Origin of the sequence: Sphingomonas yunnanensis (assembly GCF_019898765.1) — a bacterium.
In the GTDB taxonomy this organism is placed as follows: domain Bacteria; phylum Pseudomonadota; class Alphaproteobacteria; order Sphingomonadales; family Sphingomonadaceae; genus Sphingomonas; species Sphingomonas yunnanensis.
Genome location: NZ_JAIOKB010000005.1, coordinates 1 through 55079 on the forward strand (window position 1 = coordinate 1; position 55079 = coordinate 55079).

The 55079-nt window shown below is 71.3% G+C and carries 54 protein-coding genes, 1 tRNA gene and 1 rRNA gene (1 of these 56 running past the window's edge); 24 read left to right on the top strand and 32 right to left on the bottom strand.

All coding sequences use genetic code 11. The features are described 5' to 3' along the window. From rrf to K7957_RS13955, 3 genes are all read left to right on the top strand, one after another. Positions 1–80, top strand: a 5S ribosomal RNA gene (gene rrf / locus K7957_RS20800); the annotation flags it as partial. Positions 81–156: 76 nt separating this feature from the next. Beyond that, a tRNA-Met gene (locus K7957_RS13950) sits at positions 157–233 on the top strand. A gap of 163 nt (positions 234–396) precedes the next feature. Next, on the top strand, positions 397–1680 hold the full coding sequence (locus K7957_RS13955; RefSeq protein WP_223012615.1) for an Hsp70 family protein: 1284 nt from the start codon (positions 397–399) through the stop codon (positions 1678–1680). Between the two features lie 52 nt (positions 1681–1732). On the opposite strand, the gene K7957_RS13960 is transcribed toward K7957_RS13955, so the two are convergent. The 5 genes from K7957_RS13960 to K7957_RS13980 form a co-directional block, all read right to left on the bottom strand. Continuing rightward, complete coding sequence (locus K7957_RS13960; RefSeq protein ID WP_223012616.1) at positions 1733–1927, bottom strand: hypothetical protein; 195 nt, start codon at positions 1925–1927, stop codon at positions 1733–1735. Beyond that, entirely contained in the window at positions 1924–2091 is a 168-nt protein-coding gene (locus K7957_RS13965) for a Flp family type IVb pilin (protein WP_223012617.1), read from the bottom strand. Before K7957_RS13965 ends, K7957_RS13960 begins: the two co-directional genes overlap by 4 nt. 80 nt (positions 2092–2171) lie before the next feature. Continuing rightward, positions 2172–2669: a hypothetical protein gene (locus tag K7957_RS13970; protein ID WP_223012618.1), complete on the bottom strand. Its 498-nt coding sequence runs from the start codon at positions 2667–2669 to the stop codon at positions 2172–2174. A 16-nt stretch (positions 2670–2685) separates the two neighbouring features. After that, entirely contained in the window at positions 2686–3681 is a 996-nt protein-coding gene (locus tag K7957_RS13975; RefSeq protein WP_223012619.1) for an aldo/keto reductase, read from the bottom strand. Between the two features lie 62 nt (positions 3682–3743). Next, a complete protein-coding gene (locus K7957_RS13980; RefSeq protein WP_223012620.1) occupies positions 3744–4985 on the bottom strand; it encodes a sulfotransferase family protein in 1242 nt (413 codons plus the stop codon). 482 nt (positions 4986–5467) lie between these two features. On the opposite strand from K7957_RS13980, the gene K7957_RS13985 reads away from it, so the two are divergent. Both K7957_RS13985 and K7957_RS13990 read left to right on the top strand, forming a co-directional pair. Continuing rightward, entirely contained in the window at positions 5468–5974 is a 507-nt protein-coding gene (locus K7957_RS13985; protein ID WP_223012621.1) for a CehA/McbA family metallohydrolase domain-containing protein, read from the top strand. 72 nt (positions 5975–6046) lie between these two features. Further along, a complete protein-coding gene (locus K7957_RS13990) occupies positions 6047–6877 on the top strand; it encodes a Rossmann-fold NAD(P)-binding domain-containing protein (RefSeq protein WP_223012622.1) in 831 nt (276 codons plus the stop codon). On the opposite strand, the gene K7957_RS13995 is transcribed toward K7957_RS13990, so the two are convergent. Next, the gene (locus K7957_RS13995; RefSeq protein ID WP_223012623.1) at positions 6787–7713 is read right to left on the bottom strand and encodes a DMT family transporter; all 927 of its coding nucleotides are present in this window, start codon (positions 7711–7713) and stop codon (positions 6787–6789) included. The two genes, K7957_RS13990 and K7957_RS13995, sit on opposite strands and share 91 nt — an antisense overlap. A gap of 204 nt (positions 7714–7917) precedes the next feature. Continuing rightward, positions 7918–8922: a threonine aldolase family protein gene (locus K7957_RS14000; RefSeq protein WP_223012624.1), complete on the bottom strand. Its 1005-nt coding sequence runs from the start codon at positions 8920–8922 to the stop codon at positions 7918–7920. Between the two features lie 327 nt (positions 8923–9249). On the opposite strand from K7957_RS14000, the gene K7957_RS14005 reads away from it, so the two are divergent. Beyond that, positions 9250–9825: an opacity protein gene (locus K7957_RS14005; protein ID WP_223012625.1), complete on the top strand. Its 576-nt coding sequence runs from the start codon at positions 9250–9252 to the stop codon at positions 9823–9825. Between the two features lie 340 nt (positions 9826–10165). Here K7957_RS14005 and K7957_RS14010 read toward each other — a convergent pair whose 3' ends face one another. Next, positions 10166–12421, bottom strand: a complete 2256-nt coding sequence (locus tag K7957_RS14010; RefSeq protein ID WP_223012626.1) for a transglycosylase domain-containing protein — start codon at positions 12419–12421, stop codon at positions 10166–10168. Positions 12422–12490: 69 nt separating this feature from the next. Between K7957_RS14010 and K7957_RS14015 the strand changes: the two genes are divergently transcribed. Both K7957_RS14015 and K7957_RS14020 read left to right on the top strand, forming a co-directional pair. Continuing rightward, complete coding sequence (locus tag K7957_RS14015) at positions 12491–13090, top strand: NADPH-dependent FMN reductase (RefSeq protein ID WP_223012627.1); 600 nt, start codon at positions 12491–12493, stop codon at positions 13088–13090. A 129-nt stretch (positions 13091–13219) separates the two neighbouring features. Further along, positions 13220–14647 carry a methyl-accepting chemotaxis protein gene (locus K7957_RS14020; RefSeq protein ID WP_223012628.1) on the top strand — a complete coding sequence of 476 codons (1428 nt, stop codon included), beginning with the start codon at positions 13220–13222 and terminating at the stop codon, positions 14645–14647. Between the two features lie 95 nt (positions 14648–14742). On the opposite strand, the gene K7957_RS14025 is transcribed toward K7957_RS14020, so the two are convergent. The 3 genes from K7957_RS14025 to fdhD form a co-directional block, all read right to left on the bottom strand. Beyond that, positions 14743–17631 carry a TonB-dependent receptor gene (locus tag K7957_RS14025; RefSeq protein WP_223012629.1) on the bottom strand — a complete coding sequence of 963 codons (2889 nt, stop codon included), beginning with the start codon at positions 17629–17631 and terminating at the stop codon, positions 14743–14745. A 318-nt stretch (positions 17632–17949) separates the two neighbouring features. Further along, entirely contained in the window at positions 17950–20214 is a 2265-nt protein-coding gene (locus tag K7957_RS14030) for an FdhF/YdeP family oxidoreductase (protein WP_223012630.1), read from the bottom strand. A 6-nt stretch (positions 20215–20220) separates the two neighbouring features. Next, on the bottom strand, positions 20221–20991 hold the full coding sequence (fdhD, locus tag K7957_RS14035; protein WP_223012631.1) for a formate dehydrogenase accessory sulfurtransferase FdhD: 771 nt from the start codon (positions 20989–20991) through the stop codon (positions 20221–20223). Positions 20992–21199: 208 nt separating this feature from the next. Here fdhD and K7957_RS14040 point away from each other — a divergent pair, with 208 nt between their 5' ends. Then, positions 21200–21379, top strand: coding sequence for a hypothetical protein (locus tag K7957_RS14040; RefSeq protein WP_223012632.1), 180 nt, complete (start codon positions 21200–21202; stop codon positions 21377–21379). 66 nt (positions 21380–21445) lie between these two features. Here the strand turns inward: K7957_RS14040 and K7957_RS14045 are convergent, their stop codons facing one another. The 3 genes from K7957_RS14045 to K7957_RS14055 form a co-directional block, all read right to left on the bottom strand. Next, positions 21446–22033 carry a DUF1989 domain-containing protein gene (locus K7957_RS14045; protein WP_223012633.1) on the bottom strand — a complete coding sequence of 196 codons (588 nt, stop codon included), beginning with the start codon at positions 22031–22033 and terminating at the stop codon, positions 21446–21448. Then, positions 22030–22743 carry a guanitoxin biosynthesis heme-dependent pre-guanitoxin N-hydroxylase GntA gene (gene gntA / locus K7957_RS14050; RefSeq protein ID WP_223012634.1) on the bottom strand — a complete coding sequence of 238 codons (714 nt, stop codon included), beginning with the start codon at positions 22741–22743 and terminating at the stop codon, positions 22030–22032. Before gntA ends, K7957_RS14045 begins: the two co-directional genes overlap by 4 nt. A 207-nt stretch (positions 22744–22950) precedes the next feature. Next, a complete protein-coding gene (locus K7957_RS14055) occupies positions 22951–24006 on the bottom strand; it encodes a DUF481 domain-containing protein (RefSeq protein WP_246617110.1) in 1056 nt (351 codons plus the stop codon). A 373-nt stretch (positions 24007–24379) separates the two neighbouring features. On the opposite strand from K7957_RS14055, the gene K7957_RS14060 reads away from it, so the two are divergent. The 5 genes from K7957_RS14060 (at position 24380) to kdpC (ending at position 29932) form a co-directional block, all read left to right on the top strand. Then, positions 24380–25252 (top strand): TorF family putative porin, encoded by an 873-nt coding sequence (locus K7957_RS14060; protein WP_223012635.1) that lies wholly within the window; start codon positions 24380–24382, stop codon positions 25250–25252. A 105-nt stretch (positions 25253–25357) separates the two neighbouring features. Beyond that, a complete protein-coding gene (gene kdpF / locus K7957_RS14065; protein ID WP_168135669.1) occupies positions 25358–25447 on the top strand; it encodes a K(+)-transporting ATPase subunit F in 90 nt (29 codons plus the stop codon). A gap of 13 nt (positions 25448–25460) precedes the next feature. Then, positions 25461–27179, top strand: coding sequence for a potassium-transporting ATPase subunit KdpA (kdpA, locus tag K7957_RS14070; protein WP_223012636.1), 1719 nt, complete (start codon positions 25461–25463; stop codon positions 27177–27179). An 11-nt stretch (positions 27180–27190) separates the two neighbouring features. Continuing rightward, positions 27191–29224 (top strand): potassium-transporting ATPase subunit KdpB, encoded by a 2034-nt coding sequence (kdpB, locus tag K7957_RS14075; protein ID WP_223012637.1) that lies wholly within the window; start codon positions 27191–27193, stop codon positions 29222–29224. Between the two features lie 123 nt (positions 29225–29347). Next, positions 29348–29932: a potassium-transporting ATPase subunit KdpC gene (kdpC, locus tag K7957_RS14080; RefSeq protein ID WP_223012638.1), complete on the top strand. Its 585-nt coding sequence runs from the start codon at positions 29348–29350 to the stop codon at positions 29930–29932. A 193-nt stretch (positions 29933–30125) separates the two neighbouring features. Here kdpC and dnaN read toward each other — a convergent pair whose 3' ends face one another. Both dnaN and K7957_RS14090 read right to left on the bottom strand, forming a co-directional pair. Further along, positions 30126–31229 (bottom strand): DNA polymerase III subunit beta, encoded by a 1104-nt coding sequence (gene dnaN, locus K7957_RS14085; RefSeq protein ID WP_223012639.1) that lies wholly within the window; start codon positions 31227–31229, stop codon positions 30126–30128. A gap of 239 nt (positions 31230–31468) precedes the next feature. Continuing rightward, the gene (locus K7957_RS14090; protein WP_223012640.1) at positions 31469–32083 is read right to left on the bottom strand and encodes an outer membrane protein; all 615 of its coding nucleotides are present in this window, start codon (positions 32081–32083) and stop codon (positions 31469–31471) included. Between the two features lie 160 nt (positions 32084–32243). Here K7957_RS14090 and K7957_RS14095 point away from each other — a divergent pair, with 160 nt between their 5' ends. The 3 genes from K7957_RS14095 to K7957_RS14105 all read left to right on the top strand — a co-directional run bounded on the left by K7957_RS14095 (position 32244) and on the right by K7957_RS14105 (position 34846). Continuing rightward, positions 32244–32711 carry a hypothetical protein gene (locus K7957_RS14095; protein WP_246617111.1) on the top strand — a complete coding sequence of 156 codons (468 nt, stop codon included), beginning with the start codon at positions 32244–32246 and terminating at the stop codon, positions 32709–32711. Positions 32712–32910: 199 nt separating this feature from the next. Next, complete coding sequence (gene rlmN / locus K7957_RS14100) at positions 32911–34095, top strand: dual-specificity RNA methyltransferase RlmN (protein WP_223012641.1); 1185 nt, start codon at positions 32911–32913, stop codon at positions 34093–34095. After that, on the top strand, positions 34088–34846 hold the full coding sequence (locus K7957_RS14105; protein WP_223012642.1) for a sulfite exporter TauE/SafE family protein: 759 nt from the start codon (positions 34088–34090) through the stop codon (positions 34844–34846). Before rlmN ends, K7957_RS14105 begins: the two co-directional genes overlap by 8 nt. Here K7957_RS14105 and K7957_RS14110 read toward each other — a convergent pair. Next, positions 34837–35016, bottom strand: coding sequence for a hypothetical protein (locus K7957_RS14110; protein WP_223012643.1), 180 nt, complete (start codon positions 35014–35016; stop codon positions 34837–34839). The genes K7957_RS14105 and K7957_RS14110 overlap by 10 nt on opposite strands. A 169-nt stretch (positions 35017–35185) precedes the next feature. Between K7957_RS14110 and K7957_RS14115 the strand changes: the two genes are divergently transcribed. Further along, complete coding sequence (locus K7957_RS14115; protein WP_223012644.1) at positions 35186–35425, top strand: DUF6894 family protein; 240 nt, start codon at positions 35186–35188, stop codon at positions 35423–35425. A gap of 260 nt (positions 35426–35685) precedes the next feature. Here the strand turns inward: K7957_RS14115 and K7957_RS14120 are convergent, their stop codons facing one another. Continuing rightward, the gene (locus tag K7957_RS14120) at positions 35686–36306 is read right to left on the bottom strand and encodes a flavin reductase family protein (RefSeq protein WP_223012645.1); all 621 of its coding nucleotides are present in this window, start codon (positions 36304–36306) and stop codon (positions 35686–35688) included. 26 nt (positions 36307–36332) lie between these two features. Here K7957_RS14120 and K7957_RS14125 point away from each other — a divergent pair, with 26 nt between their 5' ends. Then, complete coding sequence (locus K7957_RS14125; RefSeq protein WP_223012646.1) at positions 36333–37025, top strand: cytochrome b/b6 domain-containing protein; 693 nt, start codon at positions 36333–36335, stop codon at positions 37023–37025. Continuing rightward, entirely contained in the window at positions 37022–37780 is a 759-nt protein-coding gene (locus K7957_RS14130) for a molybdopterin-dependent oxidoreductase (RefSeq protein WP_425517208.1), read from the top strand. Before K7957_RS14125 ends, K7957_RS14130 begins: the two co-directional genes overlap by 4 nt. A gap of 21 nt (positions 37781–37801) precedes the next feature. Here the strand turns inward: K7957_RS14130 and K7957_RS14135 are convergent, their stop codons facing one another. Genes K7957_RS14135 through K7957_RS14165 form a run of 7 tightly spaced genes read right to left on the bottom strand, consistent with a single transcriptional unit; the run spans position 37802 to position 42287 of the window. Next, positions 37802–38431 carry an SURF1 family cytochrome oxidase biogenesis protein gene (locus K7957_RS14135; RefSeq protein WP_223012647.1) on the bottom strand — a complete coding sequence of 210 codons (630 nt, stop codon included), beginning with the start codon at positions 38429–38431 and terminating at the stop codon, positions 37802–37804. Further along, the gene (locus tag K7957_RS14140) at positions 38428–38802 is read right to left on the bottom strand and encodes a DUF983 domain-containing protein (RefSeq protein WP_343228417.1); all 375 of its coding nucleotides are present in this window, start codon (positions 38800–38802) and stop codon (positions 38428–38430) included. Before K7957_RS14140 ends, K7957_RS14135 begins: the two co-directional genes overlap by 4 nt. A 5-nt stretch (positions 38803–38807) precedes the next feature. Continuing rightward, positions 38808–39719 (bottom strand): cytochrome c oxidase subunit 3, encoded by a 912-nt coding sequence (locus K7957_RS14145; protein WP_223012648.1) that lies wholly within the window; start codon positions 39717–39719, stop codon positions 38808–38810. Positions 39720–39754: 35 nt separating this feature from the next. Continuing rightward, positions 39755–40309, bottom strand: a complete 555-nt coding sequence (locus tag K7957_RS14150) for a cytochrome c oxidase assembly protein (protein WP_343228418.1) — start codon at positions 40307–40309, stop codon at positions 39755–39757. 2 nt (positions 40310–40311) lie between these two features. Continuing rightward, positions 40312–40449, bottom strand: a complete 138-nt coding sequence (locus K7957_RS14155; RefSeq protein ID WP_223012649.1) for a hypothetical protein — start codon at positions 40447–40449, stop codon at positions 40312–40314. Continuing rightward, a complete protein-coding gene (locus K7957_RS14160) occupies positions 40446–41345 on the bottom strand; it encodes a heme o synthase (RefSeq protein WP_223012650.1) in 900 nt (299 codons plus the stop codon). The genes K7957_RS14155 and K7957_RS14160 overlap by 4 nt, the downstream gene beginning before the upstream one ends. Positions 41346–41357: 12 nt before the next feature. Continuing rightward, positions 41358–42287 carry a LysR family transcriptional regulator gene (locus K7957_RS14165; RefSeq protein WP_223012651.1) on the bottom strand — a complete coding sequence of 310 codons (930 nt, stop codon included), beginning with the start codon at positions 42285–42287 and terminating at the stop codon, positions 41358–41360. Positions 42288–42379: 92 nt separating this feature from the next. On the opposite strand from K7957_RS14165, the gene K7957_RS14170 reads away from it, so the two are divergent. Beyond that, a complete protein-coding gene (locus K7957_RS14170) occupies positions 42380–43327 on the top strand; it encodes an NAD-dependent epimerase/dehydratase family protein (protein ID WP_223012652.1) in 948 nt (315 codons plus the stop codon). A 7-nt stretch (positions 43328–43334) separates the two neighbouring features. Here the strand turns inward: K7957_RS14170 and K7957_RS14175 are convergent, their stop codons facing one another. Next, positions 43335–43994 (bottom strand): GntR family transcriptional regulator, encoded by a 660-nt coding sequence (locus K7957_RS14175; protein ID WP_223012653.1) that lies wholly within the window; start codon positions 43992–43994, stop codon positions 43335–43337. A 151-nt stretch (positions 43995–44145) separates the two neighbouring features. On the opposite strand from K7957_RS14175, the gene K7957_RS14180 reads away from it, so the two are divergent. Then, complete coding sequence (locus K7957_RS14180) at positions 44146–45384, top strand: NAD(P)/FAD-dependent oxidoreductase (protein WP_343228419.1); 1239 nt, start codon at positions 44146–44148, stop codon at positions 45382–45384. After that, on the top strand, positions 45381–46559 hold the full coding sequence (locus K7957_RS14185) for a M24 family metallopeptidase (protein ID WP_223012654.1): 1179 nt from the start codon (positions 45381–45383) through the stop codon (positions 46557–46559). Before K7957_RS14180 ends, K7957_RS14185 begins: the two co-directional genes overlap by 4 nt. Positions 46560–46887: 328 nt before the next feature. On the opposite strand, the gene K7957_RS14190 is transcribed toward K7957_RS14185, so the two are convergent. The 4 genes from K7957_RS14190 to K7957_RS14205 form a co-directional block, all read right to left on the bottom strand. Continuing rightward, positions 46888–47310, bottom strand: a complete 423-nt coding sequence (locus K7957_RS14190; RefSeq protein ID WP_223012655.1) for a DUF6278 family protein — start codon at positions 47308–47310, stop codon at positions 46888–46890. A 64-nt stretch (positions 47311–47374) separates the two neighbouring features. After that, the gene (locus tag K7957_RS14195; RefSeq protein ID WP_343228420.1) at positions 47375–48298 is read right to left on the bottom strand and encodes a DNA/RNA non-specific endonuclease; all 924 of its coding nucleotides are present in this window, start codon (positions 48296–48298) and stop codon (positions 47375–47377) included. Positions 48299–48527: 229 nt separating this feature from the next. After that, positions 48528–51467, bottom strand: a complete 2940-nt coding sequence (locus K7957_RS14200; protein ID WP_223012656.1) for a TonB-dependent receptor domain-containing protein — start codon at positions 51465–51467, stop codon at positions 48528–48530. A 172-nt stretch (positions 51468–51639) separates the two neighbouring features. Then, on the bottom strand, positions 51640–52476 hold the full coding sequence (locus tag K7957_RS14205; RefSeq protein ID WP_223012657.1) for an alpha/beta fold hydrolase: 837 nt from the start codon (positions 52474–52476) through the stop codon (positions 51640–51642). A gap of 223 nt (positions 52477–52699) precedes the next feature. On the opposite strand from K7957_RS14205, the gene K7957_RS14210 reads away from it, so the two are divergent. Next, positions 52700–53770: an aldo/keto reductase gene (locus K7957_RS14210; RefSeq protein ID WP_223012658.1), complete on the top strand. Its 1071-nt coding sequence runs from the start codon at positions 52700–52702 to the stop codon at positions 53768–53770. A gap of 15 nt (positions 53771–53785) precedes the next feature. Here the strand turns inward: K7957_RS14210 and K7957_RS14215 are convergent, their stop codons facing one another. Beyond that, entirely contained in the window at positions 53786–54679 is an 894-nt protein-coding gene (locus K7957_RS14215) for an AraC family transcriptional regulator (RefSeq protein WP_223012659.1), read from the bottom strand. Positions 54680–54766: 87 nt separating this feature from the next. Continuing rightward, on the bottom strand, positions 54767–55079 hold the end of the coding sequence (locus K7957_RS14220) for a LysR family transcriptional regulator (RefSeq protein WP_223012660.1). 590 nt of this gene lie beyond the right edge of the window; only the last 313 of its 903 coding nucleotides appear in the window; its start codon lies off the right edge, out of view; it ends in the stop codon at positions 54767–54769.

Below are 55079 nucleotides of genomic sequence, written 5' to 3' on the forward strand. Positions count from 1 at the left end.
CATCCCGAACTCGGACGTGAAACCCGACCGCGCCAATGGTACTATCGCTCAAGCGATGGAAGAGTAGGTCGCCGCCAGGCATTGTAGCCAGCGCGTTGCACACACATCATCATCGGAACCCATTCACAAACACCGCTCTCCACCAGGAGAGCGTGACGCGGGGTGGAGCAGCCCGGTAGCTCGTCAGGCTCATAACCTGAAGGTCACAGGTTCAAATCCTGTCCCCGCAACCAACTATCCCAAGAACATTCTCCAACCCAGCAGCACGGCGCTGACCGGGGCTCAACACGCGTCGCGCATAGGGCGCCGCCGTCGCGCGCCGCTATGATCCTCGCGTCGCGCTGGTCCTGTCGGTGTGACGAGGCTAGGGCACGCTCCTTTGTAACGGAGCGCCGCATGACCACACTCGGCCTCGACTTCGGCACCACCAACACCGTGCTCGCGCGCGTTGGCGGCGGTGACTCCTCGCCCACGCTCGTGTCGCTAGACGCCGGTTCAGCAGTCTATCGTACCGCCTTATGCTTCTGGCACGAGGCAGGTGCGCGCGATGGCCTCGCGGTCGCCGCGGGCCCCGCCGCGATCCGCGAATATCTTGAGTTTCCCGCCGGCAGCCGTTTCCTCCAATCCTTCAAGTCAGTCGCGGCCAGCACCTCGTTCGACACCGCGCCGGTGTTCGAGAAGCGCTACAGTTTCGAGCAGCTCGGCCGGCTATTTCTCGCCGAACTCGGCGATGCTGCCGGCGGCGCGTTCGATCAAGTCGACCGGCTCGTCATCGGCCGGCCCGTGACCTACGCGGGCACCCGGCCCGACACGACGCTCGCACGACGCCGCTACGATGCCATGTTCGCCGGCATCGCGCGCGAGATCCACTATGTCTATGAGCCGCTCGCCGCCGCCTTCGCCGACACCGATACACTCGGGCGTCCGGCGACGCTGCTGGTCGCCGACTTCGGCGGCGGTACGAGTGACTTCTCGGTGGTCCGAGTCGCCGCGCCGGGGGCGGTTCGGCGCTGCATCCCGCTCGCGCATGCCGGCATCGGCATCGCCGGGGACCGATTCGATGCCCGTATCGTCGATCGGCTGGTCCTGCCTCAGCTGGGCAAGGGCGGGCGCTATCGCTCGTTCGACAAGGTCCTCGACATCCCCGCGGGTTGGTTCGCCGACCTCGCCGACTGGTCGCGGCTGGCCCTGATGCGCAACCGACGGACGCTCGCTGAACTGGAGAAGCTGCGCCGCAGCGCGCTCGACCCCGAGGCAATCGCGCGGATGATCGCGCTGATCGAGCACGAGCAAGGATATGCGCTGTACGACGCGGTCAGCCAGCTCAAACGTGCGCTGAGCGGGGCCGAACAGGCGCAGTTTCGCTTCGAAGGCGGCGGCATAGCGATCGACGCCGAGGTGCACCGCGCCGACTTCGAGCGCTGGATCGCCGACGATGTCACCCGTATCGCCGCTACGCTCGATGCCGCCCTGGCCGGCGCGGGGATGACGGAGGCGGCGATCGACCGCGTCTTTCTCACCGGCGGTACCTCGCTCGTTCCCGCCGTGCGCGCCTTGTTCGAGGCGCGCTTCGGCCCGGAGCGAATCGCCTCGGGCGCCGAACTCACGTCGATCGCGCACGGCCTGGCGCTGGTGGCGCGGGAGGAGGATCCGACGGTCTGGGTGCCCGCGGAGGAATAGCCGCTCGCGACCTCGTCGGCGCCGAGGCGTTCGACTGGACGTCTCCGCTGGATCAGTCCGAGCCACGCTCCATCAGCGCGAGCGTCTGTGCCGAGAGCCGGCCGCGCGGCGCCGAACGCGGCAGCATGATCAGCCGCCGCCGCTCGCCATGCACCGTCATCGCGACGCCGGCGCCGAGCGCGACGGCGACGATCGCGCCTGCGGCGAGCAGCTGCGCCATCCCCAAGCCGAGCGCCAGCACGCTCACGCGCCCGCCGCGCTGATCTTGGCGGCCGTGCCACGATAGGTATTGCCGAGCTGGTTGCCGAGCCCCTTCATCGCCGTGATCGCGGCGACCGCCACCAGCGCGGCGATGAGGCCGTACTCGATCGCGGTGGCGCCGCGACGGTTACCCCCTAAGCGTCGGAACATGGCAGTGCCTCCTCGTCGCCCGCGCGGCGGGCCTGTCGCTGCCGTCCTACTTTCGCTTCGTTAACGAATGGCCAACAGGCTCAAGGCACCGACAGCGGGCCGGGGAGCGGGTGGGGGAACCAGCGCAGCAGCGCGTCGCACAGCGCGGTCGCGACCGCCTCGGGTGAGCCGCTCGCGGTGCCGGCCGAGCGCGCGGTGCTCGCCTCGGCGGTCCACACCACCTGCGAGTCGCTGCGCAGCGAGAGGGTGACTCGCAGCTTCGTCACCACCAGAGCATGGAGCTGCTCCTTGCGCGACGGCAGGCCGATCGAGAAGCCGCCGCCGCTGTAGACCGGCGGCGCGACCTCGGCACCGCGGGACGCGACCACGCCATTCTCGGCCGCGCTCACCGACAGCTCGGCGACATAGCGGCTGTGGCCGCCGTCGGGCAGCGGGGTGAAGTCGGCGCGTGCCAGCGCCGCGGTGGCGGCCTCGACGTAGCGCGCCGCGGCGGGCACCGACTCGCCGTCGCGCATGACCACCGCCACGGTGCCGGGCACGGGCGCTGCCGCCGCGGCGAGGAGCAGTAGCGGCGTCACTCGGGCCGCCGCGCGGTCACAGGAACCCCTGGGTCGAGTGACCGACCACGGCGTGCGGCACATAGGCCTCCTCGAGCCGGGCGATCTCGGCCTCGCTGAGACCTAGCTCCAAGGCGGCGAGCGCGTCGTCGAGGTGCGCCGGCTTGGAGGCCCCGACGATCGGCGCCGAGACCTCGGGCTTGGCGAGCACCCATGCCAGCGCGACCTGCGCGCGCGGCACGCCGCGCTCGGCCGCGACCGCCGCGACCGCCTCGACGACGCGCCGGTCTGCCGCCGCGGTATGCTCGTACAGCGTCCTGCCGAACTCGTCGGTCCGCGAGCGCTCGGTCGCCTCGTCCCAGTCGCGCGTCAGGCGCCCGCGCGCGAGCGGGCTCCACGGGATCACGCCGACGCCCTCGGCGGCGCAGAGCGGCAGCATCTCGCGCTCCTCCTCGCGGTACAAGAGATTGAGGTAGTTCTGCATCGTCGCGAAGCGCGTCCAGCCCTCGGCGTCGGCGACGTGCAGCATCGTGGCGAACTGCCACGCCGCCATCGACGACGCCCCGATGTAGCGCGCTTTGCCCGCCTTGACCACGTCGTGGAGCGCCTCGAGCGTCTCCTCGATCGGCACCTCGAAGTCGAAGCGGTGGATCTGGTAGAGGTCGACATAGTCCGTACCGAGCCGGCGCAGGCTGGCGTCGATCTCGGTCATGATCGCCTTCCGACTGAGCCCGCCGCCGTTCGGGCCCGGGCGCATGCGGCCGTGCACCTTTGTGGCGATCACCAGCTCGTCACGCCGCGCGAACTCCTTGAGCGCGCGGCCGACGATCTCCTCCGAAGTGCCGTCGGAATAGACGTTGGCGGTGTCGAAGAAGTTGATCCCGGCCTCAACGGCCTGTCGCAGGATCGGCTGGCTGGCTTCCTCGTCGAGCGTCCAGGCGTGGTTGCCGCGATCGGGCACGCCGAAGGTCATGCAGCCGAGGCACAAGGGAGACACGTCGAGGCCGGTGCTGCCGAGTTTGCGATAGTCCATCTAGGTGCCTTGTCTCGAGTTTGCCCCACCCGAACGTGCGGGATCGCGCCGCGGTCCGTCGCTCACACGGCCACCGCGGTCGGCGGTGATAGCGCGGGTGTCGGAGCCAGCCCATAAGCGAGCGGGTCATAGCGGTGAGCCGCACGACGCCCCGGTGCGCTCGCCGCGATATAGGCGCGCATCGCCGCGCTCACTCCCGGGGTGAGCGGCAGGTCGAGCAGACGGTAGACGCGACGCATCTCGCCGAGCCAGTCGGCCCCCATGTCGTCATAGCCCAGGTCGAGCTGCGGCACGTCGGCGCGCACCCGTGCCGCCGCGGTGCGCGTGGCGCGCAGCGCGACCTTGCGGCGCCACTCCGCGCCGATCCAGCTCGGGTCGACGTGGTGCGACTGGAGCCGCATCTGGTTGCACACCAGCGACGCCGACGAGGCCACGACCGCGTCGGTGTCGCGGCGGAGATGGATCAGCCGCGCGTCGGGAAAGGCGCCGAGGAGGCTGGGCAGGTCCTGCGCGAACTGCGGCACCTTGAGGAGCCACGGCCGCGCGCAGGGCTCGCGCCGCTGCCACCGGATCATCTGGAGCAGCTGGCGGAACTCGGCGTAGACCGGCGCGGCATCGCCCTGCTCGACCGCGGCGGTGAAGCCCGGCACGCGCCACTGCGCCTCGAAGGCGGCGCCGAAGACCGAGACGTTGTGGAGCCCGATCTCCTCGTCGGCGGCGTCGAGGCTGGTGGGGTGGATCGCGGCGAAACCGGGGTTGAGCACGTGCGCGCAGGCGAGGCCGAGGCGGCCCTTCATCCGGCGCGAGTCGAGCCGCGCCGCGGCGGCGCCGACCGGGTGCCAGCCCTCGTAGAAGCGGGTGTAGGTCAGCCGCGGGTCGCAGGCGAGCAACCGCTGCACGCGCGTGCTGCCCGAGCGCATCTGGCCGACCACGATCACCGGCGCGGCGATCGGCTGTGCCGCTATCTCGGGATGACGCTGCCACAGAGCGTGGGCACGGAAGCGTGTGGCGAGCGCGCCGACGAGCTGACCGTGCGCGATCGTCCGCCCGAGGCTACTGAGCCGCGCCGGTCCCTCGAGATCGTCGCAAAGCAGCGCGAGCCGGTGGCGCCAGCCGACACGATCCTCGTCCGGCCCAACTCCGGCGCGCCGCGCCGCCTTGGCTACCAAGACCGCCGGGTCGAGGCTCGGCATCTCGGCCCAGCCCGCCGCCCATAGCCGGCGGAGTGCCGCGTCGGCGACGCGGATCCGGGTCGAGGGCGCCCCCCGGTGCAGCGACGGGGGCGGGACGGCGGAAGGCAGCATCACGCGAGAACGCGCGTGCTACGGCGACGTGCCGGTTGGTAAGTATGGCAATACAATAATTTACATAGGTCGAGCGGAGAAGGTCGGGAGGCCGGCTAAAGCGCAGCGCTCACCCTCCCGAGTGAGCACCCGGCCTGCGACGACGCGTCTGGGAAGAGAGATTGGGGTAATCGCACTGCCACATATCTGACCCGTGCAAGTCATGGTTACTGCCTAAGCCCCGCCGCGCTGCCCGATTGTCGCGGGGGAACAGACCATGTCACGACTCACGCTCGGTGCCGCCCCCGTCGCGCTGCTCGCGCTGCTCGCGCTGCTGCCGCCGCCGTCCGCCGCGCCGACTGCCGCTCAAGTGCAGACGCCTCATCGGACGAGCGCTGCATGGGCTGCGGGTGGAGCTGGCCCGACACCGACGGGCGCCACGTCGACTCGATCGAGGTGATCAACGGCGCCACCGCGACCGGGCCGCTCACCGGACTGGCGCTGTGGCGCGCGCGGCTAAGCGCGGGCGACCGGATCACGGCGGTCGCGGGCAGCGACAACCGCGATCCCGACGCGCCCGCGGGCCAGTCGCCGCCCGGACTCCCCACCACGGTCGTCGAGGCGACGCGCTCTCGACCGCGGGGATCCTCGAGGGGGTCCGCGCCGGGCGGGTCTATATCGATGTCGCGGGCGCCGGGCGGCAGCTCGAGCTGGACGCAGTCGCTGGTGGTGTCGCCGCGGCGATGGGCGGAACGCTGCCGGCGGGCGCGCCGGTCCGGCTCAGCGCGCGCGGGGCGGGGGCGGTCGGGGCGACGGTGCGGCCGCGGGGTGACGGCGGGGAGCTGGCGCATCGCGTGCTCGCGGGCGAGATGGCGACGTTCGACCTGCCCGCGGCGGCGGCGCGGCGCTGGATCGCCGCCACGGTGGAGCGCGACGGCGCGCCGCTGCTGATCGGCAACGCGATCTACTTATCGGGCAAGCTGACACGGCGCGTTCCCGCGAGGCGCTGACGCCCGGCTTCGCGGAACCGCGCGCGCGCCCGCTCGTCTCCCCGTCGGGGCAGTGCGAAGGGGCATCATTCTATGCGGCTGTTCGTCTTCGGACTCGGCTATGCCGCGCGCGCGATCGCCGACGTGGCGGGCGCACCGCTGCTCGCCACCACGCGCGACGGTCGCGACGCGACGATCCGCTTCGACGACACCGACGCGGTGCGCGCCGGGCTCGCCGCCTCGACCCATGTCCTCGCCTCGATCCCGCCCGAGCGCGACGGCGCCGGCGAGGACCCGGTGCTCGCCCGCTACGGCGCGCTGCTCGGGCGGCAGTGGCTCGGTTATCTCTCCTCCACCGGCGTCTACGGCGATACCGCGGGCGCCTGGATCGACGAGAGCGCCCCCGCCGATCGCGGCCGCCGCGCCGGGCGCAACCGCGCCGACGCCGCGTGGCTAGCGCTCGGCGCGCGCGTGTTCCGCCTGCCCGGCATCTACGGCCCGGGCCGCTCGCCGCTCGACCGGGTCGCCGCGGGCGAGGCGCGCCGTACCGGTGTGGCCGGGCAGGTGTTCAGCCGGGTCCATGTCGCCGATCTCGCGCGCGGCGTCGTCGCCGGCCTCGACGCGCCCGCGGGCGCCTACAACCTCGCCGACGACCTGCCCGCGCCGCAGGACGCGGTGCTCGGGCACGCCGCGCGGCTGCTCGGCCTGCCCGCGCCACCGATCGTGCCGGTGGACACGCTCAGCCCCGCGGCGCGTGCCTTCCACGCCGAGAACCGGCGCGTCGCCAACACCAAGGCCAAGCGCGTGCTCGGCTGGCAGCCCGTGTACCCCGACTATCGCGCCGGCCTGCGCGCGCTGAGCGCCACCACCAGCCCGACTCCGGCGAGCGCGGCACCCGCCGCGGCCAGCGGCGTCCAGCGATAGCCCTCGTACAAGGTCGACAGCAGCATCGCGATCACCGGCACGATCACGCTGTTATACGCAGCCTTGGCCGGCCCGATCGCGCGAATGAGGCGGAAGTAGAGCGTGAAGGCGATCGCCGAGGCGGCCACCCCGAGGTACAGCACGCCCGCGACATAGCTCGGCCGCGGGTCGAACGCCGGCGGTCCGGCGGTGAGCCAGGCCCAGGTCGCGTCCATGCTCGCGCCGAGCAGCATCGCGGCGGCGAGCATCGGCACCATCGGGTAGCGCCGGGCGCGCTCGGTCGCCTGCAACACGTTCGACACGGAGGCCGAGAGGATCGCCACCAGCGTGAGCGCGATCCCCTGCACCGTCTGGTGCGTGCCGTTGGCGTCGCCGCGCGCCTCGCGCACGAACAGCAGCGCCACGCCCGCCATCGCGATCGCCGAGCCGGCGAGCAGCTGCCGCCCCAGCCGCTGGCCGAGGAAGATCCGCCCGAACAGCGCGTTGGGCACCAGCAGCAGCGCGAAGGTGACCGCCACCAGCCCCGAGGTGATATGCTGCTCGGCACGGTAGACGAAATTGAAGTTCATCACGAACTGGAGCAGCCCCACCAGCGCGGCGAAGCGCCAGAAGCCGGGATCGCGGCGGTGCGCCCCGCCGAGCTCGCCGCGCCAGGCGGCGACCGCGGTGAGCGTCAGCCCGGCGACGAGGAAACGGTAGCTCACCGACCAGCTGGGCGGCACGCCCGCGCCGGCGAGCTGGTCGCGGATGACGATCCAGGTCGAGCCCCAGATCAGCGTGACGATCGCGAAGGGGACGAGCACCGCGGCGCGGGTGCTGTTGGGGCGGGGGGTCATGGGGCGGATCTAGAGCTAGATCCTCCCCTGCAAGGGGAGGTGGCAGGCCGCAGGCCTGACGGAGGGGTGTCCCTGTTGGTGACGGTCGCGACACTCACCACTGGTGACACCCCTCCGTCAGCGCTCGTGCGCTGCCACCTCCCCTTGCAGGGGAGGATCGTTGGCTCACTTTCCACCGTGAAGGCCAGCGCTCCACCCTCCCGCTCACAGCGAAGCGATCGCCTCGGCGAGCGGGCGGATGTCCTCGGCGCGCTGGTCCCAGCTGATCACCAGCCGCGCCTCGCCCGGGCCCCAGTCGTAGAAGTCGAACCCCGGCGATCGCAGCCGCGCCGCTTCCTCGGGTGTGACGCGCAGGAACACCTCATTGGCCTCGACCGGGTGGACCAGCCGCTCGCCCGCCGCTTCGGCGAGAAGCGCCGCGCCCGCGTTGCTCGCGCGCGCGCAGTCGAGCCACAGGTCGCCGTCGAGCATCGCGAGCAGCTGCGCGGCGAGATAGCGTCCCTTGCTCAGCAGGTGCCCGGCGCGCTTGCGGCGGAACAGCGTCTCCTCCGCCAACTCGGGGCGGAAGAAGACGAGCGCCTCGGCGTTCATCCCGCCGTTCTTGACGAAGCCGAAGCTCAGCGCGTCGACCCCGGCGCGCCAGGTGAGATCGGCGGGCGAGGCGCCGGTCGACACCACCGCGTTGGCGAAGCGCGCGCCGTCCATGTGGAAGCCGAGCCCGCGCGCGGCCGCCAGCCCGCCGAGCGCGGCCACCTCGGCGGGCGCGTAGACCCGGCCGTATTCGGTGGCGTTGGTGATCGAGAGCGCGTGCGGGCGCTGCTGGTGGACGTCGTAGCGTTGCAGGTCGAGCACCGCGGCGGCGCTCTCGGGCGTCAGCTTGGCGCCGGCACCCTCGGCGAGCAGCAGCTTGGCGCCGTGGGTGAAGAACTCGGGCGCGCCGCACTCGTCGTTCTGGACGTGCGAGTCGCGATGGCACAGCACCGCGCCGTGCGGCGGGCACAGCGCCGCGAGCGCGAGGCAGTTGGCCGCGGTGCCGCTCGGCACCCACAGGACGCGCAGGGTCTCGGTCTCGAACAGCGCGGCGAAGCGCGCGTCGAGCGCCTTGGACCAGCGGTCGCCGTCATAGGCGGTATCGAGCCGGTCCGCGTCGGCGAGGGCGCGCAGCACGGCGGGATGAACCGGCGCGGCATTGTCGGAGAAGAAGCGCATGGTCAGTGCCTTCGGTCAGCCGCGCTGGGCGGTCAAGGTGGTGCGGGCGGGCGCGAATGTTGCGAATGTTGAGTCGCTGGCGCGTGTCGCGCGGCGGGGGAGCGGACGCGGGTGACGGCCGGGACGGAGCGGGGCGGGGTGAGGTCGATACATGCGGCGGCGGAATGACATGGGAGCGAGGTCGTAGGACAGCGGCCACCGTCGCCGCAGGCGTGGCGGATCGGCCACACCGGCGCTTTTTTCCAATTCTGCCGGACCCGCTGGCGCCCCGACCCGTTCGATCGGGTGAGGCGCCGATGGATCGCGCCTCTCTCACGAAGGTATGACATGAAGACGTTGCTTCTGGCAGCCGTTGCTGCCGCTTTCCTCGTTCCCGCCGCTGCTCAGGCGCAGGACACCACCAGCGACGGGTCGCGCAAGTTCGGCATCGATCCGTACGTCGGCGTCATGGGCGGCTACGAAGGGTTCGAGAGCGATCCCGGCCACGGCATCCCCTATAACGCGCCGGGCAACCGCCTGAAGGGCGGCCTGGTCGAGGGTGTCGCGGGTGTCAACGTGCCGCTCGGCTCGTTCTTCGTCGGCGTCGAGGGCAATGCCGCCAAGGGCTTCACCGGCGACATCGACTGGGAATATGGCGTCCACGGCCGCGCCGGCGTGCGCGCGGGCGAGACCGGCCTGGTCTACGGCAAGGTCGGCTACCAGTGGGTCAACTTCGACCGCTACGGCCCCAACAGCGGTGACTATGGCCGCATCTCCTACGGCATCGGCGGCGAGTTCGGCCCGTCGGCGATCGGTCTCGACGGCCTCGTGAAGAAGGAAGGCGTGCGCTTCCGCGCCGAGATCTCGACGCGCGGCGACTTCGAGACGGTGCGCCCGATGGCGGGCGTGATCGCGCACTTCTGAGGCGTGCGGGTGCCACCCCCGCGCTTGCCCTGCCGGGGCGCGTGGGGGTGGTGCATGCGATGATGCGAGTTCGAGTTCGCAGCGATGGCAGCAATTCCCTGCCACGTTCACCGATACGTGAAATTTCGTCACCCCGGCGCTGAGCCGGGGTCCATCGTGCCGCATGCACCTAAGCCGTTGCTGCCACGGGACCATGGATCCCGGCTCGCAGCCGGGATGATGACGGTTGCGGGCCCGGAACCGCAGCGGCGTCTCGCCGTCGCCCGCTGGTAGGGCGGTCTCAGCTTCGGTCCGATGCGTCCTCTTGGCGCCTCCGCGTGCACCCCTCACCGCCGCCCCGTCAGAACCCGCCCGGCCCTCCGTCCTCCTCGAAGCCGTCGCCGCCGTCCTCGCCGCGACCCTCGTCGAGACGCCGCCGCTCGGGCACGCGCTCGCGCGGCGCGGGCGGGCGGGGCAGCTCGATGCCCATCTCGCGCAGCCGGTCGAGCGCGTCCTCGACGCGGGGGCGTGCCTCATCCACGGCGCGGCCGACGTCGCCGCCCAGGTCGACACCCATCTGGTCGAGCATGTTGGCGGGATCGATCGGCGCCGCCATCTCGTCCTCCACCGGCGCGACCGCGACCGGGATGTGCAGCGCGGACATCATGAACTGGCGCCAGATCTGCGCCGGGATGCCGCCGCCGTGCAGCCCCGGGTTGGGCGCGCTGTCGTCGCGCCCCACCCACACGCCCACCACCAGGTCGCCGGCGAAGCCGATGAACCAACCGTCGCGACCGCCTTGGCTGGTCCCGGTCTTGCCGAAGGCGCTGACCGGCAGGTTGGCGCCGCGCCCGGTGCCGCGGATCGACGAGCCCAGCAGCGTGCGCATCTCGTCGCGGATCTTGTCGGGCATGGCGCTGTCGCGCCCCGCGATCGCCTCGTACCAGCTCGCGCCGCGCCCGCCCTCGACCCCGCGCGGCACCACCGGATAGCGCCCGCTCGCCACCGCGGCATAGGCGCCGGTGAGCTGGAGCAGCGACACCTCTGAGGTCCCCAGCCCGATCGTCGCCTCGTTGGCGATCGGCGTGGTGATGCCGAGGTCGCGCGCGGCGCGGATCACGTTGCGCACGCCGACCTGCTGCGTCAGCCGCGCCGCCACCACGTTGGACGAACGCGCGAAGGCGCGCTGCAGCGTGATCGGGCCGAGGTAGCGGCCATCGTCGTTGCGCGGCTTCCACCCCGCGATCTCGACCGGCGCGTCGTCCATCACCGTCGCGGGGGTGAGCCCCGAGCGCATCGCGGCGAGATAGACGAACAGCTTGAAGGTCGAGCCCGGCTGGCGCTTGGCCTGGACCGCGCGGTTGAACGCGCTCGCGCCATAATCCTTGCCGCCGACCATCGCGACGACGGTGCCGTCGGGCTTCATCGCCACCAGCGCCGCCTGCATGCCGCGCAGCGAGGCCTGGCGCACGACACGCTCGGCGGTACGCTGGAAGCCGCGGTCGAGCGTGGTGCGCACCGTCGCCTCGGTGCCCGACTCGCCCGCCACCTCGCGCGCCGAGGGCAGCACCCAGTCGGCGAAATAGGTGCCGGTCGGCAGCGTCTCAGGCCGCTCGGCGAGCACGCGCTGCGGCTGCACCCGCGCCGCCTCGTCCTTCGCCAGGAACCCGGCGTCGACCATCGCGCCGACCACCACCGCCTGGCGCGCGCGCGCGCCCTTGAGGTTGCCGGTCGGCGCCAGCCGCGACGGCGCCTTGACCAGCCCGGCCAGCATCGCCGCCTGGCCGACGTTGAGCTGCATCGGGGTGCGCCCGAAATAATGCTTCGACGCCGCGGTGATGCCGTAGACGTTGTCGCCGAAATAGACGTTGGAGAGATAGCGCGAGAGGATCTCGTCCTTGCTCAGCCACGCCTCCAGCCAGAAGGCGATCATCGCCTCGCGCAGCTTGCGCGCGGCGGTGCGGTCCGCGTCGAGGAAGGCGTTCTTGGCGAGCTGCTGCGTGATCGTCGAGCCGCCCTGGCGCACCCCGCCCGAGCCGAGATTGGCCCAGGCCGCGCGCGCGATGCCGCGCGGGTCCACGCCCCAGTGCGAGTAGAAGCGGCGGTCCTCGATCGCCAGGAACGCCTCGCGCACGTGCGCGGGCAGCTTGGCGGCATCGACGGGCGCGCCGATGATCGCGCCGCGCCGCGCGATCGGCGTGCCGTCCGCCGCGGTAAGCGTGATCGAGGGCGGCGTCGGCGGCTTGAGCGAGCGCGACAGGGGCGCGGTCACCGCCAGCCAGATCACCGCGACGACGAACAGCACGATGAACGCCGCGGCGCCGCGCACCAGCCAGCGACCCCAGCGCACGCGCCGCCACCAGGCGCGCGGCGGCGGCAGCGGATCGGGCCAGCGCCGCCGCTCCTGCTGCCAGAAGCCATGATCGTCGCGTTCCGGCTCGTCCCACGGCCGCCCGTCGCGCGGCGGAGGAGGCGGCGGCGAGGAGGGGGGGGCGCCGTCGTCGCGCCACGGGTCGAAGGAGGGGAGCGGCGCGCCGTGCTCGTCGGTCACCGCGCCGGGCGAGTCGCCGCGCGTGTGATGGTAGCGGACGCGGCCGGGTTCATAGGGTGGGCGCATGCTGCGGAGTGTCTTACAGCGATATGACAGTTGTCGCAAGGCGCGACCGCGTGCCATGAGGTCGCCAGCATGAGCGAGGAAGCGAAAGGCGCGCAGGCGCCGCTGGTGGTCGGGATCGGTGGGACGATCGGCGGCATCTCATCGACCGAGCGCGCGCTGCGCGTCGCGCTCGACGCCGCGCGCGAGGAGGGTTTCCGCACGCGGCTGTTCGGCGGCGAGGACATGGCGCGGCTGCCGCTCTACGACCCGCGCGCGACGAGCCGCACGCCGGAGGAGCAGGCCTTCGTCGAGTCGGTCCGTGAGGCCTCGGCGGTGATCATCGCCAGCCCGGGCTATCACGGCAGCATCTCGGGCGTGGTCAAGAACGCGCTCGACCTGCTCGAGGAGACCGCGCGCGATCGGCGGCCCTATCTCGCCGACCTGCCGGTGGGGCTGATCGCCACCGCCTATGGCTGGCAGGCGACCGGCTCGACGATCGCGGCGCTGCGCTCGATCGTCCACGCGCTGCGCGGCTGGCCGACCCCCTTCGCCGCCGCGATCAACACCCAGCTCACCAAGTTCGACGACGTCGGCGGGGTCAGCGACCCGGCCGTGCGCGATCAGCTGCGGCTGATCGGGCGTCAGGTGGCGCGCTTCGCGCCGCTCGCGGGGGCGGTGCCGGTGGAGTGAGTTACCTCCATCACGGATGTTATACTTTCATAGTTTTCGTAACCACTTAGCGGATTATTAGCCGTGCCCGCGGCAGGACGCCCTTCACGGTCGAGCATCCTGTTCGGCCATCTGTGGGGGGCGGCCAGGATGCACGAGTGGTTCGGTCGGCACGCGCCGATACGGGTGAAGTTCAAGGTCCTCACCTTGGTATATCTGGTGTTGTCGGGCACCATCGCGGGCTGCGCCGCCTATGGCGTGCTCGCCGGCCCCGCGGCCGACCCGCGCCTCGTCATCGGCGGCGCGCTCGCTGGCGTGTTCGCGGTGGTCGCGGTGACGATGATCGCCGCCCGGTTGATCTGCACCCCTTACGTCGAGACCGTGGTGCGGATGGAGGGACTCGCCGCGGGTGATCTCGACAGCCCGGTCGACCATACCGGCAACCGCGACTGCGTCGGCCGCATGACCAAGGCGATGGCGATCTTCCGCGAGAGCTCGCTCGCCGCGCGCGAGTGCGACACGCAGCGCCAGATGGCGCTGGCGATGGGCGAGGGGCTCGGCCGCCTCGCCGCGGGCGACCTCACCGCCCGGATCAACGCCGAACTGACCGGCCCGTTTCTCACGCTCAAGCATGATTTCAACGACGCGGTGGTGGCGCTGCAGGCGACGATGACCTCGGTCGCGCGCGTGTCCGAGGGCATCCACCGCGGCGCGGGCGAGATCAGCGCGGCGTCGGACGACCTGTCGCAGCGCACCGAGCAGCAGGCGGCGAGCCTGGAGGAGACCGCCGCGGCGATGGAGCAGATCACCGCCACCGTGCGCGAGACCGCCTCGGGTGCCGGCCGCGCCAACCAGATCGTCGGCGTGGCACGCGCCGAGGCGGAGGAATCGGGCGCGGTGGTGCGCCGCGCGGTCGAGGCGATGGCGGGGATCGAGCGCACCTCGTCGGAGATCTCCGACATCATCGCGGTGATCGACGCGATCGCCTTCCAGACCAACCTGCTCGCGCTCAACGCCGGCGTGGAAGCGGCGCGCGCGGGTGACGCGGGTCGCGGCTTCGCGGTGGTCGCCTCCGAGGTGCGCGCGCTCGCGCAGCGCTCGGCCGAGGCGGCCAAGGACGTCAAGCAGCGCATCACCGCCTCGGTCGAGACGGTCGACGCCGGCGTCGCGCTGGTGAGCGAGACCGGGCGCTCGCTGGAGCGGATCATCGGGCGAATCGGCGAGATCAGCAGCCTGGTCTCGGACATCTCGGGCTCCGCCGAGCAGCAGTCGCAGGGGCTGCAGCAGGTCAACACCGCCGTCGGCGAGATGGACGGGGTGACTCAGCGTAACGCCGCGATGGTGGAGGAAGCCACCGCGGCGGCACGCACCCTCGCGGGCGAGGCGAACACGCTCGCGGCCGAGATCGCGCGCTTCACGCTCGGCGGCGAGCCGATGGCGGCGCCGCGCTCCACCGTCCGCGCGCTGCCGAAGCGCGCGGCCAGCCCTGCACCGGCGGCGGCTCGGCGACCCGCGCCCGTGGCGCGGCGCGGCAGTGCGGCGGTCGCCGTGGCGGAGGACGACTGGTCGTCGTTCTGAGTTGCGCCGCAGTGCTCCTGCGCAGGCAGGAGCACTGCGTGCTTACCTGATACAAGCGGCCGCGAGTGGTGGTCGCCGCGCGCGGCCACGCCGCCTCAGTAGAACAATTTGCGCAGTGACAGCCGCACGGTGCGCCCGATCGGGTCGAGATAACCCGGCTGGAAGCCGATCGGCACCTCGCCTGCCTGATCCGTCACGCGCTGGCGCGTATTGAACAGGTTGTCGAGCTGCAGGCTCACGCGCGCACCGCGCATCCAGGGATGCGCGCGGACCCAGTCGATCCGCCCGCCCAGGTCGGCGAAGAGGCGCAGGTTGGCGGTGGCGAGGCTGCCGAAGTCGAGCGTCTCGGGCGTCGCCGCTGTGCCGCCGCTGACTCGAGTCGCACTCTGATAGTTGACCGAGATCCGCGCGCCGAGTCCGTTGTTGGTATAGCCGGCCTGGCCCTCGAGCTCGTGGCGCGACTGTCCGCCGGCGCTGCCGATCGCGTCGCCGTCGAGCAGGTCGAGCACCGGCCCGCTGTCCGCGACCTTGACGCGCTCGGTAAGATGCCAGGTATGATAGAGCGCGAACTGGAGCCGACCGCCCGCCTGCGCCCCGCCGCCGCGCCCGAAGCGCCCGAACCCGCCACCAGGTCCGCCACCGCCGGTCCCGCCGCCGCCCGGACCACCGCCGCCCGGTCCCGCGCCGTTGCCACCCGGTGCCGGCGCGCCGTCGCCACGAGCGGCGCTGCCGTCGGGCCGGGTACGATCGCCCGATCCCTCGCGGCCGCCGCCCTCGCCGCCGCGCCGCTCGCCGGGCGGGCGCATCCCCGCGAACGGGTTGGGTCCGGTGCCCGCGCGGAACGCCTCCAGCTCCTTCTGGATCTTCGACTTGAGGCGGAACGACAGGTTGACGCCGTAGCGCAGCTGCGATGTCTCGCGCCGCGCGAAGTTGATCGGGCGCGTGTCGATGCGCAGCAGATTGCCCTCGGCGTCGCGCGTGTAGCGATCGGGGAAGGCGGCCTCGATCGCCGCGGTGGCGCTGGGGAAGCTGGCGATCGGGTCGTCGGTCGTCTGGCGCGTATAGTCGGCGCGGAAGCGGATGTCTTTCTCGCTCCACGGCTTGACGTCGAGCCCAACCTTGAGCGCGTGACGCTCGTCGCGCACCAGCAGCGGGTTGCCGCCGGTCACCGTCGTCACCGTCGCGGTGGTGCCGCGGACATAGTCGAACACGCGCACGCCCGGTGTCGACACCACCGGGTTGCCGAGCTGCGCGGCGGTGGGCGCCTCGGCCTGGTCGGTCACCGAGGCGAGCAGCCGCACCGCCTCGATCGGGCGCCAGTTGGCGCCATAGCCATAGGTCCACAAGGTGCCGAAGTCGGAGACACGGTCGGCGGCGACATTGCCGTTGAGCGAGAGGTTGCCGAGAAAGGCCAGCACGCCCTCGGCGCGGCTGGCGATCGGCAGGTCGAGGTTGAGCTGGGTCGAGGCCAGGTCGCGCCCGATCGCGGCGGCCACCGGCGTGCCGAAGCGCACCGAGCGGCTCGAGAAATCGCTGGTCGAGGCGCCGATGCGCAGGCTGGCGTTGGCGTCGCCGGCGGGCAGCGCGAAGAGCGGCCCGCTGGCCAGCGCGTCGAGCCCGGCCGTGGTCGAGGTCGAGCGCGCGCTGTTGTCGGCCGCGCGCGCGAGCGTCAGCGGCCCATAGGGGTTCGCCGCCGGGTCGAGCGCGCTGAGCTGCGCCTGCAGCGCGCTGCCGTCGAAGCCGGTCTGCGTGACGGTGTTGCTGCTGTCACGGTCGACGTTCCCCGTCACCGACCAGCGCCAGCGCCCGCGGTCGCCGTTGAGCGTGCCGCCGAGGTGGAGCTGGGTGGTGTCGACCTGCTGCGTCAGCGGATCGATCGTGTCGAACGCGCGCGTCAGCGTCACCGGCACCGCGAAGGGCGAGAAGGGGCTGCCCACCGGCAAGGCGAGGTCGAGCTCGGCGAGACCGCGCAGCGCCTCGGTGCGGCTGTGGTCGACCGTGGCGTTGAGCGTCGCGCCGACGTTGCCGAAGATCGTCGTGGCGTAGGTGCCGTTGGCGGAGAAGGTGCGCTCGCGCGGCAACAGCGTGCGATAAGCCGATTGGTCGGTGGCGTTGCGCGTCGCGCTGAAGTCGCCGAGCAGCGGCGCGCGCGTCGCGGCGACCGCGGGGACGCCCAGCGACGTGGCGTCGCCGAACAGCGGGTCGATCGCGACGCGGCCGCGCGTCGCGACATTGCCCCCGATCGCGGCGGTGTTGGGCGAGGGCAGGATGTCGCGCTCGGCCTCGGTGAGCGAGTCGGCGCGATTGTACTCGAGGTGGAGGTTGACGCGACCCTGCTCGCGGATGCGCAGCAGGTCGAGCTCGCCGCCCGGCGCGTTGCGCCCGCCCTCGGTGGCGAGCCGGTCCTCGATCTCGGCGGTGACCGCGCGGAAGCGGCGGCGCAGCACGAAGTTCACCACGCGCTGGTCGGCGCGATAGCCGTATTTGAGCGCGACCTCCTCGGGCAGGATGTCGACCCGCGCGATCGCCTCGGTCGGCAGGTCGCGGATCTCCTGGAAGCCCGAGATGCGCCGCCCGTTGAGCAGCACCACCGGGGCGCCGCCGGCGCCGCGGCCCGAGCGCGTCTGCGGGCTGAGCTCGTTGAGCAGCTCGGTGACCGAGCTGACGCCGTAGCTGCGGATATCGGCGGGGGAGAGCTGCTCCTCGGGGGTGATGTCACCCACCACCGCGCCGCGCTGCGTCCGCGCGCCGGTGACGACGATGTCGGCGGGCTCGTCCTCGTTCTCGGGCGCGGCGTCGGCCGGGGCGGTCGCGGGGGTGGTCTGGCTCGACTGCGCGGCGGCGGCGGCGCCGGGCGCGGGGGTAGCGGCGGCGCTGCCGGTCGGCGCGACCGTGCCGGGGAGGTCGCGCTGCGGCGGCTGCTGCGCCGCCGCGGGCGCGGCGACCGGGGCGGCGGAGGCCAGCAGAAGGTAGATCACGCGCATCACTCGCTCCCTGCCCGGCGGTATCGGCCGGACGAGCGCGCTACGGACGTTTTGTCGCACAATTATGCCGGGGAAGGTTGATGTGGGTGGTGTTGAGCACGGCTGCTGATCGATCCTCCCCCGCAAGGGGAGCGCGGGCTTTGGCTTGCCCCCGGCAAGCCAAGATGGTGTCCGGGGGACACCATCTCGCCCGCACTGGCGCGCTTAAGGCGCGACGGAGAGGTGTCACCGCTGGTGAGTCCGCCGACCCTCGCCGGCCGGGTCACCCTTCCGTCAGGCCTGCGGCCTGCCACCTCCCCTTGCAGGGGAGGATCTTCTCTACCCCACGATCCGCACCGGCACCGACTTGGCCGCGGGCACGTGGCTCTCCTCGGCGTGGTGCGCGAGCGCGATCAGCGGGTTGCACTCCGGGTAATAGGCCGCGATGCAGCCCGGCGGGACGTCATATTCCACCACGATCAGGTCGCCGACGCGGCGCTCGTGGTTGTCGCCCGCGTCGCTCGCCAGCGTCACCTTGGCGCCCGCGGTGAGCCCGGCGCGCGCGATATCGTCGCGGTTCATCAGCACCACCTGGCGCGTGCCGTTGATCCCGCGGAAGCGGTCGGAATAGCCGTAGATCGTCGTGTTGAACTGGTCGTTCGAGCGCAACGTCAGCAGGCGGTAGCGCCCGTCGCTATCGGTGAAGCCGGTGGCGTTGAGCACGTCGGGTACCAGGAACTCGGCCTTGCCGCTCGGCGTCTCGAAGACGCGCTCGGCCGCTTTGTTGCCCTTCCAGAAGCCGCCCTTCTCCTCGCGCAGCCGCTCGTTGAACCGCGCGAAGAAGTGCGGGATCGCTTTGGCGATCTCGTCGCGCACCAGCGCGTAATCGCCGACCCAGGCGTCCCAGTCGATCGCGGGGTTGGGCGGCAGCAGCGCCTGCGCGATGCCCGCGACGATCGCTGGCTCGGACAGCAGGTGCGGGCTCGCCGGCTCGACCTTGCCGAGCGACGGGTGGATCACGCTGGTCGAATCCTCCATCGTCACTCGCTGCGGGCCGCTCGCCTGCAGATCCTGCTCGATGCGGCCGAGGCAGGGCAGCAGCCAGGTCTCGCCCGCGGCGGGGATGAGGTGGCTGCGGTTGAGCTTGGTGGCGATCTGCACCGACAGGTCCAGCCTGGCCCAGCCCTCCTCCAGCAGTTCGGTCTCGGGCGCGGCGCGGACGAAATTGCCGCCGAGCGAGACGAACGCCTTCACCGTGCCGTCGATGATCCCGGCGCAGGCCTCGACGGTGTCGAGCCCCTTCTCGGTCGGCGGGTCGAAGCCGTAGAGTTCCTTGAGCTTCTCGACCGGCGCCAGCTCAGTCTTCTCGGTGATGCCGACGGTACGCTGACCCTGGACGTTGCTGTGCCCGCGCACCGGGCACGGCCCCGCGCCCGGCTTGCCGATGTTGCCGCGGAGCAGCAGCAGGTTGACCAGCATGCGGACGTTGTCGACGCCCTTGACGTGCTGGGTCAGCCCCATGCCGTAGATCGCCATCGTCGCGGTGGCGCGCGCATAGGCCTCTGCCGCCTGCTCGAGCGCGGCGCGCGTCAGCCCCGACTCGCGCTCGATCTCGTCCCAGCCGGTCGCCCGCGCCTTCGCTTCGAAGGCGGCATAATCGTGCGTGTGCGCCGCGACGAACTCGTGGTCGACGTGACCGTTCTCGATCACCCATTTGGCGATGCCCATCATCGCGGCGAGATCGCCGCCGGCCTTCACCTGGTGATATTGGGTGGCGATCGGTGTCTCGCTGCGCGTCGCCATCTCGACGGGGTTCTGCGGGTCGGTGAAGCGCTCCAGCCCGCGCTCGCGCAGCGGATTGAACACGATGATCTGTGCGCCGCGCTTGTGCACCGCGCGCAGCTGGTGGAGCATCCGCGGGCTGTTGGTGGCGACGTTCTGGCCGAAGTGCAGGATGCAGTCGGTGTGGTCGAAATCCTCCAGCGTGGTGGTGCCGACCGGCACGCCGATCGCCGCCTTGAGCCCTACCGAGGTCGATTCGTGGCACATGTTCGAGCTGTCGGGCAGGTTCTGGTTGCCGTACAGCCGCGCCATCAGCTGGTACATGTACGAGGTCTCGAGGCTGGCGCGGCCCGAGGCGTAGAAGACCACCGAGCGCGGCGCGAGCGCCTTGAGCTGCGCCCCGATCGCGGCGAACGCTTCCTCCCACGGCGCGACGACGTAGCGGTCGGTGGCGCGATCATATTTCATCGGGTGGGTCAGCCGTCCGGCTTCCTCCAGCCGATAGTCGCTCCAGCCGCGCAGCTCGGTGAGCGCGTGGGCGCGGAAGAAGTCGGGGGTGACGCGCTGGCTGGTGATCTCCCAGGCGGTCGCCTTGGCGCCATTCTCGCAGAACTCGGCGACGCTGGGCGGGTTGGGCTTCGACCACGCGCAGCTGACGCACATGAATCCGTCGGGCTTGTTCTGCCGGGTCAGTTCGGCGGTGGTGACCGCCACGTTCTTCTCGCGCGGCACGATGTCCGCCAGCGAGCGCATCGAGCCCCAGCCGCCCGCGGGGCCGTCATAGGGCGTGAAATCGGGGCGATCGTCGTGCTGCTTGGTCATGTGCCTCTAACGCGTGGGAGCGGAAAAGAGCACCGCATCCGAGCGCGCCAGGGAGACGAGCGTCAGCCCCGCCGCGGCGGCGCGGTCGAGCGCCAGGCTGGTCGCCGCCGACACGGTCACCAGCGTCGCGCATCCCGCCAGCGCGGCCTTCTCGACCAGCTCGTAGGAGCAGCGCGACGACAGCAGAGCGAAGCCGTCGTCCCACCCCAGCCCGCCGCGCGCCATCGCGCCGATCAGCTTGTCGAAGGCGTTGTGGCGGCCGACGTCCTCGCGCGCGAGCCGGATCGCGCCGGCGCGATCGCACAGCATCGCGGCATGCGCGGCGCCGGTGGCGCGGTTGAGCGGCTGGTGGTCGCGCATCGCCGCCAGCGCGGCGAAGATCGCCGCGGGCGCGACCGCCGCGCCGGTGACGCGCGGCAGCGCGCGGTGGATCGAGTCGAGGTTGTCCATCCCGCACAGCCCGCACGAGCTGTCGCTGGCGCGGCGGCGGACCCGGTCGGCGACGGCGGCGGCACGCGCGGGCGGCACCGCGAGACGCGCGATCACGCCCTGCGCAGTGTCGATGAGGTCGAGCGCGGCGATCTCGCCGACGTCCGCGACGATCCGCTCGGAGAGCGCGAAGCCGGTGGCGAAGTCGGCGAGGTCGACGGGGGTCGCCATCATCACCGCATAGCCGAGGCCGTTGACCTCGATCGCGACGGGATGCTCCTCGATCACCGCGCGGGGGTGCGGAGCGGCGGTGCCGTCGGCGGCGACGCGGCGGAAGTCACGGTCCATCGCCGCTGCCATGCCGCAGCGGGCGGCGCGGCGCCAGCGGGCGGGCTGGGGCGGCTCCCCGCCGTGTTGACCTAAGTGGCGCTGATTCTTTCCGAGTCGCGGCCACCCGTCCTGATGAAGGTTGGTGCGTCACGCGCAGATGAGCGCACAATGCGGGGCGAGTCGCAGCGTAACGTGAAACAGTCCTCACGCCGGTTAGGATCACGCGATGACCACGATGGACGACCTCGATTACTATCGCCGCCGCGCCCAGCAGGAGAGCGACGCCGCGCGTCACGCCAGGGACGCGCCGATGCGACGCCTCCATCTCGATCTCGCCTCACGCTACGCCGAGCGGATCGCCGAGGCGGAGCTGCGCGTGCCCGGACCGCGGATGGGAGTGAACTGAGGGCTTGCCCACCTCCTACTACCCCGGCGAACGCCGGGGTGGACGACGGCAGGGGGAGGGCGCCGCTCACGCCACGCGATAGTGGATCGGCTTGAAGCTGCCGCCGTTCGACGCCGGCGCCGAGCAGGCGGTGAGCCCGATGATCAGGTCCATCCGCGCTTCCAGCGTGAGATGGTCGCCAGCGCGGCTGATCGGCGCGAGCACCTCGAGCTTCCCGGTCACGCCGTCGACGGGCACGTTCATGAAGCAGTTGAACGCGACCGGGATCATGTCCTCGGTCACGCCATAGGGCGCGAGCGCCTCGGCGAGGTTGCCGAAGCAGCCGCGGTGCGGTGGCAGCTCGGGGTAGAAATGGTGGAAGGTGTCGTAGGAGCACGGCGTCAGCAGGAAGTCGTGCCGCCCGACGGTATCCTCGACGATTGCCAGCATCGGGCGCGAGCGGTTCGAGTAGAGCAGGTGGCCGGCGGTGAGGCGGATCGTCTCGGCATAGTCGAAGGTGCGCCCCGAGGAGATCACCTCGCGCACGTCCTCGGCATTGTACGCCAGCAGGTCGGCGACCTGGACGCCGCGCGGGTCGATCACGGTGAGTCGCTGCCCCGCCAGCAGGCGGAAGGCGGTGCCGCTGCGCGGCGCTATCTCGATCGTCTCGCTCATGCCGCGTCGCTCCCGCCGGCATAATGGAACGGGCAGCGCCACGCGCCGTCGACGACGCGGCCGCTATACTGGCGCGCCTCGCTCAGTTCGCCGTGTCGCGCGAGCATCGGGTTGCGCGAGCCCGCCACTTTCTCGTCGCGCACCATGATCGCCTCGCGCATCGTCTCGTAGCGGCCATCGGCGCGGAGCTGCTCGAACTGGTCATGGAGGTTGAACACCAGCGTCGGCCGCTCGAAGCGCCGCGCCGGGCGCGAGGCGTTGGGATGGAGGCCAACGACGAAGAACGCCTCGCCGCCGAAGCTCAGCGAGAAATGCGGACTGTCGGGATCGTGGCTGACTCGACCGTCATAGGGCTGACCGCGCCACACGTCCTTGTCGGAGAGCGACTGGATGCGCTTCCACAGCGCCGCCTCGAAGGAGGGCTCGTCGAGCCCGTCGGGACCTTCGAACACCACGGCGTAGCTGCGGAACAGCGTCGGCTCGGCGCGATAGGCGGCGGCGAAGCGGACCAGCCCGTCGTGGATGCGCAGGTCGTCCCAGGCGCTGTCGAGGCGCGAGCAGGCGAGCACGTCTAGCGTCCCGCGCGCGAGCGCCGCCTTGGCGCCGACGCAGGGGAAGGAGCGCTCGGCGACATGGCCGTGGAGGAGAGTCTCAAGCTCCTCCTGGGCCTGGTGGGTCCAGCGGAACAACGGTGTGGCGGGGGCGGGCATAGGGTCGAGGATACGGGCGGCGCCGATGAATCGTTCCGCCTAATCAAACTGATGCGGATCAATGGAGGAGGTTTGGAGCCGGGGTACGGTCGGCCGCGATGCTTCCTCTATTTGTCGTCATATTGGACCAAGTCCGGGATGGCGCCGAGTGAGGTAGCGTAGGTCACCGCGAACCACTCGCGTCGCGCTCTCCGCCGCGAGTGCCCCTCAGAAACTATAGACCAGCGACAATCGACTGAGCGTGTCGGTGCTGAGCCGTTCGTCGCGCGGCTCACTCTCATATTGCACGGTGTAGGAGAATTTCGCCGATAGCGGGCCGAGCAATTTGGCCTCAAGCGCGCTGACGCTGCGTACCGTGCTGTTGTAATGTTCGAGATAGGCCGAGGCTTCCTGGCTCAGTCGCAGGCCGCCGATCAGCGTCCAGTTGAGATTCATGCTGCCGCGCGCGGCGAGGCTGCTCTGCATGAAATCGTCGGTGAAATCGGTCTGGCGGAAGGCGGGGCCTGCCTCGAGGTCGAGCGTCAGCCCGGAGCGGCGAAACACGCCGTAGCCAGCGCCGACCGAGACCGCGTAGCGGCTGACATAGCCGAGGAAGCGATCCGACTCATAGCCGAGGTTGCCGTAGATATAGGCGCGGTCGCTGACCTTGTAGTTGGGCTGGTAGCCGAAGGTGTAGCGCTCGCGGCTGGTGACGCCGTCGGTACGCTGGAAGTCGGCCTGGCCGAGCAGCCGGTGGCGCCAGCGCAGGCCCTCGCGCGTGAGGTCGGCCGAGCCGGTCAGCCCGGTGATGTTCGAATTGCCGGTGGAGATGAAGCCGCCGGCCTCGGCCTTGCCGGTCCACAGCTCGAACGCGCTGGCCTGCTGCAACCGCTCGTCGTGCGCCCGCGCGCGCGCCGTCCGCCAGTCGCTCGCCTGGCGTAGCACCAGGTCGGCCGAGCCGGGATCGCCCGAGCGCGCATATTTGACGATGGTGGCGACGCCGGCCTCGTCGTTGGCGGCGATCGCGGCGTCGAGCATGGCGCGGATCTCCGGCGGGATCGTCGGGCCGGGGATCTTGGCGAGCGCGACGCCGACGTCGCCGAGCGTCGGCGGCGGCACCTCGGGCTCGGGCGCCTCGACCACCACCGGGGGCAGCTCGAGCTCGGGCAGGCGCAGCGTGCCCCGCGCGAGTCGTGCCGTGCGCCGGCCCCGTGTCCGGGCGAGCGGCGGGGCGGCCGCTGCGGGGGCGGCGAGCGTGAGGGCGGAGAGCGTGAGCAGGATCATCGGGCGGGCGGGGAGCGGGCCGGTGTCAGCGCTCGGTCACGCGGGACGGGAGTAAGCTGACGATTCGACCGACATTCATCTCTTCTACCTTCCGAGGTCCGCGCGCGACGACGCCGAGCGCGCCGCGACGCCTCACCCCGCACCCGTGCGGCGCCGATCGGGCGACGCCCACCTGCCTGCGACAAGCCAGCGCATAGAGAGGCTTGGCCGCGGGTGAAAGGGTGCCGCACGCGGCGACGCGATGAGAGCCGCGCTATACGCCAGCTATACGCGGTTCCGCCCGATCGATCTCGCATTGCTACGATCGCTGCGCCTAATCGGCCTGCCTTGAAGGTGCCGTCGCGTGACGGCGCCGCCTCGGGGAATCAGATCGATGAAGTTGCTCTACGCGGCCGCGTTCGCGGCCCTGGCCGGCGCGCCGCTCGCCGCCAGCGCGCAGTCGACGGCCGATGAGAAAGCCGACACTACCGCCGCGTCGACCGCGCCGATCACGGTCAGCGGTTCTGCCGCCATCGCGTCCGACTATCGCTTCCGCGGCGTGTCGCAGTCCGATCAGGAGATGGCGGTTCAGGGCGGGATCACCGTCGCGCACGAGAGCGGCCTGTACGTCGGTACCTGGGCGTCGAACCTGGCGGGCTGGGGCACGTTCGGCGGCGCCAACATGGAGCTCGACCTGATCGGCGGCTACAAGGCGAAGCTCGCGGACAATGCCACGCTCGACGTCGGGCTGACCTGGTACCTGTATCCCGGCGGCGCCGACAAGACCGACTTCGCCGAGCCCTATGTCAAGCTGAGCGGCATCGCCGGCCCCGCGACGCTGACGGCCGGCGCGGCCTATGCGCCGAAGCAGCAGGCGATCGGGCGCTGGTACCGCACCGGCGCCGACGCCGCGGCGGGGGTCTACACCGATCCCGGCGCCAAGGACGACAACCTCTACCTGTGGGGCGACGGCGCGCTGTCTCTGGCTGGCACGCCGCTCACCGCCAAGGCGCATGTCGGCCACAGCTGGGGACAGGACGGACTCGGCCCCAACGCCACCGCGGTGGCGCCGACCGGGGCCTATTGGGACTGGTCGCTCGGCGCGGACGCGACCTACAAGAACCTGACCTTCAACCTGAGCTACGTCGATACCGACATCTCGGATCGTGCGGCGAGCTACCTGCGGCCGAGCTTCAGCAAGGGCCAGGACGGTACCGGCAATATCGCCGGCAGCACCGTCGTGGTCTCGCTGACGGCTGCCTTCTGATCGGGAGGATCTGATGGACCTGCTCTGGATAGCGATCATCGTCGGCCTGTTCGCGCTGACGCTCGCCTACGTCCGCCTGTGCGACAACGCCTGAGGAGACGAGAGATGACGCTCGACCTCTGCCTGGCCGCGCTCACCGCGCTGGGCCTCCTCGTCTACCTGGTGGCGGTGCTGATCCGCCCCGAACGCTTCTGAAGGAGGCGGTTCCATGACATTCCAGGGCTGGTTCCTGATCCTCCTGTTCATCGGCATCCTGCTGGCGCTCACCAAGCCGATCGGGCTGTGGCTGTTCGCGTTGTACGAGGGGCGGCGCACGCCGCTCCACGTCGTGCTCGGTCCGGTCGAGCGCGGCTTCTATCGGCTTGCCGGCGTCGACCCGACGGCCGAGCAGGGCTGGCGCCGCTACGCACTGCACATGCTGCTGTTCAACGTGGCGCTGCTAACGTTCACCTATGCGGTGCTGCGATTGCAAGGCGTGCTGCCGGGCAATCCGCAAGGGCTCGCGGGGCTCTCGCCCGATCTCGCCTTCAACACCGCGGTGAGCTTCACCACCAATACCAACTGGCAGAGCTACGGCGGCGAGGCGACGATGTCGAACCTCAGCCAGATGCTGGGGCTGACGATCCACAATTTCCTCTCCGCGGCGACGGGAATCGCGCTCGCCTTCGCGCTGTTCCGCGGCTTCGCGCGGCGCGGGGCGCAGAAGAACGGGGTGGGGGTCATCGGCAACTTCTGGGCCGACATGACTCGCGTCACGCTCTACTTGCTGCTGCCGATCTGCATCCTCTACACGATCTTCCTGATCGCGAGTGGCGTGCCGCAGACGCTCGCCGGCGTCGTCGACGTCCAGACGCTGGAGGGCGCGCGCCAGTCGATCCTGCTCGGCCCGGTGGCCAGCCAGGAAGCGATCAAGATGCTCGGCACCAACGGCGGCGGCTTCTTCAACGCCAATAGCGCACACCCGTTCGAGAACCCGACCGCGCTGACCAACTTCGTGCAGATGCTGTCGATCTTCCTGATCGGCTTCGGGCTGACCTGGACCTTCGGCAAGGCGGTGGGCAACACGCGTCAGGGCTGGGCGATCCTGGCGGCGATGGTGATCCTCTTCCTCGCCGGCGTGACCGTCACCTATTGGCAGGAGGCCGCGGGCAACCCCGTGCTGCACCAGCTCGGCGTCGGCGGCGGCAACATGGAGGGCAAGGAAGTCCGCTTCGGCATCGCCGCCTCGGCGCTGTTCGCGGTCGTCACCACCGCGGCCTCGTGCGGCGCGGTCAACGCCATGCACGACAGCTTCACCGCGCTGGGCGGGATGATCCCGCTGTTCAACATACAGCTCGGCGAGGTCGTTATCGGCGGCGTCGGCGCGGGGATCTACGGCTTCCTGCTGTTCGCGATCCTCGCGGTGTTCGTCGCCGGGCTGATGGTCGGGCGCACGCCCGAGTACGTCGGCAAGAAGATCGAGAGCCGCGAGGTGAAGCTCGCGGTGCTGGCGATCGCGGTGCTGCCGCTGATGATCCTTGGGCTCACGGCTCTCTCGTCGGTGCTGCAGCAGGGGCTGGCGGGGCCGCTCAACAAGGGGCCGCACGGCTTCTCCGAGATCCTCTATGCCTTCACCAGCGCGGTCGGGAACAACGGCTCGGCCTTCGCCGGGCTGACCGCCAACACGCCCTACTACAACGGGCTGCTCGGCGTCGCGATGTGGGTCGGCCGCTTCTTCATCATCGTGCCGATGCTCGCCATCGCGGGCAGCCTCGCCGCCAAAAAATACACGCCGGAGAGCGCGGGCTCGTTCCCGACGACCGGCGGCCTGTGGGTCGGCCTGCTCGTCGGCATCGTGCTGATCCTGGGCGGCCTCACCTTCCTGCCGAGCCTCGCGCTCGGTCCGATCGCCGATCATCTCGCGATGATCCGCGGCCAGCTGTTCTAACGGGGGCCAATATGGCGAAGACCCAGACCAAGAGCTTGTTCACGGCCGACCTCGTCGTGCCCGCGATCACGGCAAGCTTCCTCAAGCTCAATCCGAGAGAGCTGGTCCGCAACCCGGTCATGTTCGTGACCGCGTGCGTGGCGACGCTGCTGACGGTCACGATCAACATCGGCGGCGACGGGCTCACGCTCGCCTTCAAGGCCCAGCTGGTCGTGTGGCTGTGGCTGACGGTGCTGTTCGGCACCTTCGCCGAGGCGCTGGCGGAGGGGCGCGGCAAGGCACAGGCGGCGAGCCTGCGCGCGACCAAAGCCGAGCTCAGCGCCAAGCGGCTGAGGGGCGACGGGCGAGCGTTCGACGAGGTGGCGGCGAGTCAGCTCAGGGTCGGAGACATCGTGCTGGTCGAGACGGGCGACCTGATCCCGTCCGACGGGGACGTCGTCGCGGGCGTCGCCTCGGTCAACGAGGCCGCGATCACGGGCGAGAGCGCGCCGGTGATCCGCGAGGCGGGCGGCGACCGCTCGGCGGTGACCGCGGGCACGCGCGTCATCTCCGACGAGATCCGCGTGAAGGTGACGGTGGAGCCGGGCAAGGGCTTCCTCGACCGCATGATCGCGCTGGTGGAGGGCGCCGAGCGGCAGAAGACGCCCAATGAGGTGGCGCTCACCGTGCTGCTCGTCGGGCTGACGATCATCTTCCTGATCGCTGTCGCGACCATCCCCGGCTTCGCCGCCTACACCGGCGGCAGCATCCCGGTGGCGATCCTCGCCGCGCTGCTGATCACGCTGATCCCGACCACGATCGCCGCGCTGCTCTCGGCGATCGGGATCGCGGGCATGGACCGGCTGGTGCGCTTCAACGTGCTCGCCAAATCGGGCCGCGCGGTCGAGGCGGCGGGCGACATCGACGTGCTGCTGCTCGACAAGACCGGCACGATCACGATCGGCGACCGCCAGGCGAGCGAGTTCCGCAGCGTCGGCGGTGCCAGCGACGTCGAGCTGGCCGAGGCGGCGCTGCTCGCCAGCCTCGCCGACGAGACCCCGGAAGGCCGCTCGATCGTGGTGCTGGCGCGCGACCAGTTCGGGTTGCAGCGGCCGATGCCCGCGGGCGCCGAGGTGATCCCCTTCACCGCGCAGACCCGTGTCTCGGGCGTACGGATCGGCGACACGCTGATCCAGAAGGGCGCGGTCGACTCGATCCTGCGCGCCAACACGGGCGCGGGCGAGACCGCCGCGGCGACCGAGCTGCGCCGCATCACCGACGAGATCGCCCGCGCCGGTGGCACCCCGCTGGCGGTGGCGCGCGACGGTCGCCTGCTCGGCGCGATCTTCCTCAAGGACGTGGTCAAGGCCGGGATCCGCGAGCGCTTCGGCGAGCTGCGCACGATGGGCATCCGCACCGTGATGATCACCGGCGACAACCCGCTCACCGCCGCGGCGATCGCGGCCGAGGCGGGGGTGGACGACTTCCTCGCCCAGGCGACCCCCGAGGACAAGCTGGCGCTGATCCGCCAGGAGCAGACCGGCGGCAAGCTCGTGGCGATGTGCGGCGACGGCACCAACGACGCGCCCGCGCTGGCGCAGGCCGACGTCGGCGTGGCGATGAACACCGGCACGCAGGCGGCGCGCGAGGCGGGCAACATGGTCGATCTCGACAGCGATCCGACCAAGCTGATCGAGGTGGTCGGGCTCGGCAAGCAGCTGCTGATGACTCGCGGCGCGCTCACCACCTTCTCGGTGGCGAACGACGTGGCCAAATATTTCGCGATCATCCCGGCGATGTTCGTCGCGCTCTACCCGGGGCTGGGCGTGCTCAACGTGATGGGGCTGGCGACGCCGCAGTCCGCGATCCTCAGCGCGATCATCTTCAACGCGCTGATCATCCCGCTCTTGGTGCCACTCGCGCTCAAGGGGGTGAGGTACAGGCCGATGGCCGCGGGCCCGCTGCTGGCGCGCAACCTCGCGGTCTACGGCCTCGGCGGCCTGCTCGCCCCCTTCCTCGGCATCAAGCTCATCGACCTGGTCGTCGGCGGGCTGGGGCTGGCGTGAGGCTACTCCCCCCCACCAGGGGGGAGGGGGCGGGGGTGGGGCCGCTCCACGAACGGGCGGCTCGACGAAGCAGCCCACCCCAATCCCTCCCCCGAAGAGGGAGGAGCAAGAAGGAGGAATGACATGACCAAGGATCTCTCGTCCGCGCTGCGCCCCGCGATCGTGCTGACACTGCTGTTCGCCGCGCTGCTCGGCCTGCTCTACCCGCTGGCGATGAACGGGCTTGGCCAAGCGCTCTTCCCCAACCAGGCCAATGGGAGCCTCGTGCGCGACGTGCAGGGCAGGGTGATCGGCTCGACCGTGCTGGGCCAGGCCTTCACCGCCGACCGTTACTTCCAGAGCCGGCCCTCGGCGGCGGGCAAGGGCTATGACGGCCTATCCTCCTCGGGTTCGAACCTCGGCCCGGCGAGTCGGGCGCTCGTCGATCGGGTCAGGGCGGACGCCGCGAAGCAGCGGGCGGAGGGTGTCCTGGGTCCGCTCCCGGCCGATCTGCTCACCGCGAGCGGCTCGGGGCTAGACCCTGACCTGTCGCCGGCGGGCGCGCTGGCGCAGGCGCCGCGGATCGCGCGGGTGCGCGGCCTGGCGGTGGCGCGCGTCCGCGCGCTCGTCGCGGCGCAGGCGGAAGATCCGATGCTCGGTGCCGCGCACGTCAACCTGCTCGCGCTCAACCGCGCGCTCGACTCGCTGTCGGGGGCGGAGCGTCGCTGAGGTCCTGCCGCGTCAGACCAACCGTGCTCCGGCGAGAGCCGGAGCCCAGGTTGGCAGAGCGCGACGTTCGTGACCCTAGGCTCCTGCCTGCGCAGGAGCACGGTAAAGCCAGCGAGTGAACCTCACCGCCTGATCGTCTCCGCCGCGTCCCGTCGCGGCAGGACGAGATCTCTACGACCCTACCGCCCGCGCCTCACACCCGCATCGGCATCAGCACGTAGAGCGCCGGGCTCTTGTCGTTCTCGCGGATCAGCGTCGGCGCGGCGGCGTCGGCGAGATGGACCTCCACCAGGTCGGTGTCGATCTGGCCGAGGATATCGAGCAGGTAGCGGCTGTTGAAGCCGATCTCGAACGGCATCGCGGCATAGTCGCCGGGCACTTCCTCCGCCGCGGTACCGTTTTCCGGGCTGGTCACCGACAAAGTGATCTTGTCGCGATCGAGCGCCATCTTCACCGCCCGGGTCTTCTCGGTGGCGATGGTGGAGACGCGGTCGACGCCCTGCATGAAGCTCTTCGGATCGAGCTTGAGGATCTTGTCGTTCGCGGTCGGGATCACGCGGCTGTAGTCGGGGAAGGTGCCGTCGATCAGCTTGGAGGTGAGGATCGCGCTGCCGAGATCGAAGCGGATCTTGGTGCCCGACAGCGACACGCCGACCGAGCCGTCCACCTCATCGAGCAATTTTCGCAGCTCGGCGATGCACTTCCGCGGCACGATCACGTCGGGCATGTCGGCGGCGCCCTCCGGCTGGTCGACCGTCACACGCGCGAGCCGGTGCCCGTCGGTCGCCGCCGCCTTGAGCACGCCCTCGGCGACGTGGAGGAAGATGCCGTTGAGATAATAACGTGTCTCTTCGGTCGAGATGGCGAAGCGCGTCTTGTCGATGATCTGCGTGAGCGTGTCGACCGGCAGCTCGAACTGGACCGGTAGCTCGCCCTCGGCGATCACCGGAAAATCGTCGCGCGGCAGCGTGCCGAGCGAGAAGCGCGCGCGCCCCGCCACGATCGTCAGGCGCCCATCGGCGGCGGCGAGCGAGACCTGCGCGCCCTCGGGCAGCTTGCGCGCGATGTCGAACAATGTGTGCGCGGAGACGGTGGTGGCGCCGGGCTGGTCGACCGCGGCGGCGACGCTCTCGTTGATCTGGAGATCGAGGTCGGTCGCCATCAGCCGCAGCTGGCCCTCGGCAGTCGCCTCGAGCAGCACGTTCGACAGGATCGGGATGGTGTTGCGGCGCTCCACCACCGATTGCACGTGGCTCAGCCCCTTGAGCAGCGTCGCGCGTTCGATCGTCGCCTTCATCGTCACGTCCCCCCGGCCCGCAGGTCACTCACCAGGGGCAATTGGCCGACTCGTCCTAGCCAAAAGTGAAGGGCCGGAGCAAGCGCCCCGGCCCCTCGCGTCTATATGAGTGCGTGGCCCCCCGTGTTCCTGCGAATGCAGGAAACCAGGGTCACGCAGGTCAGCGCCCTCGGCTCTGGGCTCCTGCGTGCGCAGGAGCCCGATCGCCGCGGAGCCGGCCTCGCCTCACCGGCCGATCCTCAGAAGCGGATGCCGAGCCCGGCCATCAGCTGGTGGCGGTCGAGGTCGATGTTGTAGCCGTCGATCTCGCCGTAGTGCGAATAGCGATACTCGCCCTTCACGAAGGCGGTCGGGGTGAGCTTATACTCCAGCCCGGCGCCGAGGCGGAAACCGTCGAGGTCGGCCTTGTCGACCAGCTCGCTGTCCGCGCCGGTATTGGGCTGGTAGCGGCTCTCGACGCGCGCGTTGGTGTAGCCGCCCTTGGCGTAGATCATCGCCGCGGGCGAGATCACGTAGCCGAGCCGGCCGCCGATATAGAGGTCGCGCCCGGCCTCGACCGAGAAGCGGTCGCCCGCGGTCACTTCATTGTAGCTGCGGCTCTTGGTGGTCGCGTCGGTGATCTCGCCGTCGATCCCGTAGACGATGTTGCCGTTCTGGATGTCGTAGCCGAGCAGCGCGCCGTAGCTGAAGCCCTCGCGGCCCTCGGAATCGCCGTTGCCGCCGTCGCGCAGATTGTCGTAGCCGGCGAGCGCCTCGAGCCGCGGGCCGCTGAAGTCGCCGTTCTGTGCCAGCGCGGGGGTTGCCAGCGCGACGCCGAACGCGGCCGCGGCGGTGGCAAATGCAAACTTACGCATGTCTCACTCCAGTCCTCTCGCCCCGACCCTGGGGCGTGGGGGGTCAATTAGTTAACGCCCGCGACGTTGCATGAACCTCACATAAACAGGAAAAACCGTTGCTTATGAGCCACAGCGCTTCGTAGGTTCGGCCGGAGGAGGCGCGCATGGGGGCAGGACCTTGCTGATCGCGGCGGCGATGGCGCTGGCGGCGGAGCGCGGCGCGCTCGGCGTGTGGGAGCGCTGGGCGGCGCTGCGCGAGGGCGCGCCGCCGCGCTGCTTCGCGATCGCGCAGCCGGTGCGCGACGACGGCGCCACCGATCGCCGCGGCGGATTCGCCAGCGTGGTGGCGCGGGCCGGGCCGACGCGCGCGCCGAGCGTGTACTTCCGTCTGTCGCGCCCGCGCGGCCGCGACGCGCGGGTGACGCTGGCCATGGGCGAGCGCCGCTTCGCGCTGGCGGGCGACCTGACGAGCGCGCGCGCGCCCGACGCCGCGACCGACCGCGCGATCGTCGCGGCGCTACGCGCGGCGCGGCTGATGACGCTCACCACGGCCGACCGCGCGGGTCGGCCGATCGCGGACAGCTACACGCTCGCGGGCGCCGCCACCGCGATCGACGCGGCGCAACTGGGGTGTGCGGGCGAATAGCTCCCCTCCCCTGCGGGGGGGGGGGCGGGGTGAGGCCTTGCCGCGAGCGCGCCGATCGGGGGACGACCGCGCCGCCCGCGGCGACGCCCCACCCCAGCCCTCCCCTGATGGGGAGGGAGAGGGAGCCCTCCACGCCGAACTGGAAAGTTCCGCTCACATCGCCTATGTGCGCGCGATGCTGACAGAGCCGGCCGCCCCCATGCCCATCCCCGGGCACATCGATCCCGTGCCCGTCCCGCGCGCCGCGGTGACGCGCCCCGACGGTCGCGTCGACCTGATCGGCCTGTCCAAGGACCAGCTGCGCGAGACGCTCGCCGCCGCCGGGCTCGAGCCGCGCCAGGCCAAGCTGCGCGCCAAGCAGATCTGGCACTGGATCTACAATCGCGGCGCCACCGACTTCGCGCTGATGACCGACATCGCCAGGGCGCAGCACCCGTGGCTGACCGAGCGCTTCGTCATCGGCCGCCCCGAGGTGGTGGAGGCGCAGGTCTCCAGCGACGGCACGCGCAAATGGCTGCTGCGTTCCCCCGACGGGCAGGATTACGAGGCGGTGTTCATCCCCGACGCCGATCGCGGCACGCTCTGCGTGTCGAGCCAGGTCGGCTGCACGCTCAACTGCACCTTCTGTCACACCGGCACGATGCGGCTGGTGCGCAACCTCACCGCGGGCGAGATCGTCGGTCAGGTCATGCTGGCGCGCGACTCGCTCGGCGAGTGGCCGAGCCAGCCCGAGGGCCGCATGCTCACCAACATCGTGATGATGGGCATGGGCGAGCCGCTCTACAATTTCGACGCGGTGCGCGACGCGCTCAAGCTGGTGATGGACGGCGACGGCCTCGCGCTCAGCAAGCGCCGCATCACGCTCTCGACCTCGGGCGTGGTGCCGATGATGGCGCGCGCGGGCGAGGAGATCGGGGTCAATCTCGCGGTGTCGCTCCACGCGGTGACCAAGGAGGTGCGCGACGAGATCGTGCCGCTCAACCGCAAATACGGCATCGAGCAGTTGCTCCAGGCCTGCGCCGATTATCCCGGCGCCAACAACGCGCGCCGCATCACGTTCGAGTACGTGATGCTCAAGGACAAGAACGACTCGGACGCGGAGGCCCACGAGCTGGTGCGGCTGCTGCGCCACTATCAGCTGCCCGCCAAGGTGAACCTGATCCCGTTCAATCCCTGGCCCGGCGCGGCCTATGAGACGTCGACGCCCGAGCGCGTGCGCCGCTTCAGCGAGATCATCTTCGAGGGCGGCATCTCGGCGCCGGTGCGCACCCCGCGCGGCCGCGACATCGACGCCGCCTGCGGTCAGCTCAAGACCGCGGCCGAGAAGAAGAGCCGCGCCGAGCTCGACCGGATCGCGGCGGAGAAGCAGGCGGCGCTTGGCTGAGTGGGGCGCGGTCGCGCTGGCGGCGGGCGCCGGCGCGGTGGGGGGCGCGATGAACGCGCTGGCGGGAGGCGGCACGTTCGCCACGCTGCCGGCACTGCTCGGCCTCGGCCTGCCCGCCAATATCGCCAACGCCACCTCCAATGTCGCACTGCTGCCCGGCGCGGGCGCGAGCGTGTGGAGCTTCCGCGACGAGCTCGGCCCGGTCGCGGGCGTGTCGCTGCGCCGGCTCGCGGCGGTGACCTTCGTCGCCGGTCTGATCGGGAGCACCCTGCTGGTGGTCACGCCCGGCCACGCCTTCGACCTGATCGTGCCGTGGCTGCTGCTGGTGGCGCTGGTCGCGATCGTGTTCGGGCCCGCCGGGGCGGCGTGGCTGGCGCGGCGAGTCACGATCGGGCGGCGCAGCCTGTTCGTCGCGCAGGCGTTGCTCGGCACCTATGGCGGCTATTTCGGCGGCGGCGTCGGGATCATGCTCACCGCCACCTATGGGCTGCTCGCCGGTGCCAGCCCGCGCGCGCTGTTCGCCCCGCGCACGCTGATGCTGGCGATGGCCAATGCCGCGGCGGCACTGGTGTTTATCACCACCGGGCTGGTGCGCTGGCAGGCGGGGGCGCCGATGCTGCTCGGCGGGATCGTCGGCGGCTGGGCCGGCGCGAGCGTGGGCAAGCGGCTGCCCGCGGGCGTGGTGCGCGGCTGGACGATCCTGGTCACCGCCGCCACCACCGCGGTGTTCTTCTGGCGCGCCTACGGCTGAGGCCGACGCGGCGCGCCGCCGGGCTCGCCGGCGCGTCGCTGCCTTTCCAGCGAGTGATGGCTGGCGACATTCTCGCCGACGAAGACGATGATCCACATCGCCGCGACGAAGAGGGCGAGGATCGCCAGGACGCGTGGCGCGCGGCGGCTCGGCAGCCTGGGATCGGTCATGCGCGGCTCCGTCATGGGCGAGCGGCCCAGCCTAGGCGGCGACGCGGCGCGCGCACTCACCTCGATCGGACCACGGGCTGCCGACGCGCGCGAGAAACGGCAACCTTCCTAACCTTCATTGAGGACCATTGATCGAGATCAAGGCAGATTGCGAGGAAAGGAGTCGCTGATGCAGCGCTATTTCTTCAACGTGCGCGACGGCGTCTCGCATCCCGACGCGATCGGCCAGGAGTTCGCCACTTTGGCGGACGCGCGCGCCGCGGCGGTCCGCTTCGCCGCCGACGTGCTGCGCGACGAGAACGATGCGCTGCTGCGCGGCGAGGAATGGGCGGTCGAGCTGGTCGACGCCGAGCGCGGGCTGCTGTTCTCGGTGATCGTCGCGACGGTCGGGACGGAGCCGGTGGCGTAGGGCGCGCGAGATCCTCCCCGCTCGCGGGGAGTGCGGGCTGTGGCCTGCCCCCTGGCAGGCCAAGATGGTGTCCGGGAGGACACCATCTCGCCCGCACTGGCAGCGCGCAGCGCTGACGGCGGGGGCTCGCCGCGGACGTGACCGGACGTGGAGGACGTCACCGATGCCTCCGCCGTACCGCTCGCGGCCATCCCCCTCCACCACCGGCTTCGCCGGCGGTCCCCCTCCCCGTGCCGGGGAGGACCTTCGCGCCACGCGCCTCAGGCCCTCGGCCGCTCCAGCCGGAACAGCTGCTCGGGAGCGATCTCGAAATAGTCGGCCGGGCCGCCGCCGCGCGTGATCGGGCGCGCGCGCGCGGTCTGGTAGACGCCGTCGTCGAGCAGCGCGCGATCGAGGTGGACCGCCACCGCCTCGCCCAGCACCAGCCACGACGGCAGCGCCCCGCCGCCGCGCGCCTCGAGCTGCACCACCTGGGTGACCACGCACTCGAACTGCACCGGACTCGCCGCGACGCGCGGCGGGCGCACCTTGGCGGAGGGGAGTGTCTCCAGCCCCGCGAGCGCGAACTCGTCCGTCTCCGGCGGGGCGGCGGCGGAGGTGGCATTCATCGCCTCGGCGAGGTCGCGCGTCGCCAGGTTCCAGACGAACTCGCCGGTGTCGCGCGCGTTCGCGAGCGAGTCCTTGGCGCCCACCGAGCAGAACCCGACGATCGGTGGCTTGTAGTTGAACAGGTTGAAGAAGCTGTACGGCGCCAGATTGCGCACGCCGGCAGGTGAGACGGTGCTGATCCAGCCGATCGGACGCGGCGCGACGATCGCGTTGAGCGGGTCGTGGCGCAGGCCATGACCCGCCGCGGGCTCGTAGAAATGCCATTCGGTCATGGCCTAACCTCTGCTAGGCTGCGCGCATGGGTGCAACCGCCATTCGCCGTCACCGGCTCGCCACGCGATTGTGGCACTGGCTCAACGCGGTCGCGGTGTTCGTGCTGATCGGCTCCGGGCTCGGCATCTCCAACGCGCACCCGCGGCTCTACTGGGGGCGCTATGGCGCGAACTTCGACGACGCCTGGGCGCAGCTGCCGCGCTTTCCCGCCTGGCTGACCATCCCGGCCAGCTACAATCTCGCGATCTCGCGGCGCTGGCACCTGTTCTTCGCGCTGGTGCTGGCCTTCTCGCTGCTCGGCTACCTGATCGTGAGCCTCCTCAACCGCCATATCCAGCGCGACCTGCGCCTGCGCCGCCGCGACCTCGCCCCGGCGCACATCGCCGCCGACGTGCGCGCGCACCTCGACCTGCGCTTCCACGATCCGGAGGCGCCGGGCGAGTATAACGTGCTGCAGAAGCTGAGCTACGTCGCGGTGATCTTCGTGCTGCTGCCGCTGGTGATCCTCACCGGGCTGGCGCTCTCGCCGGGGATGGACGCGGCCTGGCCGTGGCTGCTCGATGTCTTCGGCGGGCGCCAGTCGGCGCGCTCGCTCCACTTCCTCGCCATGGCGGGGCTGGCGCTGTTCACGGTCGTCCACCTGACGCTGGTGATCCTCGCCGGCGTCGGCAACGAGCTGCGCTCGATGATCACCGGCTGGTGGCGGGTGCCAGAATGATGTGGCGCCGGCGCCAGCTGCTCGCGCGGGGCGCTGCGGGGGGGAGCGCGCTGCTGCTCGGCGCGTGCGACCGAGTCGTCCAGCAGCCCGAGGTCCGCACCATCCTGTTCAAGGGCGAGGACATCCACCGCGGGCTCCAGCGCGCCCTGTTCGATCGCGACGCGCTCGCCCCCGAGTTCCGCCCCGAGCAGATGTCGCCGCGCTTCCGCACCAACGGCACGCGCGACCCGGGCACCGACGCGTACGCCGCGTTGCGCGCCGGGCGCTTCGCCGACTGGCGGCTGGCGGTCGACGGGCTGGTGGCGCGCCCGCTCGCGCTGTCGTTGAGCGAGCTCGGCGCTTTCCCGCAGCGCGCGCAGATCACGCGGCACGACTGCGTCGAGGGGTGGAGCGCGATCGGCAAATGGCAGGGGCCGCGGCTCGCCGACGTGCTCCGCGCCGCGGTGCTGAGCGACCGCGCGCGCTACCTCGTCTTCACCTGCGCGGACTATTACGGCGGTGCGCCCTATTACGAGTCGATCGACCTGGTGGACGCCTTCCACCCGCAGACGATTCTCGCCTGGGCGATGAACGACCGCTTCCTCGACGTCGGCCACGGCGCGCCGCTGCGGCTGCGGGTCGAGCGCCAGCTCGGCTACAAGCAGGCCAAGTATCTCATGCGAGTCACCGCGGTGGAGTCGCTCGCGGGCGTCGGGAAGGGGCGCGGGGGCTATTGGGAAGACAATGTCGACTACGACTGGTGGGCGGGGATCTGAGATCCTGTAAATTCCTACCCGCTAGCGGGTAGGATTTTGATCGTTCGTCCGCCCGTCTCCCCGCCGCCGCAGCGCGACGACGTAGACCACCACCGCGACGCCCGCGAACAGGAACCACTGCACCGCATAAGCGAGGTGGTTGTTGGGCACGCTCGCGGGATCGGGCGGTGTGTTCGCCGCCAGCCCCGTCGCGGGGCGGTCGCTCACCAGCATCAGCTCGCGCGCGCGCGGCGCCATCACCGTCGCGATCAGCGGGCGCGAGTCGGGCGCATGGGCGACCCAGCCGCTCACCGCGCCGCCGCGCCACACCGGTGTCGCCTTGACGTCGCGCGTCGTGCCGATCTGCACCCGCAGCCCCGGTCCCTCGGCGCCGGTGCGGCACATCGCGATCACGCGGAACCCCGCCGCGCCCGCCCCCGCGCGCTCGAACCCGACCGGCTGGAGGCAGAAGGCGCTCGCGCGGCGGAACAGCAACGTCTCGTCAGGGAAGCGCGGGAAGGCGACCGCGGGCAGGCGTGGGTTGGCGGCGAGCTGCGCCAGCAGCGCCTCCTTCTGCGGCTTTCGCTCGAGCAGCTGCCACAGCCCCAGCGCCACCATCGCCGCCGCGGCGAGCGCGACCAGCAGCGTCGGCACGATCGGCACGCGCCTCATTCCGTCACCCGCCCCTCGCGCGCGGCGTCGCGATACTCGGCCGCGATCAGCCAGCCCTTCGCCAGCCGCAGCGAGCCGATCACCCCGGCGAGCGTCAGCGGCACCCACAGCAGCGCGTGAACCCACCAGGGCGGGGCCAGCGAGAGCTCGAGCGTGATCGCCAGCGCGACCACGATCGTGCCCCAGATCAGGGTGAGGAAAGCGGCGGGGCCGTCACCGACGTTGAAGTCGGCGACGCGAAGCCCGCAGGCGCCGCACCGCTCGGCGAAGCGCAACAGGCCCGCGAACAATGTCGGCGCGCCGCAGCGCGGGCACAGTCCCTTCAGCCCGACGTCGAGCGGGCGCGGCGCGATCCGCTCCTCGCCCGACACGCGGCTCAGCCCGCGTGGACCGGCGCGCCCCAGCCACCCCAGACGTAGATGGTGACGAACAGGAACAGCCACACGACGTCGACGAAGTGCCAGTACCAGGCGGCCGCCTCGAAGCCGAAATGCTGCCGTGGCGTGAAGGCGCCGTTGTAGGCGCGGATCAGGTTCACGATCAGGAAGATCGTGCCGACCAGCACGTGGAAGCCGTGGAAGCCGGTCGCCATGAAGAAGGCGGCGCCGTAGTTGATGCCCTTGAACGGGAAGGGCGCGTGCATGTACTCATAGGCCTGGATGCTGCTGAACAGCACGCCGAGCACCACCGTCAGCCACAGGCCCTTGAGCACGCCGTCGCGGTCGCCGACGCCGAGCAGCCCCCAGAAGCCGCGCTTCTCGCCGCCGCGCTGGTCGTGGATCAGCGCGTGGTGCGCCCACGTCACCGTGGTGCCCGAGCACAGCAGGATCAGCGTGTTGAGCAGCGGGAACTCGAAGGGGTTGATCACCTCCAGCCCCTTGGGCGGCCATGTCGCGGCGATCGCCGCGGCACCCTCGGCGGCACGCTCCACCTGGCCGTCGACGATCGACATCGCGGTGGGGAACAGCGAGAAGTCGAAGAAGGCCCAGAACCAGCCGACGAAGAACATCACCTCGGAGGCGATGAACAGGATCATGCCGTAGCGGAAATGCAACTGCACCACCGGCGTGTGGTCGCCCGCGTGCGCCTCGCGGATCACCTGGTGCCACCAGCCGTACATGCAGAACAGCACCGCGGCGAGGCCGATCAGGAAGACCCAGCCGCCCGCGGTGGCGGAGTGCATGTACATGATGCCGCCGGTCGCCAGCACCAGCGCCGCCATCGAGCTGAGCAGCGGCCACGGGCTGGGCGGCAGGATGTGGTACTCGTGGTTCTTGGCACCCGCCATGCGCGGCTCTCCCCGTTACGCTTATCGGCTCTCGTCTAGCCCGCTCGCCCGGCGGAATCCACCGGGTAAAATGTGTAGGAGAGCGTGATCGTCTGCACGTCCTTGGTGTCCGGATCGGTGAGGATCGCGGGATCGACGTAGAAGATCACTGGCATGCGCTGCGACTCGCCCGCCTTGAGCGTCTGCTGGGTGAAGCAGAAGCACTGGATCTTGGTGAAATATTTGCCCGCGACCGCGGGGGTGACGTTGTAGGTCGCGGTGCCCGTCGTCTCCTGCGCGGCGCGGCTGGTCGCGGCGAAGAAGGCCATGTCGCGCGCGCCGATCTCCACCACCTCCTGCTCGCGCTCGGGCTGGAAGCGCCACGGCAGCTTGGGGCTGGTGTTGGCGTCGAACGCGATCGTGATCGAGCGGTGGACGCCGCCCGGCGCGCGCTCGGCGCGGCCGGTGGTGCCGTTGAGCCCGGTCGCCTGGCAGAACAGCCGGTAGAGCGGCACGCTGGCGAAGGCGAGCCCGGTCATGAAGCAGATGCCGAGCACCGCCAGCAGCGCGGTGCGGCCGGTGCGCGTGAGCCCCAGGAACGGCCGCGGCACGCTCAATGCCCCATGCCCTGGTGGATCTTGGCGATGGTGATGAAGAAGATCAGCACCACGAAGGCGGCGAGCAGCACCGCCACCACGATCGCGCGCGCCTTCTGCCGCTTCTGGACGAGCTGCTGTTCCTCCGGCGTCATGCCACCCACCGATCCACCACGAGCGCTCCGAATACGACGAACAGGTACAGGATCGAGAAGCCGAACAGTTGCTTCTCGTGACGCATCGGCTTCACCGCATCGGTCCGACCGGCGGCGACCAAGGCGGCGAGCAGCGCGAACACCGCGGTCATCGCGGTCGCCACCACGCCATAGACCGGCCCCGCGAGCCCGAGCGGCCAGGGCGCCACCGCCACCAGCGCCATCGGGATGGTGTACAGCCCGATCTGGCGCCGCGTGACGCGCTCGCCCGCCACCACGGGGAGCATCGGCACGCCCGCGTTGGCGTAGTCCGTCTTCACGAACAGCGCGAGCGCCCAGAAATGCGGCGGGGTCCACAGGAACACCAGAGCGAACAGCAGCAGCGGCAGCAGCGCCACCTCGCCCGTCGCCGCGGCCCAGCCGATCAGCGGCGGGAAGGCGCCCGCGGCGCCGCCGATCACGATATTCTGCGGCGTGCGGCGCTTCAGCCACACGGTGTAGATCAGCACGTAGAACAGGATCGAGACCGTGAGGATCGCCGCCGCGGCGAGGTTCACCGCCAGCCCCATCAGGATCACCGAGAAGGCACCGAGCCCGACGCCGAAGTGCAGCGCCGACTGCCGCTCCATTCGCCCCGCGGGCAGCGGGCGCGCCGCGGTGCGCTTCATCACCGCGTCGAGATCAGCCTCATACCATTGGTTGAGCGCCCCCGCCGCGCCGGCGCCGAGCGCGATGCACAGGATCGCGGTGAAGCCCAGCACCGGATCGACCGCCACCGGCGCCGCGAGCATCCCGCACAGGCCGGTGAACACGACGAGCGTCATCACGCGCGGCTTGGTCAGCGCGAGGAAGTCGCGCCAGTCGGCCGGCGGCAGGAGAGGGGCGGCGGTGGTCATCGCCCGCCGCTCCTACTCCGCTGGCGGGGCGAGGGAAAGGGCGCGCGCGTCGGCCGCGGCGACCTGCCCTAAACCCTCCGCCAGCGCGTCGAACACGGCGCGGTAGCGCGCGCCGCCGCGCAGGTCCTCGTGCATCACGATCCAGAGCGGCAGCGCCACGTCGAGTGCCTTGGGCAGCACACGCACCAGCGCCGGATCGCGCCGCGCCACCGCGGTCTGGCAGATGCCGATGCCGAACCCCGCCGTGATCGCCGCGACATGCGCCGCGTCGCTGTCGGTGCGCAGCGCGAAGGCGGTGCGGTCGAGCCCCGGCAGCCAGCGCGCCGCTGTGCCGCGGGTGAAGGCGGTCTCGGTGTCGGGACCGATCAGGTCGTGGTCGCGCAGGTCCGCGACGGTCGCGGGCATACCGCGCCGCGCGAGATAGTCGCGGTGTGCGTGGAAACCGAGCCGCACCGCGCCGACCCGCCGCGCCACCAGCGCCTGCTGCGCCGGCTCGACCATCCGCACCGCCACGTCGGCCTGGCGCTGGAGCAGGTCGTCGACCGAGTCGGTCAGCGCCAGCTCGACCGCCAGCCGCGGGTGCACGCGGCGCAGCGCGGCGAGGATCGGCGGCAGATGCCACACCCCCACCGCCTGGCTCGCGCTGACCCGTACCACGCCTTCGGGCTGGTCGGGCGACCCGCTCCCGGCGCGGCGCAACGCGGTCGCGGCGGCGACCAGCGCCTCGGCGTGCGGGCGCAGCGCGAGGGAGCGGTCGGTGGGTGAGAGGCCGCGCGGGGAGCGCACGAAGAGCGCGCCGCCCACCGCCTGCTCCAGCGCGGCGATATGCCGCGCGACGCTCGGCTGGGTCAGCCCGAGCGCACGCGCCGCGGCCGACAGCGAGCGTTCACGCAGTACCGCGGCGAAGCTGCGATAGACGTCCCAGCTCGGTTCCTGGCTCATCGATTCGCGTATAGCAGACCGCCGGTATTCGGCAATTTTCGATGAGCGCGACGCTCGCCATCCTCGCCACGACACGAACGTGGAGAAGAGCGATGAGCAAGCGATTGGCCCTGATACTCGGCGCCACCGGCGGCATCGGCGGCGCTACCGCGCGGCGGCTGCTCGACGGCGGCTGGCTCGTCCGCGCGCTGCTGCGCGGCGACGCGGCGCAGCTGGACCCACGCTGCGAGCCGGTCCGCGGCGACGCGCGGGACGCCGCCGCGGTCGCCGCCGCCGCGGTCGGCGCGTCGACGATCGTCCACGCGGTCAACCCGCCGGGCTATCGCGACTGGGCCGGCCAGGTGCTGCCCATGCTCGACAGCACGATCGCCGCGGCGCGCGCGACCGGCGCGCGGGTGGTGCTCCCGGGAACGGTCTACAATTACGGCCGCGACGCCTTCCCGCTGGTCGCGGAGGACGCGCCGCAGCGGCCGGTCACGCGCAAGGGCGCGATCCGGGTCGAGCTGGAGCGGCGGCTCGAGGCGCTGGCGGCGAGCGGCGCGGCGCCGGTGCTGATCGTGCGCGCGGGCGACTTCTTCGGGCCGGGCGCCGCGAACAACTGGTTCGCGCAGGGGCTGGTGACGCCGGGGGCGCGCCCGCGCGTGGTGCGCCAGCCAGGGCAGCGCGGCGTCGGGCATGCCTGGGCCTATCTGCCCGACGTGGCGGAGACGATCGCGCAACTGCTCGATCGCGACGACCTGCCCGCCTTCGCGCGCTACCATCTCGACGGCCAGTGGGACGCCGACGGACGAGCGATGGTCGAGGCGATCGTGCGCGTGCTCGGCGACCCGGCGGTGCCGATCCGCCGGCTACCCTGGTGGCAGCTGCGCCTCGCCGCGCTGGTGGCGGAGACGCCGCGCGAACTGATGGAGATGCGCTACCTGTGGGAGCGCCCGGTCCGGCTCGACAACACGCGGCTGGTCGCGACCCTCGGCGAGGAGCCGCGCACGCCGCTGCTCGACGCGGTGCGCGCGACGCTGGCCAGCCTGGGTTGCGTGTGAGCGCCGTCTAGGCGGCGACCGCGCCCGCGGCGAACTGCGCGCGCAGGTCGGCGAGCGTCCCCGCGATATGATCGTGGAGCAGGCGCTCGTGCGCGTCGGCGTCGCGCGCCATCCAGCTGTCGATCAGTCCCTGGTGCTCGACGTGCGCGCGCGCGTCGCGACCCGCCGGGGCGAGATGCGCGACGGTATAGCGCTCCGCCAGGATGCCGAGCCGCTCGACCAGAGATGTGGTCAGCCGCCGTCCGCCGGGGCGCACCAGCGCGATGTGGAACACGCGGTTGCGCACCGCCACCTCGGCGAGGTTGCTCGAGGCCGCCTCGTCGAGCGCGTGGAACGCCGCCAATGCCGCCTGTCGCCCTCCCTCGTCCGCCGCCAGCGCCGCGCTCGCCGACGCCGCGGGCTCGATCGAGAGGCGCAGCGCGAAGATCTCGTCGGCCTGCGCGGCTGACATCGGCTGCACCGAGTAACCGCGATTGGCCTGGCTCGACAGCAGCCCCTCCTGCTCGAGCCGCGCCAGCGCCTCGCGCAGCGGGATCTTGCTGACGCCCAGCTCGCCGGCGAGGGCGTCCTGGCGGATCGGCATATTGCCGCGCAGCTCGCCGGTGACGATACGCTCGCGCACGATCTCGAAGACGCGATCGGACAGGGTGCGGGCGATGATGCTCACAGACATGATGGTCCTCGAAACGGCACACGGATGTGCGAGATCGGCGTATAATCTCAGATGCGTAGTTAACGATCAATCAACAAGGCCATGCAAGGCCTTGGAATGACTTGTGAGACGTCATCGTATACGATAGAGCCCCAGGGGTGAAGTGGTGGATGACCCAGCGTTGCGCATCCTGATCGTCGGAGCGGGCGTCGTCGGGCGCACGCTCGCGCTCGCCCTCGCGCGGCGAGGAGCCGCGGTGACGCTGCTCGACCAGCAGGCCGCCGCGCCCGCCGCCTCTTGGGGCAATGCCGGCCATATCGCCGTCGAGCAGGTCGAGCCGCTCGCCTCGGCCGCGACGCTGCGCGCCTTCCCGCGGCGGCTGTTCTGGCGCGGCGGGCCGCTCAGCCTTCCGCCGGCGCAGGCGCGCGACTGGCTGCCCTTCGCGCTGCGGCTGGCCTGGGCGTCGCGGCCGGTGCAGCACCGCCGCGGCCGCGACGCGCTGGGCGCGCTGCTCGCCGGGGCGCTGCCGGCGTGGCATCGGCTCGCCGGCGCGCTCGGCGACGCGACGCTGGTACGTGCCGACGGTCACCTCGTCGCCTGGGAGAGCGACGCGAGCGCGGCGCGGGGCCGCGCGGCGTGGCAGGCGGCAGATACCGGCACGGCGACCGTCCACGCCGCCGACACCGCGACGCTGGCGCGCGTACGCGGGCTCGCGCCGGCCGTGACCGACGCGATCCGCTTCGCTGGCAGCGCGCAGGTGAGCGATCTCGACCGGCTCGCCGCCGCGCTCGACGCCGCGCTCGACGCGGCCGGCGTGGCGCGCGCGACCGGCCAGGCGACGATCGAGCGCAGCGGCGACCGGGTCGCGGTGCCGGGCCATCCCGCCGACTTTGTGGTGGTTGCCGCCGGGGTCGGCGCGCGCGCGCTGATGGCTGCGGCGGGCGAGCGCGCGCCGCTGATCGCCGAGCGCGGCTATCACGTCCGCGCCGCCGGCCACCGTTGGCCCGCCGACCTGCCCCCGATCGTGTTCGAGGACCGCTCGATCATCGCCACGCGTTACGCCGACCGTGTCCAGCTCGCCGGCTTCGTCGAGTTCGGGCGCGCCGACGCCCCGCCCGACGCGCGCAAGTGGCAGCGGCTCGAGGCGCATGCCGCCGCGCTCGGCCTGCCGCTCGCCGCGCCGTTCGAGCGCTGGATGGGTGCGCGCCCGACCTTGCCCGACTACCTCCCCGCGATCGGCCGCTCGACCCGCGCCCCCAACCTGTTTTATTCCTTCGGCCACCAGCATCTCGGGCTGACGCTCGCGCCGGTCACCGCCGAGCTGCTGGCCGACACGATCGCGGGCGCGGCGCCGGCGATCGATCTCGCACCCTATGACCTCCGCCGTTTCGGGACGCTCGCATGACCATCGGCACCTCCGACCCCGCGACCGAGCTCGCCGCGATCCGCCCCGCGCCGCCGGTGCCGCCGATCGCCGCGGCCGAGCATCTCGCGCGGCTCGATCGCGCGCGCGCGCTGGCGAGTGCGCTCGGCGTCGAGGCGCTGCTGGTCGGCGCGGGTGCCAGCCTGCGCTATTTCACCGGGGTGAGCTGGGGCGCGACCGAGCGGATGGTGGCGCTGCTGCTGCCGGTCAGCGGCGACCCGCTGATGATCTGCCCGGCGTTCGAGCAGGGCTCGCTCACCGCCGAGCTCGCGATCCCCGCCGCGGTGGCGCTGTGGGAGGAGGACGAGGATCCGGTCGCTCTGGTGGCGGGCGCGCTCGCGCCGGGCGCGCGACTCGCGCTCGACCCGCTGCTGCCGTTCGGCTGGGGCGAGAAGGTGCGCGGCACCGGGCTGGCGGTGAGCGACGGCGCGGCGGTGATCGACCGCTGCCGCATGATCAAGTCGGCTGCCGAGCTCGCCTGCCTCGCCGCCGCCAAGGCGATGACGCTGGAAGTCCAGCGCCGCGCCGCCGCGATCCTTCGTCCCGGCATCGCCGCGAGCGAGGTGAAGCGCTTCATCGACGCGGCGCACCAGGCGATCGGCGGTGGCGGCTCGTTCTTCTGCGCGGTGCAGTTCGGCGAGGCGACGGCCTATCCGCACGGCCTGCCCGGCGACCAGCTGCTCGAGGAGGATCAGCTGGTGCTGGTCGACACCGGCTGCCGCGTCCACGGCTACCATTCCGACATCACGCGCACCTACGCCTTCGGCCGCGTCGCGCCCGAGGTGCACGAGACCTTCGCCGTCGAGCGCGAGGCGCAGGCCGCGGCCTTCGCTGCGGTGCGGCCGGGGGTGACGTGCGAGGCGGTGGACGCCGCGGCGCGTGCGGTGCTGGAGCGCGCCGGGCTGGGACCGGGCTATCGCCTGCCAGGTCTGCCGCACCGGACCGGGCACGGTATCGGTCTGTCGATCCACGAGCCCGCCTATCTGGTGCGCGGCGACCAGACGCCGCTGGAGCCGGGGATGTGCTTCTCCAACGAGCCGATGATCGTCGTGCCCGAGCGCTTCGGCGTGCGGCTGGAGGACCATTTCCGCGTCACCGCCGACGGCGCGGCCTGGTTCACGCCGCCGCAGGAGTCGCTCGAGCGGCCGTTCGGCTGAGGCGGGGCCGCCCGCAGTCGAGGCGGCCGCCGGCGCAGCCTTTCCTCAGCGCGAGCGGAGCAAGTGTTTCACGTCGGCCCGCGCGCGTCCCGGACTGCATCGACTCTCAGCTTTGTCTCCCAAGGAAGGCTTCCGCTGCGAGATACTTCTTCGTCATCCCGGACTTGGTCTGGGATCCACCCTGCCGCGCATCCCGAAGGCGTCGATCCCGCGGACGGGTGGATCCCGGAACAAGTCCGGGATGACGGAAGGATAGGAGTATTCCGGAGGTCGCAGCGGCATCCGTGCAGGCGAGGGTCGTCAGCGCGTCGCCTGCATATCGATTTTGCTAGATCAGGTCCTCCACGCGCGGTATGATGGTGCGCTCCACCGCCTCGTAGTAGATCTCGATCGTGTCCTCGCCCGGGTCGCGGAGCCGTGCGCGGACCTTCTCCACCGGGGAGACGGTGATCGCGCCGAGGTCGAGCGCCGGCGCGAACCCCGGCCGGCCGCCGCCGAACAGGCTCAGGAATCCGCGCTTGGCCGGCGCCGCTGGCGTGTCGCGCCAGCGCCCGCCGAGCTGCCGGCGGATCACCTCGCCGACGTAGCAGCCGGCCTCGGTCGCGACGACCGCCCCCTTGCCTCTCGCCCGCCGCCGCGCGTCGAGCAGGCGATCGACCGCCGCCAGGCTGTCGGCCGAGTAATCGAGCGGCTCGCCCCGGTGCGCCGCCGCGAACCGTTCCGCCAGCCGCGCTACGTCCCCCATCGTCATCACCCTGTCCCTCGTGGCACCAGCGCTCATTATAGGCGCGGCGCACGCGAGGTCGGGCCGCGCGTCACACCAGCACGTCGGCGGCGACGCGGATCACGCGCTCGACCCGCGCGCCGGTCGCCGCCTCCTCGTTGGAGAAGCCGTCGCGCAGTGCGAGCGCGCCGAAGTCGAGCCCGGTGGCGCGCTCCACCGCGGCGACCGAGCGCTGATAGGTCTTGTACGGCCCGAAGATCAGCTCGACGCGGCCGAGGTCGACGTCATGGTCGATCATATAGGCGGTCGCGGAGGGCGTGCCGTCGTCGTGGACGAAGGCGATCACCTTCCAATAGGCCAGTGGGATGGCGACGCCGCGGTAGACGGGGTCGTCGGCGCGGAACACCGGACCGGTGAAGACGCTGGCGCGCTCGCGCTGGCGCCGCGTGTTGCCCAGCACCAGGTCCTCCAGCCCGAGCCAGGTCTGCTGGTTGTAGGCGGAGAGCTGCGGCGCGCAATTGGTGAAGTGGAAGGTGTCTCGATTGGCCGTGGCGGCGTCGGCGCCCCAGTTTGGGTCCTCGCGCCGCACCAGATGACCGCGGTCGAAGTCGTTGTCGGCGTACAGCTCCTCGCCGACCTGCGCGTCGGCGGGGAGGCGGCCGTCCAGCGCCCAGGGATCGCCGCCGCGCGGCACCGACACGCTCTGCGCGCCGTCGAGGTTGGCCGCGGTGAACAGCGCGAGGCGACGGCTGGCGGAGAGGACGAGCGAGAAATGCGTATAGTCGAGCCGCCCGTCGTCGCGCCCCGGCACCGCGCGCACGTCGCTGCGCACCCCGGCGGTGGAGGGCAGTGCCACCGCGAAGTCGGGGAGATGCGCGGGGTCGTAGCCGGCGCGGCCGGCGAAGTCGCTCGCCGGCGTGGTCCGCGCCAGTGCCGGAGCGAGGGTCGGTGCGACCGGCGCGGCCACGAGCGGGCGCAGGTCGTGCAGGCGGGGGCGGTAGGACGAGATCGGCACAATCGGTCTCCTGCGCTGAGCGGCGGACCGACCCGGTATAGCGATTTGCGTGACGGCGCCGCGACGATGCGAAGAGCTGAGATCCTCCCCGGAAGGGGGAGGGGGACCGCGCCGCGCAGCGGCGTGGTGGAGGGGCTCTCCACCAACGCTTCGGCGTATCCGCGAAAACTCCCCTTCCACCAGCCTGCGGCTGGACCCCTCCCGGTGCCGGGGAGGATCGATCACAGCGTCAGAACTCCGCGGACAGTCCCGCGAAGAAGCTCCGCCCCGCGACGTCGTACACGCCGGGATAGATGTTGCCGTTGCCGAACGCCGACAGCAGCCCCTGGACGATCGCGGGCGGATCGCGGTCGAGCAGGTTGTTCACGCCGAGACGCAGGCTCACGCCCTCGCGCACGGTAGCGGTGAAGGCGAGGTCGAAGTAATTGTACGTGCCGATGCGCGAGTTGAGCGTGTAGGCGTCGCCCGCCAGGAACGGGTCGGCGGTGTTGCTGCTCAGCCGCGTGGCGCCGATGTAGCGCCAGTTGAGCGACACCGCGCCTTTGTCGTCGGGGGTGGTCCAGGTCAGCCGCGCCTGGTGGCGCCACTCGGGGCTGGGCTGGCCGCAGGTCGGGCCGAACAGCCCCTTGCAGTCGTAGGAGCCGAGCCCCGGCAGCGGCTCGGTGACCAACTCGTTGAGCCAGGTCCCGACCAGCGACAGGTCGACGCGGCCGAGCCCGCCCACCGGCACCGCGGCGTTGAGCCCGAGGTCGATGCCCGAGGTCTGGAGCGAGCCGGTGTTCTGCGTGGTCGACACGACATAGCCGTTCTCGCCGAACAGCGCGCCGTTGCGCGGGTCGCGCTTGAACAGCGAGCAGAAGAACGGATCGCCGGTGGCGACGCACTGGCTGATCGTCAGCGAGGTCGGGATCGAGGCGATGTAGTCGCGCACCTTGATGTTGAAATAGTCGACCGACAGCGACACGCCGCGCAGGAACGAGGGCGAGAGCACCACGCCCGCGGTATAGGTGTCCGCCTCCTCGGGGCGCAGCGCGGGGTTGCCGCCGCCCAGCGCCGAGCAGACGTCGGTCGGGCAGGCGATGATGCGGCCATATTGCGCGGCGGTGACGCCGGTGAGCGCGCAGCGCTCGGCGCTGGCGAGCGGGGTCGCGCCCGAGCACGGGTCCTGCGCCGAGACGTTGCCGATCTGCTGGCCCGCGAACAGCTCGCTGATATTGGGTGCGCGGATCGCGCGATTGTAGCTGCCGCGCAGGCGAAGCGCGCGGATCGGCGCCCAGGAGACCTCGCCCTTGTAGGTCGACACGCCCTTCGACAGGTTGCTGTAGTCGGAGTAGCGATAGCCGCCGGTGATCGACAGTTCCTCGGCGAAGGGGCGGTTCTCCGCGATCGGCAGTCGCACCTCGGAGAAGAACTCGGTGACGTGGAACTGGCCGAACGACTCGGTGGTGCCCTTCTGCTGCGACAGCGCGTCGGCGGTGAAGCGCAATTTCTCGCGGCGATGCTCGACGCCGAGCACCACGCCCAGCCCCTGGTCCGCCCAGGGCAGCTTGACGCCGTAGCTGGTGAGATCGGCGTTGATCGAGCCGCTGTACACCTGCTCCTCGTCGAGCCCGCGCGTCGACGACGGCTGATAGATGTAGCCGAAGGCGGAATCCGCGATGCCGTTGTAGCGGAACACGTCGAGCGGCACGCAGTCCGGATCGCTGCCGTTCACCACCGAGGTGCAGGTCGGCGTGCCGTTGACCGAGACGACCTGGAGCCCGCGGTTCGCGCGCGCCGAGTCGATGTCGTTCATGTAGGTCTCGCGGAACAAGGCGCGCGAGTAGAGCCCGCTGACGTCATAGCCGATGCCGCGCGCGATCTCGCCGCGCAGCCCCGCGGTGGCGCGATAGTCGATGCGGCGCAGGTCGTCGCGGCGCGGCCGCGCGTTGCCCGCGACCGGGCGATAGCCGATGAACAGGTCCTGCGTCGCGCCGCTGCCGTAGGCGCTGCCGCACAAGAGCTGACCCTGCTGCTGGCCGAGTAGCGGGTTGTCGCAGTTGATCGTGTAGGTCGTTCCCTGGAACAGCGCCGACGGCGCCACCTGCGAGAAGGTATGGTCGTCCATGAACATCGCGCTGCCGTACAGCTCGGCGGCGGGGTCGAACTCATATCTGGCGAAGCCGCCAGCGGTGTAACGCACGTCGGAGCGCTGGAAGTAATTGAGTGGCGCGGTGTTGTAGCGGAAGCTCGAGTTATACGGCACCCAGGTCTTCTGCCCGTCGCGGGTGTTGTTATAGGCGGTGCCGGCGTTGGGGCCGGTGAGCGGCTGGAACAGGCCGTACATGTTGTTGCTCGACCCGCCGCAGGCGTAAGCGCTGTTGTTGTCGGTCGGGTCGAGCGCGCAGGCGGAGACGTCGCGGTTGGCCTGGATGATCGGCTTGACGTCACGATAGCCGAAGTAAGCGGTGATGTTGCCGCGGTCCCCCAGGTTCTTGCCGACCGCGAGGTTGGCGTCGAGCCGCTGGCCGTCGACCGGCGAGTTGGGCGCGTTGGCATAGCCGTTGCGGCGCACGAGGTCGCGCAGGCCGCTGTTGTCATTGTGGTGCGCGGCGAAGCCGTACTGGACGTCGCCGCGGACGCCGTCGAGGTCGTCGCGCAGGATGAAGTTGACCACGCCCGAGATCGCGTCCGACCCGTATACCGCCGAGGCGCCGCCGGTGACGACGTCGATCCGCTGCACCATGAAGCCGGGAATGAAGTTGACGTCGTTGGCCTGCACCGGCAGCAGCCGCTGGCCGTTGACCAGGATCAGGTTCCGGTTGTCGCCGAGGTTGCGCAGGTTGATCCGCGCGGTGCCGTCCGATCCGTTGGAGACATTCTCGTTCGCCGCCGCGGTGACCTGGGGCAGGCGGTTGATCACGTTCTCGATGTTGGTCGCGCCCTGGAGTCGGATCTCGGCGGCGCTGACGTCGGTGATCGGGCTGTTGCTCTGGAGTCCGGGCTGGCGGAGCCGAGTCCCCGTGACGGTGACCTCGCCGCCGGCGGGCTCCGGGTCGGCCGGGGCGGGCGCGGTGGTGATGGAGGGCTCGCCCGCGGGTGGCTGCGCCTGCGGGGCCTGGGCGTGCGCGGCGCCGGCGAGGGCGAGTGCGACAGGCGCGGTGGAGCGCAGCAGACGGTGAGCGAGCATCGGCGAGGTCCCCTATTTCCCTGCCGCGACCGTGTCGTATACTGTTTCACATTGCAAATATGTTATACAAAGATGTCGCTCAGAGTGCGCAGGCAGGCGCGAGCGGGCCTGCCTGCGCATCTTTGATGCGTCGAAAGCCATGTCGCTCAGTCCAGGAGCGGACCGCCGGCGCTCATCCCCGCACGAACGCGAGCAGGTCGGCGTTGAGCACCTCGTGGTTCACGGTCAGCATGCCGTGCGAGTAGCCCGGATAGATCTTGAGCGTGGCGTGGGGGACCAGCTCGGCCGAGAGCACGCCGGCGTTCTGGTAGGGGACGATCTGGTCGTCGTCGCCGTGCAGCACCAGGGTCGGCACCGTGATCGCGCGCAGGTCGTCGGTCTGGTCGGTCTCCGAGAAGGCCTTGATGCCCTCATAGTGTGCCTGCGCGCTGCCCATCATCCCCTGGCGCCACCAATTGTCGACCACCGCGGGCCTGGCCTCGGCGCCGTCGCGGTTGAAGCCGTAGAAGGGGCCGGCGGGCAGGTCGCGGTAGAAGGAGGCGCGGTCGGCGGCGAGCGCGGCGCGCAACCCGTCGAACACCGCGATCGGCAACCCGCCGGGATAAAGCTCGGTCTTGACCATGATCGGGGGCACCGCGCTGACCAGCACCGCCTTGGCGACGCGGCCCTGCGGCAGGCCGTGGCGCGCGACATAGGCGGCGACCTCGCCGCCCCCGGTCGAGTGGCCGATATGGATCGCGTTCCGCAGGTCGAGGTGCTCGGCGACCGCGGCGGCGTCGGCGGCATAGGTGGCCATGTCATGGCCGTGATCGACCTGCGCCGAGCGGCCGTGTCCGCGGCGGTCATGCGCGATCACGCGATAGCCCCGCGCCAGGAAGAACAGCATCTGATTGTCCCAGTCGTCCGACGACAGCGGCCAGCCGTGGTGGAACATGATCGACTGCGCGTCCCTGGCACCCCAGTCCTTGAAGAAGATCTCGGTACCGTCCTGCGTGGTGATCGTCGGCATGGCTCGCTCCCTGTCTCGTGACTGTCGCCGGAAGGCGTCCGGCGATCAGAGAGTTACGCCAGCGAATCGAGTCGAGGGAGCGCGATAAGGTCGCGCTATCCGTTCGAGAAAATCGAACGGGCGCGCGCCGCGGACGATCGGGCAAGCCTAGCGGACGAAGCGGTTACCGTCGTCGCGCCGGCCGCGCCATTTACGCCGCGGCATCGAACCGGAGGCACGATCCATGACATTCCCCGCCGCGCTCACCGACTATCGCCTGCTCGGCCGCTCCGGCCTGCGCGTCGCGCCGCTCGCGCTGGGCACGATGACCTTCGGTGCCGACTGGGGCTGGGGCGCCGAGGAGGCGGAGGCGCGGCGCATCCTCGACCTCTACCTCGACCGCGGCGGCAACCTGATCGACACCGCGGTGAACTATACCAACGGCGAGTCGGAGCGGCTGCTCGGCCGCTTCCTGCGCGGCCGGCGCGAGCGCGCGGTGCTCGCCACCAAGTTCACGATGGCGCGCGATCCGGCGGACCCCAACTCGGGCGGCAACCACCGGCTCAACCTGTTGCGCTCGGTCGAGGCGAGCCTGCGCCAGCTCGACACCGACCGGATCGACCTGCTCTACCTCCACGCCTGGGACTTCACCACCGGGCCCGACGAGGTGCTGCGTGCGCTCGACGATCTCGTCCGGGCGGGCAAGCTGGTCTATATCGGCCTGTGCAACACGCCGGCGTGGCGTGTGGCGCAGCTGCAGACGATCGCCGACCTGCGCGGCTGGTCGCCGCTGGTGGCGCTGCAGATCGAGTACAGCCTGGTTGAGCGCACCGTCGAGCACGAGCTGATGCCGATGGCGGAGGCGCTCGGGCTGGGCGTACTGCCCTGGTCGCCGCTCGGCGGCGGCATTCTCACCGGCAAGTACACGCGCGCCGACCTCTCCGACGAGAATGGCGCCGACGTCGCCGCGACGCGCAAGGGCGTGATCGCCTCGACCGGGCACCTCAACGAGCGCTCGCTCGCGATCGCCGAGGTGGTCGGCGCGGTGGCGGCGGAGACCGGGGCGTCGCGCTCGCAGGTTGCGCTCGCCTGGACGCTGCGCCACCCCGCGGTCACCGCCCCGGTGATGGGCGCACGGACGCTGGCGCAGGCCGAGGACAATCTCGGTGCGCTGGCGGTAGTGCTCGACGACGACCAGCTCGCGCGGCTCGACGCGGCGAGCCGGCCGGCGCCGATCTTCCCCGAGCGGTTCATCGGCCGGCCGATGGCGCAGCAGCTGATCTTCGGCGCGCACCCGGTGGCGATGCGGCGCTGAGCCGCGGCGGCGCGCTCAACCAGCCGCGGCGGCGGCGCGCAGCCGCCCGGCGTCGGCGGCGGGGGGCGCGCCGAACAGCCGCGCATAGTCGCGGCTGAACTGCGACGGGCTTTCATAGCCGACGCGATAGCCCGCGCTCGCCGCCTCGATCGCCTCGCTCAGCATCAGCCGCCGCGCCTCCTGCAGCCGCAGCCGGGTGCGGAAGGCGAGCGGGCTCAGTCCGGTCACCGCCTTGAAGTGATGGTGGAAGGCCGAGCGACTGAGCGCCGCCACCGCGGCCGCCTGGTCGACCGGGCAGCGCTCGCGATAATGGTCGCGGATCCAGCGGATGGCGCGGCCGATCTGGCTCAGCCGCGTGTCCGCTTGCGCGAGCTGGCGCAGCGCCGCTCCCTCGGGCGCGGCGAGCAGGCGATAGTGGATCTCGCGCCGCACCAGCGGCGCCAGCGCGGCGGCGTCGGCGGGCGTGTCGAGCAGCGCGACCAGTCGGGTGGCGGCGTCGAGCAGCGCGGGCGCGGTGATGCCGAGCGTCAGGCCCGGCGGCGCGACGACGTCGCCGCCCGGGATGCCGGGGTGGTCGAGCGCCAGCTCGGCGAGCTCGCGCGGGTCGAGGTCGAGCTGGAGGCTGAGATAGGGCGCCTCCCGCGACGCCGCGGTCACCGCGCCGACCACGGGCAGGCCGACCGAGGCGATCAGATGGTGCGCCGGATCATAGTCGTAGACCGCGGTGCCGAGCAGCGCGCGCTTGCGCCCCTGCGCGACGAAGCAGACGGTCGGCTCGTACACCACCGGCATCGGCAGCGTCGGCGTCGAGGCGCGGATCAGCGTCACGCCGGGGATGGCGGTGGCGACGGTGCCGTCCGCCGGCAGGTGCCGCGCGATCGCGCGCGCGAGCGGTTCGCTCTGGCTCATCGTCGCTCCGTGATGAGTCGCGCCGATACCCACAAGCCGGGGGCGGACGCGCGCGCGACGATCGGGCAAGGATCGCGGCGGATCGGCTCAGCCGAGCGCGCGGACATGGTCGACGAAGGCGCGCAGCGGCGGCGGAACGAGGCGGCGGCTGGAGTAATAAAGGAAGGGGCCGGGGAAGTTCGGCCACCAGTCGGCCAGCACCGGCTCGAGCGTGCCGGCGGCGAGCGCGGGGGCGAGCCACTCCTCGAACAGGTAGACGATGCCACCCCCGCCGGTCGCGGCGTCGACCAGCAGGTCGGCGGCGCCCGCGACGCGCGCGATCAGCCGCACGCGCGGTTCGATCCGCACCGCCTCCCCGTCGCGCTCGAACTCCCACGGGCTCGCCAGCGCGCCGCTGGAG

Bases quoted from the DNA above. Each gene is read 5' to 3' on its own strand.
- K7957_RS13955 (WP_223012615.1), top strand. From the start codon at position 397: ATGACCACACTCGGCCTCGACTTCGGCACCACCAACACCGTGCTCGCG.
- K7957_RS13965 (WP_223012617.1), bottom strand. From the start codon at position 2,091: ATGTTCCGACGCTTAGGGGGTAACCGTCGCGGCGCCACCGCGATCGAG.
- K7957_RS13975 (WP_223012619.1), bottom strand. From the start codon at position 3,681: ATGGACTATCGCAAACTCGGCAGCACCGGCCTCGACGTGTCTCCCTTG.
- K7957_RS13980 (WP_223012620.1), bottom strand. From the start codon at position 4,985: ATGCTGCCTTCCGCCGTCCCGCCCCCGTCGCTGCACCGGGGGGCGCCC.
- K7957_RS13990 (WP_223012622.1), top strand. From the start codon at position 6,047: ATGCGGCTGTTCGTCTTCGGACTCGGCTATGCCGCGCGCGCGATCGCC.
- K7957_RS13995 (WP_223012623.1), bottom strand. From the start codon at position 7,713: ATGACCCCCCGCCCCAACAGCACCCGCGCCGCGGTGCTCGTCCCCTTC.
- K7957_RS14000 (WP_223012624.1), bottom strand. From the start codon at position 8,922: ATGCGCTTCTTCTCCGACAATGCCGCGCCGGTTCATCCCGCCGTGCTG.
- K7957_RS14005 (WP_223012625.1), top strand. From the start codon at position 9,250: ATGAAGACGTTGCTTCTGGCAGCCGTTGCTGCCGCTTTCCTCGTTCCC.
- K7957_RS14010 (WP_223012626.1), bottom strand. From the start codon at position 12,421: ATGCGCCCACCCTATGAACCCGGCCGCGTCCGCTACCATCACACGCGC.
- K7957_RS14015 (WP_223012627.1), top strand. From the start codon at position 12,491: ATGAGCGAGGAAGCGAAAGGCGCGCAGGCGCCGCTGGTGGTCGGGATC.
- K7957_RS14020 (WP_223012628.1), top strand. From the start codon at position 13,220: ATGCACGAGTGGTTCGGTCGGCACGCGCCGATACGGGTGAAGTTCAAG.
- K7957_RS14025 (WP_223012629.1), bottom strand. From the start codon at position 17,631: ATGCGCGTGATCTACCTTCTGCTGGCCTCCGCCGCCCCGGTCGCCGCG.
- K7957_RS14030 (WP_223012630.1), bottom strand. From the start codon at position 20,214: ATGACCAAGCAGCACGACGATCGCCCCGATTTCACGCCCTATGACGGC.
- fdhD (WP_223012631.1), bottom strand. From the start codon at position 20,991: ATGGACCGTGACTTCCGCCGCGTCGCCGCCGACGGCACCGCCGCTCCG.
- K7957_RS14040 (WP_223012632.1), top strand. From the start codon at position 21,200: ATGACCACGATGGACGACCTCGATTACTATCGCCGCCGCGCCCAGCAG.
- K7957_RS14045 (WP_223012633.1), bottom strand. From the start codon at position 22,033: ATGAGCGAGACGATCGAGATAGCGCCGCGCAGCGGCACCGCCTTCCGC.
- gntA (WP_223012634.1), bottom strand. From the start codon at position 22,743: ATGCCCGCCCCCGCCACACCGTTGTTCCGCTGGACCCACCAGGCCCAG.
- K7957_RS14055 (WP_246617110.1), bottom strand. From the start codon at position 24,006: ATGATCCTGCTCACGCTCTCCGCCCTCACGCTCGCCGCCCCCGCAGCG.
- K7957_RS14060 (WP_223012635.1), top strand. From the start codon at position 24,380: ATGAAGTTGCTCTACGCGGCCGCGTTCGCGGCCCTGGCCGGCGCGCCG.
- kdpF (WP_168135669.1), top strand. From the start codon at position 25,358: ATGACGCTCGACCTCTGCCTGGCCGCGCTCACCGCGCTGGGCCTCCTC.
- kdpA (WP_223012636.1), top strand. From the start codon at position 25,461: ATGACATTCCAGGGCTGGTTCCTGATCCTCCTGTTCATCGGCATCCTG.
- kdpB (WP_223012637.1), top strand. From the start codon at position 27,191: ATGGCGAAGACCCAGACCAAGAGCTTGTTCACGGCCGACCTCGTCGTG.
- kdpC (WP_223012638.1), top strand. From the start codon at position 29,348: ATGACCAAGGATCTCTCGTCCGCGCTGCGCCCCGCGATCGTGCTGACA.
- dnaN (WP_223012639.1), bottom strand. From the start codon at position 31,229: ATGAAGGCGACGATCGAACGCGCGACGCTGCTCAAGGGGCTGAGCCAC.
- K7957_RS14090 (WP_223012640.1), bottom strand. From the start codon at position 32,083: ATGCGTAAGTTTGCATTTGCCACCGCCGCGGCCGCGTTCGGCGTCGCG.
- rlmN (WP_223012641.1), top strand. From the start codon at position 32,911: ATGCCCATCCCCGGGCACATCGATCCCGTGCCCGTCCCGCGCGCCGCG.
- K7957_RS14110 (WP_223012643.1), bottom strand. From the start codon at position 35,016: ATGACCGATCCCAGGCTGCCGAGCCGCCGCGCGCCACGCGTCCTGGCG.
- K7957_RS14115 (WP_223012644.1), top strand. From the start codon at position 35,186: ATGCAGCGCTATTTCTTCAACGTGCGCGACGGCGTCTCGCATCCCGAC.
- K7957_RS14120 (WP_223012645.1), bottom strand. From the start codon at position 36,306: ATGACCGAATGGCATTTCTACGAGCCCGCGGCGGGTCATGGCCTGCGC.
- K7957_RS14125 (WP_223012646.1), top strand. From the start codon at position 36,333: ATGGGTGCAACCGCCATTCGCCGTCACCGGCTCGCCACGCGATTGTGG.
- K7957_RS14130 (WP_425517208.1), top strand. From the start codon at position 37,022: ATGATGTGGCGCCGGCGCCAGCTGCTCGCGCGGGGCGCTGCGGGGGGG.
- K7957_RS14135 (WP_223012647.1), bottom strand. From the start codon at position 38,431: ATGAGGCGCGTGCCGATCGTGCCGACGCTGCTGGTCGCGCTCGCCGCG.
- K7957_RS14145 (WP_223012648.1), bottom strand. From the start codon at position 39,719: ATGGCGGGTGCCAAGAACCACGAGTACCACATCCTGCCGCCCAGCCCG.
- K7957_RS14155 (WP_223012649.1), bottom strand. From the start codon at position 40,449: ATGACGCCGGAGGAACAGCAGCTCGTCCAGAAGCGGCAGAAGGCGCGC.
- K7957_RS14160 (WP_223012650.1), bottom strand. From the start codon at position 41,345: ATGACCACCGCCGCCCCTCTCCTGCCGCCGGCCGACTGGCGCGACTTC.
- K7957_RS14165 (WP_223012651.1), bottom strand. From the start codon at position 42,287: ATGAGCCAGGAACCGAGCTGGGACGTCTATCGCAGCTTCGCCGCGGTA.
- K7957_RS14170 (WP_223012652.1), top strand. From the start codon at position 42,380: ATGAGCAAGCGATTGGCCCTGATACTCGGCGCCACCGGCGGCATCGGC.
- K7957_RS14185 (WP_223012654.1), top strand. From the start codon at position 45,381: ATGACCATCGGCACCTCCGACCCCGCGACCGAGCTCGCCGCGATCCGC.
- K7957_RS14190 (WP_223012655.1), bottom strand. From the start codon at position 47,310: ATGACGATGGGGGACGTAGCGCGGCTGGCGGAACGGTTCGCGGCGGCG.
- K7957_RS14200 (WP_223012656.1), bottom strand. From the start codon at position 51,467: ATGCTCGCTCACCGTCTGCTGCGCTCCACCGCGCCTGTCGCACTCGCC.
- K7957_RS14205 (WP_223012657.1), bottom strand. From the start codon at position 52,476: ATGCCGACGATCACCACGCAGGACGGTACCGAGATCTTCTTCAAGGAC.
- K7957_RS14210 (WP_223012658.1), top strand. From the start codon at position 52,700: ATGACATTCCCCGCCGCGCTCACCGACTATCGCCTGCTCGGCCGCTCC.
- K7957_RS14215 (WP_223012659.1), bottom strand. From the start codon at position 54,679: ATGAGCCAGAGCGAACCGCTCGCGCGCGCGATCGCGCGGCACCTGCCG.